Annotated in this window: 57 protein-coding genes, 2 tRNA genes, 1 other RNA gene and 1 other annotated feature; of the genes, 40 read left to right on the forward strand and 20 right to left on the reverse strand. The window is 42.0% G+C overall.

Annotated features, from left to right (window positions below; genetic code table 11):
* Positions 1–497 precede the first annotated feature (497 nt).
* Complete coding sequence (locus ACRYKC_RS02435) at positions 498–1679, forward strand: MFS transporter (RefSeq protein WP_433805060.1); 1182 nt, start codon at positions 498–500, stop codon at positions 1677–1679.
* 43 nt (positions 1680–1722) lie between these two features.
* On the opposite strand, the gene ACRYKC_RS02440 is transcribed toward ACRYKC_RS02435, so the two are convergent.
* Positions 1723–2277: a GNAT family N-acetyltransferase gene (locus tag ACRYKC_RS02440; RefSeq protein WP_433805061.1), complete on the reverse strand. Its 555-nt coding sequence runs from the start codon at positions 2275–2277 to the stop codon at positions 1723–1725.
* Between the two features lie 690 nt (positions 2278–2967).
* Between ACRYKC_RS02440 and ACRYKC_RS02445 the strand changes: the two genes are divergently transcribed.
* Both ACRYKC_RS02445 and splB read left to right on the forward strand, forming a co-directional pair.
* Positions 2968–3231, forward strand: a complete 264-nt coding sequence (locus ACRYKC_RS02445) for a transcriptional regulator SplA domain-containing protein (RefSeq protein ID WP_433805128.1) — start codon at positions 2968–2970, stop codon at positions 3229–3231.
* Positions 3225–4253: a spore photoproduct lyase gene (splB, locus tag ACRYKC_RS02450; RefSeq protein ID WP_433805062.1), complete on the forward strand. Its 1029-nt coding sequence runs from the start codon at positions 3225–3227 to the stop codon at positions 4251–4253. The genes ACRYKC_RS02445 and splB overlap by 7 nt, the downstream gene beginning before the upstream one ends.
* Before the next feature lie 49 nt (positions 4254–4302).
* On the opposite strand, the gene ACRYKC_RS02455 is transcribed toward splB, so the two are convergent.
* Positions 4303–4764, reverse strand: coding sequence for a GNAT family N-acetyltransferase (locus tag ACRYKC_RS02455; RefSeq protein WP_433805063.1), 462 nt, complete (start codon positions 4762–4764; stop codon positions 4303–4305).
* Between the two features lie 138 nt (positions 4765–4902).
* On the opposite strand from ACRYKC_RS02455, the gene ACRYKC_RS02460 reads away from it, so the two are divergent.
* The gene (locus tag ACRYKC_RS02460; RefSeq protein ID WP_433805064.1) at positions 4903–5772 is read left to right on the forward strand and encodes an SDR family oxidoreductase; all 870 of its coding nucleotides are present in this window, start codon (positions 4903–4905) and stop codon (positions 5770–5772) included.
* 64 nt (positions 5773–5836) lie between these two features.
* Positions 5837–6655 carry an endonuclease VIII gene (nei, locus tag ACRYKC_RS02465; RefSeq protein ID WP_433805065.1) on the forward strand — a complete coding sequence of 273 codons (819 nt, stop codon included), beginning with the start codon at positions 5837–5839 and terminating at the stop codon, positions 6653–6655.
* 76 nt (positions 6656–6731) lie between these two features.
* On the opposite strand, the gene ACRYKC_RS02470 is transcribed toward nei, so the two are convergent.
* From ACRYKC_RS02470 to rpmH, 8 genes are all read right to left on the reverse strand, one after another.
* A complete protein-coding gene (locus ACRYKC_RS02470; protein ID WP_433805066.1) occupies positions 6732–7223 on the reverse strand; it encodes a metallophosphoesterase family protein in 492 nt (163 codons plus the stop codon).
* Positions 7224–7338: 115 nt separating this feature from the next.
* Entirely contained in the window at positions 7339–8055 is a 717-nt protein-coding gene (gene rsmG, locus ACRYKC_RS02475; protein WP_433805067.1) for a 16S rRNA (guanine(527)-N(7))-methyltransferase RsmG, read from the reverse strand.
* A 17-nt stretch (positions 8056–8072) separates the two neighbouring features.
* Positions 8073–9962, reverse strand: coding sequence for a tRNA uridine-5-carboxymethylaminomethyl(34) synthesis enzyme MnmG (gene mnmG / locus ACRYKC_RS02480; protein ID WP_433805068.1), 1890 nt, complete (start codon positions 9960–9962; stop codon positions 8073–8075).
* A gap of 56 nt (positions 9963–10018) precedes the next feature.
* Complete coding sequence (gene mnmE / locus ACRYKC_RS02485; RefSeq protein WP_433805069.1) at positions 10019–11395, reverse strand: tRNA uridine-5-carboxymethylaminomethyl(34) synthesis GTPase MnmE; 1377 nt, start codon at positions 11393–11395, stop codon at positions 10019–10021.
* 248 nt (positions 11396–11643) lie between these two features.
* The gene (gene jag / locus ACRYKC_RS02490; RefSeq protein WP_433805070.1) at positions 11644–12258 is read right to left on the reverse strand and encodes an RNA-binding cell elongation regulator Jag/EloR; all 615 of its coding nucleotides are present in this window, start codon (positions 12256–12258) and stop codon (positions 11644–11646) included.
* Entirely contained in the window at positions 12255–13016 is a 762-nt protein-coding gene (gene spoIIIJ, locus ACRYKC_RS02495; RefSeq protein ID WP_433805071.1) for a YidC family membrane integrase SpoIIIJ, read from the reverse strand. Before spoIIIJ ends, jag begins: the two co-directional genes overlap by 4 nt.
* Before the next feature lie 120 nt (positions 13017–13136).
* Positions 13137–13484, reverse strand: coding sequence for a ribonuclease P protein component (rnpA, locus tag ACRYKC_RS02500; protein ID WP_433805072.1), 348 nt, complete (start codon positions 13482–13484; stop codon positions 13137–13139).
* 70 nt (positions 13485–13554) lie between these two features.
* Positions 13555–13689 (reverse strand): 50S ribosomal protein L34, encoded by a 135-nt coding sequence (rpmH, locus tag ACRYKC_RS02505; RefSeq protein WP_035545113.1) that lies wholly within the window; start codon positions 13687–13689, stop codon positions 13555–13557.
* 683 nt (positions 13690–14372) lie between these two features.
* Between rpmH and dnaA the strand changes: the two genes are divergently transcribed.
* From dnaA to gyrA, 7 genes are all read left to right on the forward strand, one after another.
* Positions 14373–15725, forward strand: coding sequence for a chromosomal replication initiator protein DnaA (dnaA, locus tag ACRYKC_RS02510; protein WP_433805129.1), 1353 nt, complete (start codon positions 14373–14375; stop codon positions 15723–15725).
* Between the two features lie 174 nt (positions 15726–15899).
* On the forward strand, positions 15900–17039 hold the full coding sequence (gene dnaN, locus ACRYKC_RS02515; RefSeq protein WP_433805073.1) for a DNA polymerase III subunit beta: 1140 nt from the start codon (positions 15900–15902) through the stop codon (positions 17037–17039).
* A 148-nt stretch (positions 17040–17187) separates the two neighbouring features.
* Positions 17188–17409, forward strand: a complete 222-nt coding sequence (yaaA, locus tag ACRYKC_RS02520; RefSeq protein WP_085027126.1) for a S4 domain-containing protein YaaA — start codon at positions 17188–17190, stop codon at positions 17407–17409.
* A gap of 14 nt (positions 17410–17423) precedes the next feature.
* Entirely contained in the window at positions 17424–18542 is a 1119-nt protein-coding gene (gene recF / locus ACRYKC_RS02525) for a DNA replication/repair protein RecF (RefSeq protein WP_433805074.1), read from the forward strand.
* Positions 18543–18551: 9 nt separating this feature from the next.
* Entirely contained in the window at positions 18552–18836 is a 285-nt protein-coding gene (remB, locus tag ACRYKC_RS02530) for an extracellular matrix regulator RemB (protein WP_433805075.1), read from the forward strand.
* A gap of 71 nt (positions 18837–18907) precedes the next feature.
* Positions 18908–20818: a DNA topoisomerase (ATP-hydrolyzing) subunit B gene (gene gyrB, locus ACRYKC_RS02535; RefSeq protein WP_433805130.1), complete on the forward strand. Its 1911-nt coding sequence runs from the start codon at positions 18908–18910 to the stop codon at positions 20816–20818.
* An 89-nt stretch (positions 20819–20907) separates the two neighbouring features.
* Positions 20908–23457 carry a DNA gyrase subunit A gene (gyrA, locus tag ACRYKC_RS02540; RefSeq protein WP_433805076.1) on the forward strand — a complete coding sequence of 850 codons (2550 nt, stop codon included), beginning with the start codon at positions 20908–20910 and terminating at the stop codon, positions 23455–23457.
* Between the two features lie 693 nt (positions 23458–24150).
* Here gyrA and ACRYKC_RS02545 read toward each other — a convergent pair.
* On the reverse strand, positions 24151–24864 hold the full coding sequence (locus ACRYKC_RS02545; protein ID WP_433805077.1) for a YaaC family protein: 714 nt from the start codon (positions 24862–24864) through the stop codon (positions 24151–24153).
* Positions 24865–25064: 200 nt separating this feature from the next.
* Here ACRYKC_RS02545 and guaB point away from each other — a divergent pair, with 200 nt between their 5' ends.
* The 9 genes from guaB to ACRYKC_RS02590 all read left to right on the forward strand — a co-directional run bounded on the left by guaB (position 25065) and on the right by ACRYKC_RS02590 (position 33376).
* Positions 25065–26534 carry an IMP dehydrogenase gene (guaB, locus tag ACRYKC_RS02550; protein WP_433805078.1) on the forward strand — a complete coding sequence of 490 codons (1470 nt, stop codon included), beginning with the start codon at positions 25065–25067 and terminating at the stop codon, positions 26532–26534.
* Between the two features lie 105 nt (positions 26535–26639).
* Positions 26640–27974 carry a serine hydrolase gene (locus ACRYKC_RS02555; protein WP_433805079.1) on the forward strand — a complete coding sequence of 445 codons (1335 nt, stop codon included), beginning with the start codon at positions 26640–26642 and terminating at the stop codon, positions 27972–27974.
* Between the two features lie 122 nt (positions 27975–28096).
* Positions 28097–28981 (forward strand): pyridoxal 5'-phosphate synthase lyase subunit PdxS, encoded by an 885-nt coding sequence (gene pdxS, locus ACRYKC_RS02560; protein WP_085027112.1) that lies wholly within the window; start codon positions 28097–28099, stop codon positions 28979–28981.
* 69 nt (positions 28982–29050) lie between these two features.
* Positions 29051–29641, forward strand: coding sequence for a pyridoxal 5'-phosphate synthase glutaminase subunit PdxT (gene pdxT / locus ACRYKC_RS02565; protein ID WP_433805080.1), 591 nt, complete (start codon positions 29051–29053; stop codon positions 29639–29641).
* 39 nt (positions 29642–29680) lie between these two features.
* Positions 29681–29910: a binding site (T-box leader), on the forward strand.
* Between the two features lie 54 nt (positions 29911–29964).
* Positions 29965–31239, forward strand: coding sequence for a serine--tRNA ligase (gene serS / locus ACRYKC_RS02570; RefSeq protein WP_433805081.1), 1275 nt, complete (start codon positions 29965–29967; stop codon positions 31237–31239).
* A 211-nt stretch (positions 31240–31450) separates the two neighbouring features.
* Positions 31451–31543 (forward strand) — tRNA-Ser (locus ACRYKC_RS02575).
* A gap of 220 nt (positions 31544–31763) precedes the next feature.
* Positions 31764–32210, forward strand: coding sequence for a gluzincin family metallopeptidase (locus ACRYKC_RS02580; RefSeq protein WP_433805082.1), 447 nt, complete (start codon positions 31764–31766; stop codon positions 32208–32210).
* Positions 32211–32273: 63 nt separating this feature from the next.
* Entirely contained in the window at positions 32274–32888 is a 615-nt protein-coding gene (locus ACRYKC_RS02585; protein WP_433805083.1) for an NAD(P)-dependent oxidoreductase, read from the forward strand.
* A gap of 23 nt (positions 32889–32911) precedes the next feature.
* A complete protein-coding gene (locus ACRYKC_RS02590) occupies positions 32912–33376 on the forward strand; it encodes an NUDIX hydrolase (RefSeq protein WP_433805084.1) in 465 nt (154 codons plus the stop codon).
* A 45-nt stretch (positions 33377–33421) separates the two neighbouring features.
* On the opposite strand, the gene ACRYKC_RS02595 is transcribed toward ACRYKC_RS02590, so the two are convergent.
* Both ACRYKC_RS02595 and ACRYKC_RS02600 read right to left on the reverse strand, forming a co-directional pair.
* Positions 33422–34105, reverse strand: coding sequence for a deoxynucleoside kinase (locus ACRYKC_RS02595; RefSeq protein ID WP_433805085.1), 684 nt, complete (start codon positions 34103–34105; stop codon positions 33422–33424).
* Positions 34102–34743 (reverse strand): deoxynucleoside kinase, encoded by a 642-nt coding sequence (locus ACRYKC_RS02600; protein WP_433805086.1) that lies wholly within the window; start codon positions 34741–34743, stop codon positions 34102–34104. The genes ACRYKC_RS02595 and ACRYKC_RS02600 overlap by 4 nt, the downstream gene beginning before the upstream one ends.
* Before the next feature lie 245 nt (positions 34744–34988).
* Between ACRYKC_RS02600 and ACRYKC_RS02605 the strand changes: the two genes are divergently transcribed.
* The 3 genes from ACRYKC_RS02605 (at position 34989) to ACRYKC_RS02615 (ending at position 35983) form a co-directional block, all read left to right on the forward strand.
* A tRNA-Arg gene (locus tag ACRYKC_RS02605) sits at positions 34989–35061 on the forward strand.
* Between the two features lie 436 nt (positions 35062–35497).
* Complete coding sequence (locus tag ACRYKC_RS02610; RefSeq protein ID WP_433805087.1) at positions 35498–35731, forward strand: hypothetical protein; 234 nt, start codon at positions 35498–35500, stop codon at positions 35729–35731.
* A gap of 111 nt (positions 35732–35842) precedes the next feature.
* A complete protein-coding gene (locus tag ACRYKC_RS02615) occupies positions 35843–35983 on the forward strand; it encodes a DUF6241 domain-containing protein (protein WP_433805088.1) in 141 nt (46 codons plus the stop codon).
* Positions 35984–36395: 412 nt separating this feature from the next.
* Here the strand turns inward: ACRYKC_RS02615 and ACRYKC_RS02620 are convergent, their stop codons facing one another.
* The 3 genes from ACRYKC_RS02620 to modA are packed head-to-tail and all read right to left on the reverse strand — an operon-like array spanning position 36396 to position 38479.
* The gene (locus tag ACRYKC_RS02620; RefSeq protein WP_433805089.1) at positions 36396–37016 is read right to left on the reverse strand and encodes an ATP-binding cassette domain-containing protein; all 621 of its coding nucleotides are present in this window, start codon (positions 37014–37016) and stop codon (positions 36396–36398) included.
* Positions 37017–37034: 18 nt separating this feature from the next.
* Positions 37035–37709: a molybdate ABC transporter permease subunit gene (gene modB / locus ACRYKC_RS02625; RefSeq protein ID WP_433805132.1), complete on the reverse strand. Its 675-nt coding sequence runs from the start codon at positions 37707–37709 to the stop codon at positions 37035–37037.
* On the reverse strand, positions 37709–38479 hold the full coding sequence (gene modA / locus ACRYKC_RS02630) for a molybdate ABC transporter substrate-binding protein (RefSeq protein ID WP_433805090.1): 771 nt from the start codon (positions 38477–38479) through the stop codon (positions 37709–37711). The genes modB and modA overlap by 1 nt, the downstream gene beginning before the upstream one ends.
* A gap of 99 nt (positions 38480–38578) precedes the next feature.
* Here modA and ACRYKC_RS02635 point away from each other — a divergent pair, with 99 nt between their 5' ends.
* The 3 genes from ACRYKC_RS02635 to ACRYKC_RS02645 all read left to right on the forward strand — a co-directional run bounded on the left by ACRYKC_RS02635 (position 38579) and on the right by ACRYKC_RS02645 (position 39781).
* The gene (locus ACRYKC_RS02635) at positions 38579–39232 is read left to right on the forward strand and encodes a M50 family metallopeptidase (RefSeq protein ID WP_433805092.1); all 654 of its coding nucleotides are present in this window, start codon (positions 38579–38581) and stop codon (positions 39230–39232) included.
* Between the two features lie 84 nt (positions 39233–39316).
* A complete protein-coding gene (locus ACRYKC_RS02640; protein ID WP_085027086.1) occupies positions 39317–39421 on the forward strand; it encodes a YjcZ family sporulation protein in 105 nt (34 codons plus the stop codon).
* A 108-nt stretch (positions 39422–39529) separates the two neighbouring features.
* Positions 39530–39781, forward strand: coding sequence for a hypothetical protein (locus tag ACRYKC_RS02645; RefSeq protein ID WP_433805094.1), 252 nt, complete (start codon positions 39530–39532; stop codon positions 39779–39781).
* Positions 39782–39810: 29 nt separating this feature from the next.
* Here the strand turns inward: ACRYKC_RS02645 and ACRYKC_RS02650 are convergent, their stop codons facing one another.
* Positions 39811–39999, reverse strand: coding sequence for a hypothetical protein (locus ACRYKC_RS02650; protein WP_433805095.1), 189 nt, complete (start codon positions 39997–39999; stop codon positions 39811–39813).
* 129 nt (positions 40000–40128) lie between these two features.
* Here ACRYKC_RS02650 and aldA point away from each other — a divergent pair, with 129 nt between their 5' ends.
* Positions 40129–41580, forward strand: coding sequence for an aldehyde dehydrogenase (gene aldA, locus ACRYKC_RS02655; protein ID WP_433805096.1), 1452 nt, complete (start codon positions 40129–40131; stop codon positions 41578–41580).
* 36 nt (positions 41581–41616) lie between these two features.
* On the opposite strand, the gene ACRYKC_RS02660 is transcribed toward aldA, so the two are convergent.
* Together ACRYKC_RS02660 and queF are read right to left on the reverse strand one after the other, a co-directional pair.
* Complete coding sequence (locus ACRYKC_RS02660) at positions 41617–42429, reverse strand: AAC(3) family N-acetyltransferase (protein ID WP_433805097.1); 813 nt, start codon at positions 42427–42429, stop codon at positions 41617–41619.
* A 70-nt stretch (positions 42430–42499) separates the two neighbouring features.
* The gene (gene queF / locus ACRYKC_RS02665; protein WP_433805099.1) at positions 42500–42994 is read right to left on the reverse strand and encodes a preQ(1) synthase; all 495 of its coding nucleotides are present in this window, start codon (positions 42992–42994) and stop codon (positions 42500–42502) included.
* A 419-nt stretch (positions 42995–43413) separates the two neighbouring features.
* Between queF and acsA the strand changes: the two genes are divergently transcribed.
* The 5 genes from acsA (at position 43414) to ACRYKC_RS02690 (ending at position 49529) form a co-directional block, all read left to right on the forward strand.
* Positions 43414–45123, forward strand: a complete 1710-nt coding sequence (acsA, locus tag ACRYKC_RS02670; protein ID WP_433805100.1) for an acetate--CoA ligase — start codon at positions 43414–43416, stop codon at positions 45121–45123.
* 237 nt (positions 45124–45360) lie between these two features.
* Entirely contained in the window at positions 45361–46662 is a 1302-nt protein-coding gene (locus ACRYKC_RS02675; RefSeq protein WP_433805101.1) for a purine/pyrimidine permease, read from the forward strand.
* A gap of 22 nt (positions 46663–46684) precedes the next feature.
* Positions 46685–48007 (forward strand): lysine N(6)-hydroxylase/L-ornithine N(5)-oxygenase family protein, encoded by a 1323-nt coding sequence (locus ACRYKC_RS02680; protein ID WP_433805102.1) that lies wholly within the window; start codon positions 46685–46687, stop codon positions 48005–48007.
* Positions 48008–48102: 95 nt separating this feature from the next.
* Positions 48103–48615: a type 1 glutamine amidotransferase domain-containing protein gene (locus ACRYKC_RS02685; RefSeq protein ID WP_433805103.1), complete on the forward strand. Its 513-nt coding sequence runs from the start codon at positions 48103–48105 to the stop codon at positions 48613–48615.
* Positions 48616–48761: 146 nt separating this feature from the next.
* Positions 48762–49529 (forward strand): DUF3891 family protein, encoded by a 768-nt coding sequence (locus ACRYKC_RS02690; RefSeq protein WP_433805104.1) that lies wholly within the window; start codon positions 48762–48764, stop codon positions 49527–49529.
* 54 nt (positions 49530–49583) lie between these two features.
* On the opposite strand, the gene ACRYKC_RS02695 is transcribed toward ACRYKC_RS02690, so the two are convergent.
* Positions 49584–50873, reverse strand: a complete 1290-nt coding sequence (locus ACRYKC_RS02695) for a glycosyl hydrolase family 18 protein (RefSeq protein ID WP_433805105.1) — start codon at positions 50871–50873, stop codon at positions 49584–49586.
* An 80-nt stretch (positions 50874–50953) separates the two neighbouring features.
* Between ACRYKC_RS02695 and tadA the strand changes: the two genes are divergently transcribed.
* The 7 genes from tadA to ACRYKC_RS02730 all read left to right on the forward strand — a co-directional run bounded on the left by tadA (position 50954) and on the right by ACRYKC_RS02730 (position 55254).
* Positions 50954–51445 carry a tRNA adenosine(34) deaminase TadA gene (gene tadA / locus ACRYKC_RS02700; RefSeq protein WP_433805106.1) on the forward strand — a complete coding sequence of 164 codons (492 nt, stop codon included), beginning with the start codon at positions 50954–50956 and terminating at the stop codon, positions 51443–51445.
* A 41-nt stretch (positions 51446–51486) separates the two neighbouring features.
* An RNA gene (gene ffs / locus ACRYKC_RS02705) (signal recognition particle sRNA large type) lies at positions 51487–51752 on the forward strand.
* Positions 51753–52030: 278 nt separating this feature from the next.
* Complete coding sequence (dnaX, locus tag ACRYKC_RS02710; protein ID WP_433805107.1) at positions 52031–53740, forward strand: DNA polymerase III subunit gamma/tau; 1710 nt, start codon at positions 52031–52033, stop codon at positions 53738–53740.
* A gap of 24 nt (positions 53741–53764) precedes the next feature.
* Positions 53765–54082, forward strand: a complete 318-nt coding sequence (locus ACRYKC_RS02715) for a YbaB/EbfC family nucleoid-associated protein (protein WP_085027058.1) — start codon at positions 53765–53767, stop codon at positions 54080–54082.
* An 11-nt stretch (positions 54083–54093) separates the two neighbouring features.
* Entirely contained in the window at positions 54094–54690 is a 597-nt protein-coding gene (recR, locus tag ACRYKC_RS02720; RefSeq protein WP_085027056.1) for a recombination mediator RecR, read from the forward strand.
* Between the two features lie 13 nt (positions 54691–54703).
* Positions 54704–54919: a YaaL family protein gene (locus tag ACRYKC_RS02725; RefSeq protein ID WP_085027054.1), complete on the forward strand. Its 216-nt coding sequence runs from the start codon at positions 54704–54706 to the stop codon at positions 54917–54919.
* 71 nt (positions 54920–54990) lie between these two features.
* Complete coding sequence (locus tag ACRYKC_RS02730) at positions 54991–55254, forward strand: pro-sigmaK processing inhibitor BofA family protein (RefSeq protein ID WP_433805109.1); 264 nt, start codon at positions 54991–54993, stop codon at positions 55252–55254.
* Positions 55255–55719 lie beyond the last annotated feature (465 nt).

Genomic DNA, 55719 nt, shown 5'->3' on the forward strand with positions numbered 1-55719 from the left:
GCCGCAGGCTTTGGGACTGCTGCGCGGACGTATGCCGTTTTTAACTCTTCTTCTATTTTATCATATTTATTCTATTAAAAGTATCTTCAAGGTTTGAGAATTCTCTATTACATTTGTCGAATAAGCGCAGAATTTACAAAGCTAAAAGTTGTAATTTCAATCATTTAGCGATTAAAACCATTGACTAAACTTGGCAATTTGCGTCGATATCTTTTATATAAACCTATTATTATAGCTATATTTCATAACCATCAATAGTGCAACGTTTTTTCTCATAAAAATAAACCTCAAAACATTTTATTTCAGGAGCAGGATATTGAGGATTTCGGGTGGAAATCTTTAACGTTACACTTTTTGGTCAATTTTTAAGGAGGATGTTTAATCATGCTAAAAATTTTCGCTTTTTCTCACTCAAAAGCAGGGGTAAAAGCAATTTAATCTTTAATGAGCTTTAACTCCTGCTCTCAAGTCGGATACTGATGCAGGAGGATATAAAATTGAAAAAAGAAACATTAGCTGCACATAACATTCGTTTTTTATTTTGGGCAGAGCTATTTGGAAGCGTCCGGTTTATCCAGCCTGTCCTAACTTTGTTTTATTTTGCTCGTGGGCTGGACGAATCCAGCATTTTAATCGTTATGATGTTTTTTAGTATCGGAGTTTTGGCTGGAGAAATCCCTACAGGTGTATTTGCTGATCGATATGGTGCGAAGCAGGCGTTCCTAGTCGGAGCGTTGCTTGCTTTGCTCAGTCACTCCTTATTATTCATCGCATTTGAACCGTGGGTATTTTTCTTAAGCTCATTTTTAACTGGATTTGCGGCTACCTTTTTCAGTGGAGCCGATGAAGCTTTAATTTATGAGTCATTAAAGCTTTCAGGCGAAGAAGGGTTTATGGATAAAGCGATGGGGCAAATCAGCTCAGCAAAATTCATCGTTTCCATTGTTGCAGTTATTGTTGGTGCTTTGTTAGCGAAAGATTTAACCGAACCTCAATTCCGGTTGCTGATTCTGCTCAGCATCTTTTTCATGCTGATTCAGATCGTATTACTGTTATTCATTAAGAATCCTCCTAACCAAGGAGGGTTCGCACAACCGATGATGAAACAGATTACTGAAGGACTGAGAGCGATCAGACACACGCCACAAGTGTTGTGGATGTTCATTAATATATCTTTGGTCTTCATCCCGGCGACAGCGATTTTTGAGAAATTTGACCAGAAGCTTATGGTTGATGCTGGTCTCCCCGTCTATTGGATAGGGGTGGTCTATGCGATCGCTGCGCTCATTGGTTTTTCAGCCTCCCGTTCGATTGGATGGATGACAGAAAGAATCAATCGTGTATCTTTATTGTTCCTGACTGGAATGTTAGCGACAGGAAGTCTTTTTGTTGTTGCCCTGTTCGATACCTACTTATGGGTGGTTTTAGGAGTATTGCTTGTTCTTAAGCTTGTCAGTGCCATTCGCTATCCTGTCTATTCTCAGCTTTCTAACGATGTTATTCCATCGAATGTCAGGGCCACTACCATTTCGTTATTATCGATCCTGGACTCTGGATTTGAATTAATTATTTTTACAACCGTCAGCGGAATTGCACTCGCAGGTTTCACTCCTATGTTTTTGGCTTGTGCGGGAATAGCTCTCGTTGGAACATTGATTCCGATAAAAGTACAAGATTAATGATCAAAGCCGCCTGTCTAAGCAGGCGGCTTCTTTATAAGTATTATTCTAAAACATTTTGGAGCGCCTCAAAGTCTTCTCTAATCATACCGTACACATTGATATCTTTAAATTCTCCCCAATGCAGCATATCTTTTTTTAACGTACCTTCGTAACTCAGTCCGGCTTTTTGCATCACTTTTGAGGAAGCAGGGTTCTCCGTCATAGCTCCTGCCCAGATACGCTCAAGGTTCAATTCTTCAAATCCGTAACGCACCATACGTATAGCCGCTTCAGAAGCGTAGCCTTTTCTCCAGTAAGGCTTTCCAACCCAATAAGCAAGTTCACCTTTTTGGTGTTTGTGGTTGACCCTGAGCGTCATAGTCCCAAGCAACCGTTTTGATTCCTTACAAATCATAGCTAGGGGGTAAGCTGTCCCTTTAGAAATCCAATCTTTATGTAATCCAATCCACTCCTCAGCATCTTTAATGGTATAGGGATGGGGGACAAAGGTCGTTGCGGCAACCTCCCATTCTCCTGCGAGCTCAGCAACTTGTTTAGCATAGGACGACTCGTAAAGTGTTAGTTGCAGCCTATCCGTTTCCAATTTCAACTCCATCAGCGGCTCCCCCTTTTTACTAATAATTCTTTTTATTCTTACATACATCTGCATACTTTTGAAGATTAATCATTAATAAATTTAGATAAGTTGGTTATGGTGGAAGCATCTTACTTCTACATTAACCTTATTCTTCTGAATACGTGAGTTCGAGGTAATGATCCGTTTTTATAGAAGAGTTTCCGTTACCTAGTACGAGGATAGGCGTTCGGAAAAATCGCTTACTTTCCCCGAGGATGGCGACAAGCTTCTCGGTTTGTCAACCTGATTTTCAATTTCTCATTGGGAGTGTTGATTCATTATAATTGCTTTCTATAACATACATCCAATTAGGTTCGTTAGGACGATCACTGAGGGTGTGGATGGGAAACGGCTAGACTCCCCTGAGAGAAGGACCTAGGCAATACCCCTCAGAGAGCGCAGCGAACGAGGAGGGTTGCCAGTTCCCCCGCAGGAAAGCGAGTCGTTTCCCATCCACACCACAGCTATTTAAAGGTAACGAACCTCAACTCTTATAAACCTAACATCAAAACCCTTACAACATAATTTTCCAATTCTATACTTAAAACAAGCTTCTTTCCTTTTGTAATAATTCCTGACTTTTGTGGAAAAATGAGCACAAATGAGCGTAGCGTATGGATCACCATAAACTATATCGCTATGCAATATAAAGAGAAAGCAGGTGTTGGAATGGACCTTAATCAAAGCAACTATCGTGCAGGCGATATCGTTTATGTGATTTACCGAAACCCTCACACTTATGACGTGGCCAACGTCCAGGAAGCAGCCGTAGTCAATAACCCTGAAGCACCAGGAGAACTGGCATTATTTTTATACGAAACCTATTTTCCACTGGATTCAAACATCGCCGTATACGCATCAGAAGGAGAGGCTGAACGTGCTTATCACGACGCGTTTGGAAATCCAAACACGGAGGGACACCAGCTGTGGTAAAACCATTTATGCCCGAGTTAGTCTACATTGAACCTAGAGCTTTGGAGTATCCCTTAGGCCGTGAATTAAAAGAAAAATTCGAGGGTATGGGCATCGAGATTCGAGAAACCACCTCTCACAACCAGGTTCGAAACCTGCCAGGGGAAAACGATTTTCAAAAATACCGGATGGCAAAATCCACATTAGTGGTGGGGGTAAGAAAAACGTTGAAATTTGATACTTCAAAACCCTCTGCTGAGTATGCCATCCCTCTTGCTACAGGATGTATGGGCCACTGTCACTACTGTTATTTACAAACAACAATGGGAAGTAAACCGTATATCCGGACTTATGTGAATGTTGACGAGGTTTTTGATGCAGCAGAACAGTATATGAAAGAACGCATGCCCGAAGAAACCAGATTTGAGGCTTCCTGTACCTCAGATATTGTCGGTGTCGACCACCTGACTCACACGTTGAAGCGGGCAATCGAATATTTCGGTGAGTCTGAACATGGGCGCCTTCGCTTTGTTACGAAGTTTGCCCATGTCGACCATTTGCTTGATGCTAAGCATAATGGCCGTACTCGCTTTCGTTTCAGCATGAACGCGGACTATGTCATCAAATACTTGGAACCAGGCACTTCACGGTTAGATGAACGCATCGAAGCGGCTGTAAAAGTAGCGGAAGCCGGGTATCCTTTAGGATTTATCGTAGCTCCCATCTATCTTTATGACGACTGGAAAGAAGGGTACCGGATCCTTTTTGAAAAATTGCATGATCAGCTGCCTGACCATGCAACAAAGGATCTGACTTTTGAGCTGATCCAACACCGTTTTACAAAACCGGCAAAACGAGTGATTCAAAAAAATTATCCGATGACAAAATTAGAAATGGATGAAGAAAAACGCAAGTACAAATGGGGACGCTACGGGATCGGGAAATACGTCTACCAAAAAGACGAACAGGAAGAAATGAAAACAACGCTAGGCGGATACATTAACAAGTACTTTCCCGAGGCTCAGCTCGAGTATTTCACTTAAATACATCCCTTTCCTCCAGAGCGTGTCGGAGGTAAAGGGATGTTCATTTTTACAAGTGCTTATGTACGCATTCCCGGAATAGGACAAAGCCGTTTTTCTCGTAAAATCTTTTCGCTTCCTTATTGTCTATCCAATAGTCCAGCTCAATTTCACTGGCACCATGAGTCTCTGCTAACCGCTCGACCGCTTTCATAAGTTTCTGTCCGCAGCCTTTTTTCCGATAACTTTCCTCTACACTGATTTGGTGAACATAAATGGAGGTATAAGCTTTCTTAAAAGGATTTTCTGAATGCTTTCTTATCTCAACCCAGCTATACCCTCTCGCTTCCCCTTCTGCTTCCAAAACGAAGAATACAAATTGAGGATGATTGACCATATCTTCAAAAAACGCCTTCATTTGTTCGTAATTATACGGCTTGAAATATGTCGGATAAAGTTCAACATGAAGTTTATGAACGTGCTTATTAAGCTCAGCAATGAGTGCACAATCTTTCGTTTCTGTAATCCTCATACTTAAGCCCCCTTTTTAAACTATTATGTCGCTATCCTCTTCATTTGACCAGTAAATGAGAACACGATCTGTTTCATTTTTTCCTAAATGTGGAATAACCCTTACATAATTTCAAATCAATCAAGGAGGTTTCACATCATGGACCGAATGGATAGACAAACTCAAGGACAGAAAGGACAACAACAATCCCGTCAGCCTGGCGTAGAAGCTGAAATGGACCCACGCCCGCTTCAAGCAGATGAAGATTATCAAAGTGGTAATAAATTGCAAGGTAAAGTAGCTTTAATCACTGGTGGAGACAGCGGGATTGGTCGTTCTGTTGCCATTGGATATGCGAAAGAAGGCGCTGATGTCGCCATTTCGTATTTGGAAGAGCATGAAGATGCTGAATTGACAAAGAAAAAAGTCGAAGAGCAAGGGAGACGTGCGATCTTACTAGCCGGTGATGTAGGTGAAGAATCCGTGTGTAAAGAAGCGGTTGATCGTACAGTAAATGAGCTGGGACAACTAGATATTCTAGTTAATAATGCAGCCGAACAGCATCCTACTGATGATATTATGAACATATCTACTGAGCAGTGGGAACAAACATTCAAGACGAACATTCATTCTATGTTCTACTTAACAAAAGCAGCACTTCCTCATATGAAAAAAGGAAGTTCCATTATTAACACCGCTTCCGTGAACCCTTATATCGGCAATGAACACCTTGTTGATTACACTACTACAAAAGGAGCGGTTGTCGCTTTTACACGTTCGATGGCGAAACAATTAGTCGGTAAAGGGATTCGCGTAAACGGGATAGCGCCAGGACCGATCTGGACGCCATTGATTCCGTCTACTTTCGGTGAAGAAAAAGTAGAACAGTTTGGCACCAATACGCCTATGGGACGTCCAGGACAGCCTGTTGAGCATGTAGGGAGCTATGTATTGCTTGCCTCCGATGATTCCACTTATATCACCGGGCAATTCATTCATATCAATGGAGGTATGTTTACTTCAAGTTAAAGGGATAAGGCTTGCATTTCTTCTTTCCCCTTTACAAAATAAGAAGGAGAAAGGAGACCAGCTTATGCCAGAAGGCCCAGAAATTCGGCGTGCCGCTGATCAAGTAGAAAAAGCGATAGCCGACCGACCAGTACTAGAGATTTCATCTGCTTTTGAACATCTAAAAGATTATGAAGAATCCTTTCGTGGATCCACCGTCCTAAAAGTCGAAACAAAAGGCAAAGCCATGCTCATCCGGTTTAATAATGGCTATACGATTTACTCTCATAATCAGCTTTATGGCAAATGGTATGTCAGAAATGCGTACAGTTATCCCAAAACGAATCGACAGCTGAGGCTCGCAATTCACAATGAAAAGAAATCAGCTTTGTTGTATAGCGCATCTGATATAGAAGTGCTTAGGGATGAGGAAGTACCTGAGCACCCTTTCATTGCGAAAGTTGGTCCAGATCTGTTGAATGACACTGTATCGCCCAGCGATCTAGTCGATCGGTTCAAAGAAAGGCGCTTCCATCGTAGAAAATGGACTTCACTTTTACTCGATCAGGCTTTTATTGCGGGAATCGGGAATTACTTACGTAGTGAAATTCTGTTTGTAGGGGGCGTCCACCCTGATAAACGACCGATGGATTGCAGTGAGGAACAGCTGGAGAAAATGGCTGAATCCTGCATTGAATTAATGTGGCGTTCTTACGAAAATGAAGGCATTACCAATGATCTGGAACTTGCAAAAAAGCTGAAAGCACAAGGAGCAAAGAAATATGAGTATCGGCATTGGGTATTCAATCGTGCGGGGCAGCCATGCCGCTTAGATGGGACGGAAATCATTAGATTTAAAGCAGGGTCAAGACGCTGTTATTACTGTCCGACATGCCAAAAATGAGCTCGATCCACACCCACCGTGGTTCGGGCTCATTTTATCTTTTCCTATCGATAGAAGATTTCACCCTATTTTGTATTTACTTATAGAAGATGTGTCTCGCTTCGACAAGATCATCTGTAAAGGTAAGAATCCCAAAAGAATAATAAGGAAGCTTCCGCTTTGCTGTTGCTGAACCAGGATTAAATAAAAGTTGTTTTTTGAAATATCTTAAAAGCGGAATATGTGAATGACCGAACAAAATAATGTCTACTTCATCTTCTTTGAAAGCCTCAAGCGCACGTTTTTCAGTTGTTTTCTTTTCTCCATGGCCGTGCACGATACCGATTTTATGGTTTTTAACCTCTAAAACATGTTTATAAGGCACGATTTTTTTCATATCGTCTCCATCGACATTCCCGTAAACGCCATAAACAGGGGCATAGTTACATAGTTCATCATATACTTCAGGAATACTCCAATCTCCTGCATGAATGATCAGATCTGCGGAAGAAAGCTCATCAACCAGTCGTTCGGGAAATTCGATTTGTTTTTTAGACATATGGGTATCCGATACAACCACTACATTCATGTAATATTCATCCTCTCTAAATCATTTCCCGGGAAATCATAAGATAATAGTTATCTTAAGCATTTTTTATCAAAAATAAAACCCCTGATTCCTGGGGAATTCAGGGGTTGTTTTCTTATTGAATCGGTGATTTGTTTGGTGTACCAGCTTTACGTGGGTACTTCTTCGGTGTTTTTCTACGTTTTTCAATGATTGCTATATTACGTTCACTATTTTCTTCAGGTAAATCGAACGTGTAGGTGTCGACGACTTCGCCACCAACTGTTTGGATTGCTACGGCCGCATCTTCCATTTCTTCACTCAGGTTAGGTCCTTTCATCGCCATAAAATGGCCACCTTTGACTGTCAAAGGCAGACACAGCTCGCTTAGGACGGACATCCGAGCGACTGCCCGTGCCATTACTAAGTCATACCCTTCGCGGAACTTCTCGTTTTTTCCGAAGTTTTCGGCACGATCATGATAAAATGCGACATCATCAAGTTCCAACTCATGAGCTAAGTGATTTAGAAATGTGATTCTTTTTTTCAACGAATCGACAATTGTCACTTTTAGCTGGGGAAAAGCGATTTTCAAAGGTAAACTTGGAAAACCAGCCCCCGCTCCGACATCGCAGATGCGGAGGGGACGATCAAAATCATAATAGAAAGCGGCTGTCAGTGAATCATAAAAGTGCTTAAGATATACACCCTCTTGATCGGTGATGGCAGTCAAATTCATCTTCTCGTTCCACTCGATAAGAATTTCAAAGTATTTCTGAAACTGCTGCTGCTGCTTTTCATCTAACTCTATGCCTTTCTCTTGTAACGATTTTAGGAAGGTGTTGTTATCCATAGGTCCATCCTTTCGTATTATTCACCTGAGACGCGGGCGATTTTTCCTTGTTCAATATACACTAGTAGGATTGATACATCGGCCGGATTGACCCCCGATACGCGTGATGCCTGACCTACAGACAGCGGGCGAACTTCTTTAAGACGGTCGCGGGCTTCTGTCGCGAGCCCATTGATCGCATCGTAATCGATATCTTCTGGAATTTTCTTTTCCTCCATTTTCTTCATACGATCGATCTGTTCGAGGGCTTTCTTAATATAACCACTATACTTCACTTGAATTTCAACTTGTTCTTTCACGTCTTCTGGAAGTGTGATTTCACTTGGGGTCAAACGCTCGAGATGCTCATATTTCATTTCGGGACGTTTCAGTAAGTCTGTAGCGCGAACAGCATCCTTCAATTTGGATCCGCCTGCTTCTTCAATAACCGATTGAACTTCTTCTGTTTCCTTCAAAATGACACTGTCGAGACGTTTCTTCTCTTCTTCGATCAAGCGTTGTTTCTCTTTGAAACGCTTGTAGCGTTCTTCAGGAATTACGCCTAATTGATAGCCGATTTCTGTGAGACGTAAGTCCGCATTGTCATGACGAAGCATCAGACGGAATTCGGCACGGGATGTCAGCAAGCGATACGGCTCACTTGTTCCTTTTGTAACCAGATCGTCAATCATAACGCCGATATACCCTTGTGATCGATCAAGCACTAATGGTTCTAAATCGAGTGCCTTAGCTGCAGCATTAATTCCTGCCATTAAGCCTTGTCCTGCCGCTTCTTCATACCCAGAAGTACCATTCAGCTGACCGGCTGTATACAAGCCAGAGATTTTCTTTGTTTCAAGCGTCGGCCATAATTGGGTCGGAATGACGGAATCATATTCGATCGCATAGCCGGCACGCATAATTTCTGCTTTTTCAAGGCCAGGAACCGTACGCATCATTTCGTGTTGCACGTATTCCGGAAGTGATGTCGATAGTCCCTGTACGTACACCTCTTCTGTGTCACGACCCTCCGGCTCTAGGAAGATTTGGTGACGAGGTTTGTCGTTGAAGCGCACAATTTTATCCTCAATGGATGGACAATAACGCGGTCCAGTGCCTCGAACTGCTCCTGAATACATCGCGGAAAGTGTTAGATTTTCATCAATGATACGATGCGTTTCTTCATTTGTGTACGTCAGCCAGCACGGGATCTGATCTGTAATAAACTCTGTCGTTTCATAGGAAAAAGAGCGCGGCTCTTCTTCGCCTGGCTGAATTTCAGTCTTCGAATAGTCGACCGTATGACTGTTTACACGCATTGGTGTTCCGGTCTTGAAACGTACCATTTCAATCCCCAGTTCTTCTAGCTGCTCAGATAAGGAAACAGTGGAACGCTGGTTGTTTGGTCCACTTTCATAAGACAAGTCACCAATTAAGACGCGTCCGCGCATGAAAGTTCCTGTCGTAACGATGACAGTCGGAGCATAATAAGCTGCTTTTGTTTCAGTTACGACTCCTTTTACTTCATCATCTTCAACAAGGATTTTTTCGACCATTCCTTGTTTAAGTGTCAGGTTCTCCTGATTTTCAAGAACACGCTTCATTTCTTTGATATATAAAGGTTTGTCTGCTTGGGCACGTAAGGCACGTACTGCAGGTCCTTTTCTAGTATTTAGAAGGCGCATTTGGATATGAGTTTTATCAATCACTCGCCCCATGGCGCCACCTAAAGCATCAACTTCACGAACAACGATTCCTTTGGCCGGCCCCCCGATAGATGGGTTACACGGCATAAACGCAACCAGATCGAGGTTGAGTGTAAGCATTAGAGTTTTCGCTCCGCGTCTTGCTGCGGCTAAACCTGCTTCAACCCCTGCATGACCGGCACCAATTACAATTACATCATAATGCCCTGCATCATAAGTCATTTAGGTTGTCTCTCCTTTATTCATACTTATTTTCCATAATCCATTCATTCATACGTTTACTTTCCAAGACAGAACTGTGAGAACAACTGATCGATTAAACTCTCGTGAACCGTATCCCCGACAATTTCTCCGAGGATTTCCCACGTTCTCGTTACATCAATTTGAACGACATCCAATGGTACTCCCATTTCCATACCGTTTTGGGCGTCTTCCAGCGCTTGTTTCGCTTGTTTCAGCAGTTGAACATGGCGGACGTTCGACACGTAGGTCATGTCTCCTGCATCCAGATCACCTTCAAAGAATGTGTTGGCAATTGCTTCCTCGAGTTGATCAATGCCTTCTTCTTTAATTAAAGCGGTGGAGATAACCGGATGATCGCCGGCTAGTTCCCTTACTCGGTCAATATCCAATTTAGGTTCTAAATCCATTTTATTAACAATAACGATAACGTTCATATCGTTTATGGCTTCAAAGAGCTTCTCGTCTTCTTCATTAAGCTCATCCCCGTAGTTTAACACAAAAAGGATGAGATCTGCTTCTTTTAATACTTGGCGTGATCGTTCGACACCAATCCGCTCGACAATATCCTCAGTTTCACGGATTCCTGCCGTATCGATCAACCTTAATGGAACTCCTCTGACATTAACGTATTCTTCAATGACATCCCGGGTCGTACCAGGAACTTCAGTTACGATCGCTTTATTTTCATGCACCAGAGCATTCATTAAAGAGGATTTCCCGACGTTCGGACGCCCGATGATCGCTGTCCCTAGACCTTCGCGCAGAATTTTTCCTTGTCGAGCCGTTTCTAAAAGCTTCGACACCTCATTATGAACCTCTTTTGTTTTTTGTTCCATCATTTCGTGAGACATCTCTTCAACATCATCGTATTCAGGATAATCTATATTCACTTCCACATGAGCTAACGTCTCCAGCAACTTCTGACGTAAATCCTGGATCAATTTCGACAAACGGCCATCCATTTGCTTCAAAGCTACGTTCATTGCTCTGTCGGTTTTTGCTCGAATTAGATCCATTACAGCTTCGGCCTGAGACAGGTCGATTCGTCCATTCATGAAAGCTCTTTTTGTAAATTCCCCTGGTTCAGCAAGACGGGCCCCGCTCGCAAGTACAATTTCAAGCACTCGATTTACAGAGACGAGTCCTCCGTGACAATTGATTTCCACAATGTCTTCTCTTGTAAAAGTTTTCGGTGCTCGCATGACGGAGACCATTACTTCCTCCGCCATTTCTCCCGTTTCAGGGTCGATAATTTTTCCGTAATGCATCGTGTGGGAATCTACCTGAGTCAGATCTTTCCCTTGAAACAGGCTAGCTGAAATAGAGACAGCCTCTGGACCACTCAATCGAACTATAGCGATGGCACCTTCTCCCATCGGGGTCGAAATGGCAGTTATCGTATCGGTTTCCACACGCGCTCACCTCCTTGATTTCCTTAAATTTATCGTTATCCACAAACGTATAATTATAGTAGTCACTAACTTAATAGAATACCACACACCCGTGTGTATTGAAAAGATATCAACATGTTTTTTGCGTGAACCTTCTCTTTCCATTATCCACATGTGAATAACTCTATATTCACTATGCAATAGAAAGAGAAGAACACAAAAAAATACTTCTGCCAAGAGACTGACAGAAGTACTTTCTTTTTGAGTCTTTAGGAAGGACGGATGACCACATGTCTTCTTGGATCACTGCCATCTGAGTCCGTTTCCACTTTTTTATGATTTTGCAAAGCGGTATGAATGATCTTTCTTTCATACGATGGCATTGGCTCAAGTTTGACTTCTCTTCCTGTACGAACTGCTTTTTCCGCTAAACGGCGGGCTAAGTTCTCTAAGGTTTCTTTCCGTCTTCCCCGATAACCTTCCGCATCTAACATCACCGTATAAAATTGATCCGATTCACGATTGACTACAAGCTGAGCCAAGTATTGCAAAGAATTTAATGTTTGTCCGCGTTTTCCAATGAGTATGGCAATTTTCTCGCCTTCTAACTCCATGGAAATATCACGATTGTTTACTTCTGTTTTGACTTGAACAGGAGCACCCATTTGTTCTGCTACTTCTAAGATGAATGATTCGGCATCCTGCACTGGATTTTTCTTAATGGAAACTTTAACGATCGCAGGCTTTGTACCAAAGCCAAGAAACCCTTTTTTTCCTTCATCAATGACATCGACATCGACTTGGTCCTTTGATGATTGCAGTTGTTCTAGTGCTGATTGGACCGCTTCTTCAACTGTAGTTCCAGTAGCAGTTATTTGCTTCACTCGCTTGCTCCTCCCGTCGCATCTTTCATCATAGGTTTACGGATGAAAATGGTTTGAAGAATCATAACGATGTTACCGACAATCCAGTATAGCGCAAGAGCTGATGGGAAGAAGAACGCAAATGTACCGATCATAAGCGGCATGATATAAAGCATCATTTGCATCTGCGGATTTTGTGCTGCTGCTCCGCCTGCCATCATTAGTTTTTGCTGTAGGAATGTCGTTGCAGCCGTTAATATCGCTAAGAACGGATCTGCTGAGCCCAATTCTAACCATAAGAAATTGTGAGTTTCAATTTCCTTTGTTCTCATAATTGCATGATAGAAACCAATTAAAATCGGCATTTGGACAATAATTGGTAAACATCCAGCTAGTGGATTGACTCCATGCTTTTGGAAAAGCTGCATGGTTTCCTGCTGAAGTTTTTGTTGGGTCTGCGCGTCTTTTGAAGAATATTTTTCACGAAGCTCTTTTAATTCAGGCTGAATGTCTTGCATCGCCTTTGAACTTTTCAACTGCTTTACGTTCAACGGCAGCAATAGTACACGGATAATAATCGTAACAATAATAATAGCTAATCCGTAACTTCCACCCGTTACATCAGCGAAATACAACAAAGTCTTTGACAATGGATATACGATATATTCATTCCAAAATCCTGTGCTATCCGAGGTGATATCCTCATTGACCTGGGTACACCCGGATAGGAACGTAAGCACACCTGCCATAGCAAGCAGTGCTATCATCTTATTACGCAACGTTCCTTCCTCCTTAATTGAACACTACTCATTCCATTATTCTATCATTTTTCAACTGCTTCCTGCATTTTCCCTTCACAGTGTAGCATTAATTTTAATAAATTTCTTATATGTTTTGATTCATTTTTTCTTATTCAATAGCTTCGACCTCGATAATACATGGGTCAAGCTTCGTTTCGTTTCATGAAAATTCATTTGATTGGTTGGTTTTCTAGCAATGACGACATAATCATAATGAGGATGGATCTGGTCCTCCAGCTCATGAAAGGCTTGCCTTAAATACCGTTTCACCTGGTTACGAACGACTGCTGGTCCGATTTTCTTGCTGACAGACAAGCCAATTCGAAAATGGTTCTGATCACTTTTCTTTAAGTAATAGAGGACCAGCTGCCTGTTCGCAAACGACTCTCCATGCTTAAACACTTTCTGGAAATCTTCATTTTTCTTAATCCGATAAGCTTTCTTCATGTTAAAGATCCACCCTGCTTAGAAAATCTTCTTAATACTAGAAAAAAGACCACTGATTGTTTTCAGTGGCCTATGCTGATAAAACTTTTCTTCCTTTACTACGGCGGCGTGCTAGAACTTTACGACCGTTCTTAGAACTCATACGCGCACGGAAGCCGTGTACTTTTTTACGCTTACGGTTATTTGGTTGAAATGTGCGTTTCATTATATATACACCTCCTGAGGTAAAATCCTTTAAATACACATCTAAAAGGCAGTCCCGATAATTATAATAAATCCTCGTATTTATGTCAACGTTCTTTTCTTTATCTCCATAGATCGTCACCACAATCCCAAGTCCGTTATATAACAGAAACTGTACTATAACAATGTAGCAAAAAAATAAAAAAGCTTGCATGATTGAGCCGAAATTGCGAACATACACAAGTGCTGTGAATAATTTTTTCGGGACAAAACGACTGTCCACAGCAAATATCGACACGTTAATCACAAAATATAGTGTTGTGGATACCAATTGTCTACAAACTGTTGTGATTGTGGATAAGTTCCCATGAACCATTGCAACTCTAGTTTTTATCTGGTATTATATTTGTGTTTAACCGTGAATTACTTCTGGATCGGTAAAATGTTTTCCACAGATTGTGGATAACGTGTGGACATTTATTAACACGATTGTTTATGCGTTTATACACAGATTTGTGGACAATGAAAATAACAATCTAGAAAACTAGTGAAATCAATATTTATTCATCCACATGATTTGGGAGTATTCGACATTCATACACTTATACAAACCTTATACGAACGCCTTTCGATCCTTTTGCACCGTTCGACAAAGAGAACGAAAGGTTTTTTTGTTTTCCATTCAAAGAGAAAGGGGTGAAATATTTGGAGAACATCCACGAACTCTGGAATAATACGTTGGAGAAAATTAAAGAAAAAATCAGTAAGCCAAGCTTTGAAACTTGGCTGAAGGCGACAAAGGCAGATTCTTTGAGCGAAAACACCCTAACGATTGTAGCTCCAAATGAATTCGCCAGAGATTGGCTAGAAAACCAATATGAAGGGTTGATTACGGAGACCTTATATGAAGTGACAGGGGCTGAATTAACCGCAAGATTCGTTATTCCAGAAACAAAGGAAGAGTCCTTAGATGATGTGAAACTGTCTTCAAAGAAAGTACCTGATGTAAAAAATAACGGTAACGAAGAGTCGCCACAGAGCATGTTGAATTCCAAATATACATTCGACACGTTTGTTATCGGATCAGGCAACCGGTTTGCCCATGCTGCATCTCTCGCAGTGGCTGAAGCGCCGGCGAAAGCCTATAACCCTCTATTCATCTATGGGGGAGTAGGATTAGGAAAAACCCACTTAATGCACGCCATCGGTCACTATGTGCTGGATCATAACCCGAATGCGAAGGTGGTATACCTTTCATCTGAAAAATTCACAAATGAATTCATTAATTCAATCCGTGACAATAAAGCCGTCAATTTCCGTAATAAATACAGAAGTGTAGACGTGCTTCTTATAGATGATATCCAATTCCTTGCAGGAAAAGAACAAACGCAGGAAGAGTTTTTCCATACGTTCAATACCTTGCATGAAGAAAGCAAACAAATCGTCATCTCCAGTGACCGTCCACCAAAAGAGATCCCGACTCTTGAAGATCGTTTACGTTCTCGATTCGAATGGGGATTAATCACGGACATCACACCTCCGGATCTTGAAACAAGAATTGCGATCCTTAGGAAAAAAGCAAAAGCAGAAGGTTTGGATATCCCGAATGAAGTGATGCTCTATATTGCTAATCAAATTGATACCAACATCCGTGAGCTGGAAGGAGCACTCATTCGCGTCGTTGCTTATTCCTCTTTGATTAATCGTGATATCAATGCTTCTTTAGCAGCTGAAGCACTGAAAGATATCATTCCAAGTTCCAAACCTAAAGTGATCACCATTAATGCCATCCAGGAAATGGTTGGTGAAAAATATAATGTAAGACTGGAAGACTTCCCAGCTAAAAAGAGGACAAAATCTGTAGCTTTTCCACGTCAGATTGCGATGTATTTATCTAGAGAACTGACGGACTTTTCCCTGCCAAAAATCGGAGAGGAGTTCGGAGGACGAGATCATACGACCGTCATTCACGCCCATGAAAAAATATCTAAAATGATTGCCAATGATCAGCAGCTCCAAAAAGAACTTGATGAAATAAGAGAGCAGTTGAAGCATTAACTGGATAATGTGTATAACTGAACCACACCCATCAACAGACTGTCCACATGTGGATAAACTTATTTTGATGAGGCTGATGGCGGTTATCCACAAATCCACACCCTATACTATTACTATTACGGTTTTATAATATAAAAATATAATTAATATATGCTCAGTAGGAGGAGTGTATTCATGAAATTTATCATCCAGCGAGATCAATTGATCAATAGCGTACAAAATGTGATGAAGGCCATTTCATCGAGAACGACGATTCCAATTTTGACTGGAATGAAAATTGAAGCGACTGAAGAAGGAATTAAATTGACAGGAAGCGATTCTGATATCTCTATCGAATCTTTTATTCCTCAAGAAGAGGATGGCATTGTTTATGTAGAGAACATTGAGCCAGGTAGTATTGTTCTCCAAGCTAAATATTTCCCTGATATCGTACGTAAGCTTCCTCAGAACACGGTAGAAATCGAAAGTGATAATCACAGAAACGTAACGATCCGCTCTGGCAATGCTGAATTCCACTTGAATGGACAAGATCCAGAGGAATATCCTCAGCTGCCTCAGTTACATACAGAGGACAGCTTTGAAATGCCGATCGATTTATTAAAAAACTTGATTCGTCAAACCGTATTCGCTGTTTCAACTTCTGAAACTAGACCAATCTTGACAGGGGTTCATGTTCGATTGGAAGAAGGAGAGCTTGAGTTTATCGCTACTGATAGTCACCGCCTGGCTTCTCGGAAGATCCCATTGGAACAAACCGAAAATAAAGCACTTCCTTCCGTTGTGATTCCAGGTAAAAGCTTGACCGAATTGAACAAGATTTTGGATGACTCCGAAGATACGATTGAAGTTAGTGTTACGGAAAACCAGGTATTATTTCGAACGAAGCATTTATATTTCTTATCAAGATTGTTGGATGGAAATTATCCTGAAACTTCCCGTCTTATTCCTGAACAAAGTAAGACAATCGTTAAAATCGATACGAAAGAATTGCTTCAGTCTGTTGATCGAGCTTCGCTTCTCGCAAAAGAGAACCGAAATAACGTCGTACGCCTCATAACAAAAGAAAACAACCATTTAGAGATTACAGGGAATTCTCCAGAAGTCGGAAATGTTGTGGAAGATGTTCTCGCTGACGATGTAGATGGAGAGGAATTAAAAATTTCCTTTAGTGCAAAATATATGATGGATGCGTTAAAAGCTGTGGATTATGATCAAGTAAAAGTTGAATTTACAGGAGCGATGCGTCCATTCTTAATCCGTCCTGTGGATGATGAACAAATTTTACAATTGATCTTGCCTGTAAGAACATATTAATTAAAATGTGATTCATAAAAGGGTGCTGTTAGACGATAACGGCACCCTATTTTTTTCTTTTTACTCGTAAAAGGGCTTGGACTTTTCTTACACCTTCATCTTTAGTAAAATAGATAGAAGGTGAATTCATAAAATAGGGTGAATAATTATGAGCGAACGTATTGAAATCTCAACCGAATATATTCCTTTAGGTCAGTTTCTAAAATTGGCGAATGTTGTCGAATCAGGTGGAATGGTAAAGATTTTCCTAAGCGAGTTCGATGTTTTCGTAAATGGCGAGTTAGAAAATCGCAGGGGCCGTAAGCTTTACCTGGGAGATACGGTAGAAATAGAAGAATTCGGCGTATTTGAAGTCGTCCGGGAAGAATAGCCGGAAGGAAATATATGTATATACATGAATTGTCACTGCGATCTTTTCGCAACTATGATCAGCTATCGCTGACATTTGACCATAAGATCAATGTCATTATTGGTGAAAACGCCCAGGGAAAAACCAATTTGATGGAAGCGATCTACGTATTGGCTTTTACCAGATCCCACCGGACACCGCGAGACAAAGAGTTGATACAATGGGATCAAGAGTATGGTAAAATAAAAGGGAGTATCTATAAACGGAATCGTCGTTTTCCTTTAGAAATCATTGTTTCTACTAAGGGGAAAAAAGCGAAGTTAAATCATATTGAACAAAAGCGTCTGAGTGATTACATCGGAGCTTTAAATGTGGTCATGTTTGCACCTGAGGACCTTAACTTAGTCAAAGGGAGTCCTCAGGTGCGTCGTCGGTTTATTGACATGGAAATTGGCCAGATTCAGCCTGCGTATATTTATCACTTAGGACAGTATCAAAAAATACTTCGGCAGCGAAATCATTTATTGAAAGAGCTGCAGCGTAAACCGAATGCAGATCGGACAATGTTAGGCGTCATGACCGATCAGCTGATTGAACATGCCGTCACCATCATTGAACGCCGTTTTAAGTTTATGCAGCTGCTTAGATCTTGGGCTATTCCGATTCATGAAGGCATCAGCCGGCAGCTGGAAAAGCTCGAAATTTCATATGATGCAAGTGTTAAAGTATCAGAGGATATGAATTTGGAAAGAATAAAGAGTATCTATGAGGAAAAATTTTCCGATATTGAAACGAAAGAAATCGAGAGAGGAACGACACTTGCCGGTCCACACAGGGACGACCTTGTGTTTTATGTGAACGGTAAGGACGTACAGACCTATGGTTCCCAGGGCCAGCAGAGAACGACAGCTCTATCTTTGAAACTGGCTGAAATTGAACTGATTCATAGTGAAGTAGGAGAGTATCCGATTCTTCTATTGGACGATGTATTGAGTGAGTTGGATGACTTCAGGCAATCTCATTTACTTCATACGATTCAAGGCAAAGTGCAGACGTTCGTCTCGACGACTAGTATAGATGGAATCGAGCATGAAGCGCTCGAAGAGGCAGAAATTTTTCAGGTTAAGGAAGGAACAATCGAAGTCAAGAAATGAGGTGGCAAATTGTTCATTCATATCGGTGATGATAACGTCATCCAATCGAAAGATGTCGTCGCAATCATTGATCATAGTTTAGTATCCTCTTCTACGATCATAGAGGAAATGATTTTCAACCAAAGAAAAAATAGACAAGTGGTAGAAACAGAAGATAATCAGGCAAAGTCAATCGTGATTACCGAAGATTTCATCTACTTCAGTCCACTTTCTGTATTTACATTGAAGAAACGAGCTAATATGAAGACCACATTAAATAAGCTTGAGGACTTCTCTGAAGAAACAGAAGGCTGAACCGTGATTTTTCGTTAACGTTTTAAAGACAAACCACTTGAGAAATGTAGGTGAGTACCATGAAGGAAGATATAATTCAAGATCAACAGTCCTATGATGAAAGTCAAATACAGGTACTAGAGGGTCTGGAAGCCGTTCGTAAACGACCTGGAATGTACATCGGTTCTACGAACGAGAAAGGATTGCACCACCTGGTATGGGAAATCGTCGATAACAGTATTGATGAAGCAATGGCCGGTTTTTGCGATCATATTCAAGTGACGATCGAAGAAGATAACAGTATTACCGTTATCGATAATGGGCGCGGAATTCCTGTAGGGATTCAGGAAAAAACAGGACGTCCGGCCGTAGAAGTTATTATGACGGTTCTTCACGCTGGAGGTAAATTCGGCGGCGGTGGTTATAAAGTTTCGGGAGGACTACACGGTGTAGGAGCCTCTGTCGTTAACGCCCTGTCTACGAAGCTAGAAGTTTACGTTCACAGAGACGGGAAAGTCCACTATCAAGCTTTTCATCGAGGCGTTCCAGAAGAGGACTTGAAGGTGATCGGAGAAACCGATATTACAGGGACAAGGATTCAATTTAAGCCAGACCCTGAGATTTTCACTGAGACTGAAGAATATAAATTTGAAACGCTGGCCAATCGTCTGCGTGAACTTGCTTTCCTCAATAGAGGATTGACAATTACGATCGAAGATAAACGTACAGAGGAGGAACCCGTCAGTTATTTCTATGAGGGCGGAATCCTTTCTTATGTCGAGCATATGAACCGTACCCGTGAAACGCTGCATGAACCTTTTTTCATTGAAGATGAGCAAGACGAAATCTCGATTGAAATTGCTCTGCAATACAATGATGGCTTCGCAAGCAATATTTATTCCTATGCGAACAACATTCATACGTATGAAGGCGGCACCCATGAGTCCGGTTTTAAAACAGGTTTGACGCGTGTCATTAACGATTACGCACGAAAAAATAACATGTTCAAAGAAACTGACCCCAACTTGACGGGGGATGACGTACGAGAAGGGTTAACAGCGATCATCTCGATCAAACATCCGGACCCTCAGTTTGAGGGGCAAACGAAGACAAAACTCGGAAACAGTGAAGCTAGAACGGTCACTGATAATCTATTTTCTGAAGGTTTTTCGAAGTTTCTATTTGAAAATCCGAACATGGCCAGAAATATTGTTGAAAAAGGTTTGATGGCTTCTAGAGCCCGTATGGCAGCGAAGAAAGCCCGTGAGCTCACTCGTCGTAAAAATGCACTGGAAGTATCGAACTTGCCGGGGAAACTGGCTGACTGTTCTTCCAAAGACGCCAATATTTCAGAGCTCTACATCGTTGAGGGAGACTCTGCCGGCGGGTCCGCGAAACAAGGACGAGACCGTCACTTCCAGGCAATTCTTCCTTTGAGAGGTAAAATTATTAACGTAGAGAAAGCTCGTCTGGATAAAATTTTATCTAACAATGAAGTTCGGGCGATCATTACAGCACTAGGTACAGGAATCGGAGAAGATTTCGATATCTCCAAAGCCCGTTACCATAAGATCGTCATTATGACAGATGCCGATGTCGATGGTGCTCATATCCGTACTCTTTTGTTGACGTTCTTCTATCGCTACATGCGTCCGTTGATCGAGCATGGATATATCTATATCGCTCAGCCGCCTCTTTATAAGATTCAGCAAGGTAAAGCGATCTACTATACGTATAGCGACAAACAGCTCGACCAGATCCTTGGTGAACTTCCGAATTCACCGAAGCCAGGGGTACAGCGTTACAAAGGTCTTGGAGAGATGAATCCAGAGCAGCTTTGGGAAACGACAATGGATCCTGAAACGCGTACACTTCTGCAAGTGAGTCTGGAAGATGCAATTGGTGCAGATGAGACGTTCGATATCCTGATGGGAGATAAAGTAGAACCTCGCCGTAACTTCATTCAAGAAAATGCACAATACGTACAGAACCTAGACGTTTAAATAAATGGTGAAAACAAGTTAGTCAACAATGAATAGGAGAAGAGGGGGATCCCTTTTCTCCTTCCGAGTTGTTATAGGAGGTAAATAGAATGGTGGATCAACCCGAACGCCCACGCGTGCAGGAAGTGAATATTAGTCAAGAAATGCGAACATCTTTCTTAGACTATGCGATGAGTGTCATCGTTGCACGTGCCCTTCCTGATGTGCGTGATGGCTTAAAACCCGTACACCGACGGATTCTGTATGCCATGCATGATTTGGGAATGCATGCCGATAAAGCATATAAGAAATCCGCACGTATTGTCGGGGAAGTAATCGGTAAGTATCACCCGCACGGTGATTCAGCTGTTTACGATACGATGGTGCGTATGGCTCAGGATTTCAACTATCGCTATATGCTCGTTGACGGCCACGGTAACTTCGGTTCTGTGGACGGAGATGCTGCTGCCGCTATGCGTTATACAGAAGCGCGCATGTCAAAGATTTCTATGGAAATTCTGCGTGACATTAACAAAGACACGATCGACTACAACGACAACTACGATGGCACTGAGAAAGAACCGATCGTACTACCGGCTAAATTCCCCAACCTGCTTGTAAACGGAGGTTCAGGAATCGCAGTCGGAATGGCTACGAATATTCCTCCCCACCAGCTTGGGGAAGTCATCGATGCTGTTCTGGCTGTCAGTAAAGATCCTGAGATCACTATTCAGGATTTGATGGAAAATTACATCTATGGTCCTGATTTTCCTACATCAGGTAAAATCCTCGGTTTAAGTGGAATAAGAAAAGCTTATGAAACAGGTAAAGGTTCGATTACTGTCCGTGCAAAAGTGGATATTGAAGAGCAGGCGAATGGAAAAGCTCGACTTATTGTTACCGAACTGCCTTACCAGGTGAACAAAGCCAGACTCGTAGAAAAAATTGCCGAACTCGCTCGGGATAAGAAGATTGATGGCATCACCGATTTGCGGGATGAGTCCGACCGTAACGGCATGCGAGTCGTCATTGAATTACGACGCGACGCAAATCCTAACGTCCTATTGAACAATCTTTACAAAATGACAGCTCTGCAGTCCACATTCGGGATCAATATGCTTGCACTTGTCAATGGCCATCCAAGAGTATTGAACTTGAAGCAGTGTCTCGAATATTATTTAGAGCACCAAAAAGAAGTAATTAAACGCCGGACAGCTTATGAGCTTCGTAAAGCAGAAGCGCGTGCTCACATCCTGGAAGGATTGCGTGTGGCTCTTGATCATTTGGATGAGGTTATTACACTCATTCGTGAATCTCAGACAACTGAGATTGCACGTACAGGATTGATGGAACGTTTCGGGCTTTCTGAAAAGCAGGCTCAGGCGATTCTCGATATGCGTCTTCAGCGTCTAACTGGCTTAGAGCGTGAAAAAATTGAAGATGAATATCAAGATCTTGTTAAGTTGATTGCTGAATTAAAAGCTATTTTAGCCGATGATGAAAAAGTTCTCGAAATTATTCGCGAAGAACTTCTTGATATTAAAGAACGTTATAATGACGAACGTCGTACAGAAATCGTTCTCGGGGGCTCAGACTTCATTGAAGATGAAGACTTGATCCCAGAAGAAACGATCATCGTGACCCTGACCCATCAGGGTTATGTGAAGCGTCTTCCTGCAAGCACATACCGCTCCCAACGAAGAGGCGGCCGCGGCGTCCAGGGAATGGGAACGCATGAGGAAGACTTTGTGGAACACCTGCTTTCCACTTCCACCCATAACACGCTGTTGTTCTTCTCTAACAAAGGGAAGGTGTATAAAGCAAAAGGGTATGAAGTACCAGAATTCAGTCGAACTGCTAAAGGTATTCCGATCATTAATATGCTGAATATCGAGCGAGACGAATGGATCAACGCAGTTATAGCCGTTGAAGACTTCGTTGATGACTGGTACCTTGTCTTTACGACGAAAAACGGGATTACGAAACGTACCACACTTTCTCAATTTGCTAATATCCGTAAAGGCGGCCTCATTGCTCTTGGCTTACGTGAAGATGATGAACTTATTTCTGTTCGTCTGACTGACGGTGCCAAAGACATTATGATCGGTACGCAAAATGGGTATTTGATCCGATTCAATGAAGATCAGATCAGAGCAATGGGACGTACTGCTGCAGGAGTGAAAGGTATTTCCTTGCGTGAAGATGACAAGGTCGTCTCCATGGAAATACTTGATGACTCTCTTCAAGTCCTAACCGTTACAAGTAAAGGTTATGGAAAGCGCACAGCAGCTACGGATTATCGGATCACGAACCGTGGTGGTAAAGGAATCATTACGTGTAACTTGACGGATAAAAACGGTCAAGTTGTAGCTACTAAGGCTGTGAATGGTGAAGAAGACATTATGATCATTACGGCTAGCGGTGTTCTGATCCGGATGCCTGTTGAAAGTATTTCTGAGACAGGACGTAATACTCAAGGCGTGCGTTTGATTCGCCTGGGTGATGGTGAAGAAGTGGCAACTGTGGCTCGAGTTGAGTCTGAAAAAGAAGAGGAAGAACTGATCGAAGAAGCAGTTGAACAAAGTTCTGCTGCGGAAGCGCCACCTGAGGATCCTGAAGTAGAGCAAGACTCTGCTGAAGGTGAATCTGACGAAGAATAATAGTAACGAGTCGTCTGTCAAATCCGGCAGACGGCTTTTTTTATCCATTTAAACCTAATAAAAGGTCGATGAAATTAATCTGTTATTACGTTAAATAGCAGGAGAGTGGAAGACTAGATTCTCGATGTAATTTGGGGTGGAAGGTTTCCGTTACACTAAAGTTGGTGGTTGGAGTTCCGGGAAATGACTCGCTTTCCGTGGGAGTCCGGTGAGCTTCCTCAGGCTTCGCCTTCCGGGATCTCACCATGAACTCTATTCCCACAGGAGTCTCGCCATTTCCCGGAACCCCTTCCAATGGTTTGGAATAACGGAAACATCCTAGAATTGAAAGATGACCGCTTTTTTCACCCTCATTTTCAAGTTTGTAGGTACGCTGCAAAAACCGTTTTATGGGCTTTATTACTGTTATTTGTAGAGTACTCTTATGTTATAGGAATCCATAGTTCCGTTTAAAATTAGACGTCCTCAGTTCCTGGTTGTAAGATGGGCCGTTCAACACAGAATCGAAAGGTTGACGGGGGAACAGCGAGACTCCCGCGGGAGAAGGAGCTAGGCGAGACCCCACAAGGAGCACAGCGACTGAGAAGGCTTGCCAGTTCCCCCGCAGGAAAGCGAGTTGTTCCCACGCCAAACTAACTCTTATATCGAAACGGCCCCACCAGGATGGTTATTGAATCTGCAGGGGAGAAGAAATTACGTGGATGAGAATTGCTGTTTTAGCCAATCAGAAATGAGTTCTGGAATTTGCTCTGAAGCCGCCTGCAAGAATTGGACGATGAAGACGTAATCTTCTCGGTCTCTCATTTGCTGCATTTCTCCCCACCATTCCCCTTCATACCTTACGAGCATACTCAAATTATAAAGCACCGCAAAATAGGCAAGCAGCGGTGGCCATTTTTCTTCTATCGCTCTTTCTTTTTCAGGCTTGAATTGATACATGGAACCCATAGGTTCCAATGGATAAAGAAGTTCATCCATTGATATTTTTTCTTTAGATGAAGAGAAGCTGAATAAATGCTGTGAAGCATAGGGAAACAGACCGTGTGGCTGAATCCTTACATCGTCTTCTAAGAACCGATAGTGCTGCTTTTTTCTTTTTCTTGTAGATAATCCGTGCGCAAGCACTTTTGCTGTCGCTGGGTAACCGGGATCAACGGTTAAAATCAAGCTTTTTAAATAATGGTTCAATCCGTAATAGTAGAGAAGCGGCTGAACACTGAGCGGCGTTCGTTCAGCAGTCGTCCAATAATCGCTTCCCATATTCAGTCCATACATGAATCGTTCAGCATTGTGAAAGGCATGGTGATCGGCTTTTGGATGCTCGATTTTTTCATAACAAGCAGAAAGGAAAGGTCTTGTATGGGCAGTCACTTGTAAGTATGTAAGGATAGGATCTGTGTTTTTCATAAGCTCTCTCCTTTCTTTCTTGTCCAGTTGGAAATGCTTGTGCTTTCAATCGAAATTTGTGATGACTGGCAAATTTTTTTAGGTTGAAAAACCACTATCATTGTCGTATTGTAAATAACAATAAGTACTTGTGTTACGTATTACCCACTTATTTTACCCACCTTTAGCCAAACTATTTTAAGAAAAAGGAGAGATCAAGCATGCGTGAGGATAAGTTTACAAAAGAAGGATTAACATTTGATGATGTCCTTTTATTGCCGGCAAAATCGGACGTACTGCCTCGAGATGTATCGCTAGCTACAGAACTAAGCCCGACGTTGAAGTTGAATATGCCAATTATCAGTGCGGGTATGGATACAGTAACTGAGGCGAGCATGGCGATCGGAATGGCCCGTCAAGGAGGCCTTGGCGTCATCCACAAAAATATGTCAATTGAAGAACAAGCCGAGCACGTCGATCGTGTCAAACGCTCTGAAAGTGGTGTCATTACTAATCCATTCTTCTTGACTCCAGAGCATCAGGTATTCGATGCCGAACATCTGATGGGAAAATTCCGTATATCTGGGGTACCGATTGTAAACAACGTAGAGGAACAAAAGCTTGTTGGGATCATTACGAACCGTGATCTTCGTTTCATCGAGGATTATTCCATTCAAATCAGCGATGTGATGACGAGCGAGGACCTTGTGACCGCTCCTGTAGGTACGACTTTGGATGAAGCAGAGAAAATTTTGCAGAAATACAAGATTGAAAAGCTTCCAATGGTTGATAGTCAAGGAATTCTTAAAGGACTTATTACGATCAAAGATATCGAAAAAGTCATTGAATTCCCTCACTCAGCTAAAGATGAGCAAGGACGCTTGCTCTGTGCGGCTGCCGTTGGGGTAACAGCTGATGCAATGACTCGCATTGATAAACTTGTTGAGGCGGGTGTTGATGCGCTTGTTGTCGATACGGCTCACGGCCATTCCCAAGGAGTCATCGAGCAAGTGAAGCGTATTCGTGCGAAATATCCTGAGATTAATATCATTGCAGGAAACGTGGCTACAGCTGAAGCTACGCGTGAATTGATTGAAGCTGGCACGGACGTTGTAAAAGTGGGAATCGGTCCTGGATCTATATGCACGACTCGTGTCGTTGCTGGTGTAGGTGTCCCTCAAATCACTGCCGTTTATGATTGCGCAAGAGAAGCAGAAAAATATAACAAACCAGTTATTGCTGATGGAGGAATCAAGTACTCTGGAGACATCGTCAAAGCCCTTGCAGCAGGTGGGCATGCGGTTATGCTAGGCAGCCTTCTTGCTGGTGTGACAGAAAGTCCTGGAGAAACAGAAATCTTCCAAGGACGTCGTTTCAAAGTTTATCGAGGAATGGGATCCGTTGGGGCAATGGAATCTGGATCTAAAGATCGTTATTTCCAAAGTGAACAAGAATCCAAGAAGCTCGTACCAGAAGGAATTGAAGGCCGTATGCCTTACAAAGGCCCTCTTGCCGACAGCATTCATCAGCTGCTTGGTGGATTGCGTTCAGGAATGGGATATTGCGGTACAGAGACTATTGATGCATTAAGAAAAGATGCGAAGTTCACCAGAATCACAGGAGCAGGATTACGTGAAAGTCACCCTCATGACGTTCAGATCACGAAAGAATCACCAAACTACTCCATTTGACCTGGTAAATAGTTGCTAGACAGGGACTTTTCCCTGTCTATTTTTTTGTTTAGGCATGTGATAAAATAACAAAGATGCATATTTTAAGGGTGGGGGTCGAGAAAGTTGATACAAAGATTCAAAGCATCACTGGCCATTACATTGGCAATTATTATGACGATGACCGGAGCTTTTGCAATTCCTAAACATACATATGCGGCTACGGTTGATTTAGAGGCGAAATCAGCCATTTTGGTAGACGCTGAAACGGGGAAGGTATTATTTGAGAAAGAAGCAGATTTAACCTTGCCTCCTGCGAGTATGACGAAGATGATGACAGAGTACTTAGTACTTGAAGCGATAAAAGAAGGGTCAATTAGTTGGGATACAACGACCCAGATCAGTGAATATGCTTATGAGATCTCAGCCAACCCTGAATTTTCAGGCGTAGGCTTAAAGATGGATAAAGATTACACCGTTCGCGAACTTTATACGGCGATGGCGGTTAATTCTGATAATGCAACGACCATTACGCTTGCAGAATTAATTGCTGGGTCTGAAAGTGAATTTGTGAAAATGATGAACGAGAAAGCTAAGGAAATGGGATTGCCGGATTATGAATTCGTTAATTCTACTGGGCTTAATAATTCTCACTTAGGGGATAACTATCCAGAAGGAACAGAGCCGGATGCAACAAACATGCTTTCTGCAAGGTCTGCTGCATTGCTCGCTTACCACTTGATCAATGATTACCCAGAGGCTCTGGACTTCTCCAGCAAGCCTACCGCAGAATTCGATGGACAAACCGTAACAAACTGGAACTGGATGATTCCAAACATGCCTGGCCACCTTGCTGCTTTTGGCTATGAAGGTGTAGACGGACTGAAAACAGGATACACGGAGCTTGCAGGTAATACGTTTACCGGCACTGCAAAACAGGATGGACAACGGTTGATTGCTGTTGTCATGAAGACTGATTCAAGGGAATCTCGTTTCCGACAGACTGCAAAACTTTTTGACTACGGTTTTCAGCATTTCGAGAGAAAACAATTATTTGATGCTGGCTACCAGCTTAAAGACGAGTCTGAGTTTGAGGTAACGAAAGGAAAAGAAGACACCGTTGAAGTCGAAACGAAGGAAGCTCTTCAAACACTTGTGAAAAACGGAGAAGAAGAGCAGTATTCCATTAAATATAATGTTGACAAGGATCAGTTGAATGAGGACGGAAAACTAGAGGCGCCTGTTGAAAAAGGTCAAAAGGTCGGAACTGCTGAGCTCGTTTATAGTGGTGAGGAATCTTCTGGAAATATCCTTCCTGATAGAAATTCTACGACAGTTGATTTAGTAACAACTTCCGCCGTAGAAAAGTCGAATTGGTTTATGTTAATGATAGGTGGTATCGGTGACTTTTTTGCTGATGTATTTACTGGTGCTGTCGATATGGTTAAAGGCTGGTTTTAATTAGAAAAGCCAATTTAAAGAGTAGGATTTGAGGCTTGTTTGCGTTACAATAGAGGATAAGAATCTATGATTCACGATCATTCAATGATAGATCGATATAGCTGAACAGGGAGGAATATATCATGTCACAAACAGGTACGGATCGCGTAAAACGCGGTATGGCCGAAATGCAAAAAGGTGGCGTCATCATGGACGTCGTAAATGCTGAGCAAGCTAAAATCGCTGAAGAAGCGGGTGCTGTAGCCGTAATGGCTCTGGAACGCGTCCCAGCGGATATTCGTGCAGCTGGCGGAGTCGCTCGTATGGCGGACCCGACCATCGTCGAAGAGGTTATGAATGCTGTATCTATTCCAGTCATGGCAAAAGCACGTATTGGGCATATTACAGAAGCTCGAGTGCTTGAAGCTATGGGCGTTGATTATATCGACGAAAGTGAAGTGCTGACACCAGCTGATGAAATTTACCACATTAAAAAAGATGAGTACACTGTACCATTCGTATGTGGATGTCGTGATCTTGGTGAAGCAACTCGCCGTATCCGTGAAGGAGCTTCTATGCTTCGCACAAAAGGTGAACCAGGTACAGGAAACATCGTTGAAGCTGTAAGTCACATGCGTAAAGTTCAGTCTCAAATCCGTCACCTTCGTGGACTTTCCGAAGATGAAATCATGGTTTATGCGAAAGAAAACGGTGCTCCATTTGATTTATTGATGGAAATTCGTGAAGAAGGCCGTCTTCCTGTCGTAAACTTCGCTGCAGGCGGAATCGCTACTCCAGCTGACGCATCTCTTATGATGCAGCTTGGTGCAGACGGAGTATTTGTTGGATCTGGAATCTTCAAATCCAACAACCCTGAAAAATTCGCACGTGCAATCGTAGAAGCAACGACTCATTACGACGATTACAAACTAATTGGTGAACTATCCAAAGGTCTTGGAACAGCTATGAAGGGTATGGAAATGTCTACACTTACAGCTGACCAACGCATGCAAGATAGAAGTCAATAATAATTAAGTGTGGAGGCGACTGTTCAGCGACAGTCGTCCTAAGTTTGAAACAAAAAGGAGACATGCATCATGACTACTATCGGTGTATTAGGACTTCAAGGAGCCTTTCGTGAGCATGTTCGTTCTGTAGAAGCTACAGGTGCCGAAGCCGTTGTAGTGAAAAAGAAAGAACAGCTGGATGAAATTGACGGTCTAATCATTCCAGGTGGCGAAAGTACAACCATTCGCCGTCTTATTGATAAATACGATTTTCTTGAACCCATTCGTCAATTCGGAATTCAAGGAAAACCAATTTTCGGTACATGTGCCGGCTTGATTTTGCTTGCTTCTGAAATTGATGGCTCCTATGATGTACATTTAGGAGTCATGGATATCAAAGTCCGCCGAAATGCTTTTGGGCGTCAGCGTGAAAGCTTTGAGGCAGATCTAGATATTAAAGGGGTAGCAGAAGGTTATAATGCTGTGTTCATCCGAGCTCCATATATCGAGGGTGTGGGTGAAGAAACTGAAGTGCTGGCAACTTACAATGGTCATATCGTGGCTGCTCAGCAAGGGCACTATTTGGCTTGTTCCTTCCATCCTGAATTGACGGATGATCATCGTTTGACAGCTCATTTTGTTCAAATGGTAGAAGAATCCAAAAAAACACTTGCATTATAAATCATTTTCAGCTAATCTTATGTAACACAATCACTAATCATTAACGCGATGATAGGAAATAGTAGCGTGAACCTCTTTTCTTAGAGAGTCAGTGTGTGGTGGGAACTGACAAAAGAGACGCGTGAATCCATCCTTGAGTGCCCGACTGAAACCAATCAGTACGTTGGGCCGGCCCTCACCGTTATGAGTAAAGCCGGAAGATCGGTTTGTCGATCTTCAACCTGGGTGGTATCGCGGGAAGCTATAAAGCCAAAGCTCTCGTCCCTTTTCTAAAGGGACGGGAGTTTTTTATTTTATATACACAATAAAAGGAGGATATAGCCATGTTGGACATGAAATATTTACGTCAGAATTTTGATGAAGTCAAAGAAAAATTGAAAAATCGAGGAGAAGATCTCTCTGATTTAGATACTTTTGGTGATCTTGATGTTCGCCGCCGTGAATTGATCAAGGAAACGGAAGAACTGAAAGCCCGTCGTAATGAGGTATCTAAAGAAATTTCTCAGCTGAAAAAAGCAAAAGAAGATGCAGATGATAAAATTAAAGAGATGCGTGAGGTCGGCGATCGTATCAAAACGCTGGATACAGAGCTAAAAGAAGTGGAAGAAAAATTAGAAACGATGCTTTTATCTATTCCAAACATTCCGCATGAAAGTGTCCCTGTAGGGGAAGATGAAGACGATAATATTGAAGCAAGAACATGGGGAGAAGCCCCTAATTTTGATTTCGAAACGAAAGCACATTGGGATGTAGCTGCTGATTTAGACATTTTAGATTTCGAACGTGCATCTAAGGTAACCGGAAGCCGTTTTGTCTTCTATAAAGGCCTTGGAGCCCGTCTAGAGCGTGCTCTGCTGAACTTCATGATGGACCTTCACGCGGATGAACACGGCTATCAGGAAATGCTTCCTCCGCAAATGGTGAATCGCACGTCTATGACAGGAACAGGTCAGCTGCCTAAGTTCGAAGAGGATGCCTTTAAGATTGAAGGATGGGATTACTTCTTAGTTCCGACAGCAGAAGTACCAGTTACGAACTTCCATCGTGAGGAAATCCTATCTGCTGAAGAGTTGCCACAGAAATTCGTAGCCTTCAGCACCAATTTCCGTTCTGAAGCCGGTTCTGCAGGAAGAGATACGCGAGGTCTCATCCGCCAACACCAATTCAATAAAGTTGAACTCGTTCAGCTTGCGAAACCAGAAGAATCTTATGACGTTCTAGAAGAATTGACAGGGCATGCAGAAAAAGTTCTTCAATTACTCAAATTGCCTTATCGTGTCATGAGCATGTGCACAGGCGACCTAGGTTTTACAGCAGCGAAGAAATACGATATAGAAGTTTGGATTCCAAGCCAGGATACATTCCGTGAAATCAGCTCTTGCTCTAACTTTGAAGACTTTCAGGCACGTCGTGCTGGCATTCGCTTCCGCCGTGAGGAAAAAGGAAAGCCTGAATTTGTTCATACGTTGAATGGCTCTGGATTAGCAATCGGACGTACAGTTGCAGCAATCCTGGAAAATTATCAGCAGGAAGATGGATCTGTAATCGTACCGGAGGTCTTACGTCCGTATATGGGTGGAAAAGAAGTCATTAAATAATGTATTAAAAAGGAACCTGCTTAGGTTCCTTTTTTATGCTTCTCGAATCCTGTTAAGATTCTATCCCACGGATTGACTTCAAGTTTGAGGATTAGTATAATAACGGAGTGGCAATGGTGAGCCAGTCACTTTGTAGATTTTTTTATAAAAAATCTTTTATTTTATTGACGGATGAACATCACCATGATATTATATTCATTGTCGGTCACACGGAGGAGTACCCAAGTCCGGCTGAAGGGAGCGGTCTTGAAAACCGCCAGGAGGTTTGCGCCTCGCGGGGGTTCGAATCCCTCCTCCTCCGCCATTTAATTTCAACAATAGCGCATAAATATTGGAGATTTAATAGAACAGAAATCGTTACGTTAAGTAACGATTTTTTTTATCTACAAAACCCTCATTCGCTTAAGTTGATAAGGGTTTTGTAGATTAAACCGTCCCTATCGATCTGGATTTAATATTTAAGATCGTAAAGAATTAAAGAACGAAAATTTTTTTATCAACGGTCTCTTTACAAAACTAGAAAGATGATGAAAGAGGAATTCCTCCACGGAGGGATTCCTCTTTTTTATTGGTTTTACTATATAGTTACGAATCGACCTTACACAGATGCCTGGTTAGATGAAGGATTAACAGAGTTTACAACGGCACTTTATTTAACTGAGAAATATAATGAATCAAGAGCCTTCAGTTTTTCTAATCATTTTCTAGAATACAATGAAACAAGTAATATCGTTAACGGAAGTATCGATTATCTGGGGAACTATTATGTGCCTACGGTGTATGGGCGATCTCCTATGAAGATGTGGGAATTCTTTGAAGAGAAAGGGACAAAAGAAGCTTTAGCCTTCATGTCGGAGTACTATCAAGACCATCGATTTGAGAAAGTCACGACGAAAGAATTTGCGCAATACTTTGAAGACTATTTTGAAGGTGAACAATCAGAATTTCTAAGCTCCTGGCTCGACTATTAATAGTTTCTATTCACGCACAAATCATAGATAATGGAATAGGAAGATATATGAAGGGGGTAAACCATGAAAATTATTGTATTCGGTGCCACTGGAGGCACAGGGAAAGAATTCGTTAAACAAGCGTTGGAAGCAGGACATTACGTCACCGCTTTTGTCCGTACCCCTTCCAAATTGTCAGTAGACCATGAGCGGCTAAATATGATTCATGGTGATGCACTCAATAAAAATGATGTAGATCAAGCTATAGAAGGACATGAGGCTGTTGTTTCCTGTTTGGGTGCAGCAGGATTGAAGCCTTCAACCGTTTTAGAGGAAATGCTCCAGAACATCGTGCTCGCGATGCAAAAACACGGACTAAGAAGAATTCTTTATGTGGCCTCCGCAGGCATATATAAGGAGATTCCTGGATTTCTTGGCTGGATGTCTCAGCGCATATTAAAAAATGTGTTAGAAGACCATAGAAGAGCTGTCAATACGATTATAGCTGCTGAGTTAAACTATACAATCGCACGCCCAATGCGGTTAGATGATGGAGAAGTGACGAAAGAGTATCGCTCCACAGAAGGTGTTATACCCGAAAAAGGCAAACGAATCAACCGGGGTGACGTTGCCCACTTCTTACTTACTGCTTTAGAAGAAGAAAAATGGATGCGAGAAACGGTTGGCCTCGCGAACTAATGAGATAAAGAGAGGAAGATTTTTTGGGATACGTTGAAGATTTACGTGCGCTCGTCGGTCATCGGCCGTTGATATTTGTCGGTTCTGTGGTCATTGTTGTCGATGATCAGGACAGGGTTTTGCTGCAGCAGCGGAGGTCTCCGCATGGAGTTTGGGGGCTTCCAGGCGGTCTGATGGAATTAGGGGAAAGTACAGAAGAAGTCGCTCAACGGGAAGTCTACGAGGAGTCTGGTTTAACTGTAGATAATCTTAAGTTACTGAACGTTTATTCTGGAAAAGATCAATTTATAAGAGCAGAAAACGGTGATGAATTTTACGTGGTGACAACAGCTTATTATACTCGATCTTTTTCAGGCGATATGAACGTAGACCCAGATGAATCACTCCAATTCCAGTTTATTTCTACAGATAAACTCCCTGATCAAATGATTGGAAGTCATAGGGCGATGCTAAAAGAATATATGCAAAGTAAAAACCGTAAAAATTAAAAAAATCCTGCAGAAACCAATGTTCTGCAGGATTTTTTTAATAAATTAAGTTAGTAGATGGCTGGAGCGCCACTTACGAGATTGCTGGATAAAGTGGCCGATTTTTTCTAAAATCGGCTCGATGCTTTCTTCGTCGTTCAGCACGTCATAGTCTGCAATATTCAATCGAAGGACTGGACATGAATTGAAATTATCAATCCAGTTTTCATAGCGATTAAACATCTCTTCCCAATACTCAATTGGGGTTTCTTGTTCCATAGGACGGCCGCGTTCTTTAATGCGGCTGACGATATCATCAAAAGAACCTTCTAAGTAGATAAGCAAGTCAGGATGCGGGAAATAAGGCGTCATAACCATCGCATCAAACAAGTTACGATACGTTTCGTAATCCGTTTCAGACATCGTTCCTTTTTCATAATGCATACGGGCAAAGATGCCTGTATCTTCATAGATAGAACGGTCCTGGATAAATCCTCCACCGTATTCAAAGATTTTCTTTTGTTCTTTAAATCGTTCTGCTAAAAAATATATTTGTAAATGGAAGCTCCAACGCTCGAAGTCTTGATAAAACTTATCTAAGTACGGGTTGGTATCCACTTTCTCTAAAGAAGTACGGAAATTCAGTGCCTGCGCCAGGGCATTCGTCATAGTCGATTTACCGACTCCGACTGTTCCTGCAATCGTGATCACACTGTCATGGGGAATTCCGAAGCGTTCACGTGCGTTCATTTGATAACTTCTCCTTTATTTAAATGTTGCTCGACTTGATCAACAATATAATTCAAATCTTCTTGATGTTTAACAAAATCCAAATGATCCCCGTTCAAGCGTATAATAGGAACCTCAGGATGTGTCGCTTCAAAATGATTCATAAAGTCCTCATAGTCTTGAGATAATTGTTCCAAATAGGAGGGCTGAATATTAGCCTCAACATCGCGATTTCTCATCCGAATACGTTCAAGTAAGGTATCTAGGCTTGCATGTAGATAAACGATGATGTTTGGTCGGGGCATATCGTTTGTCATTATATCAAAAATCTGAGAGTACTTATTGAACTGATCTTCTCTTAACGTTCGACGTGCGAAGATCATGTTTTTGGAAATGTGATAATCGGCAACAACAGGCTTTTCTAACTTCAAATACTTACGCTCGATATCTTCCAGTTGTTTGTAACGATTACACAAGAAGAACATTTCCGTCTGGAAACTCCATTCTTCAATATTATCGTAAAACTTGCCTAAAAACGGGTTCTCCTCAACGATTTCCTTCAGCAAATGAAAATCAAACTGGGAGGCGAGCTTTTTAGACAGAGACGTTTTCCCTACCCCAATGGGCCCTTCAACAGCGATGAAAGGTATTTGTCCCATCTCTTCTCCTCCTTAAAGACTCAAGTAAACGTGCACCTTTGATTAAAGTTTATAAAAATATAATTCATTTATGATGTCAGTGGGTGCTGTTAATAACAATAAAACACAAAGTTCGATACGTTTAGACAGACAAATAACATTTTATCATATACAAAGAGAGTAAGTAACATAAATAGGTTAATTTAGGAGAGAAATTGCTTTTCAACACGCGTGTTGTTTTGTATAATATTCTACGTACGCTTTTAGCCCCCGTAGCTCAGGGGATAGAGCATCGGTTTCCTAAACCGTGTGTCGCAGGTTCGAATCCTGCCGGGGGCGTTAACAGATATAGTGTCGAAGAGTGGGAGCCTAAAACTCTCACTCTTTTTTTACTTCAGAAGATCATAAATTATACATATTCATACGTCCTCTTTCGTTTTCTTGTGATTTTCACAGAATTACTGAAGAGGATTTTTTATTTTTCACTGAAAAGAAGATACTTTTACCAAAGAAATGAAGCTTGACCCTAGTTTAATGAACTTTTAACGAAAAATGTCAATTTTTTTGTGAAATTATAAACTATCTATGAATTCATCTCGTCTAAACAGAAATACCTGAATCTTTCGTAGGGTATAAATAGCGTACACGATTGATGGGGGATGAACAACAAACGGAATCAGAAAAAGAGAGTTAAAAATACAATGTCTACAAAAATATTAGAGAATAACAGCTAAAATCGAAAGGAATGGTAAGTTTGATTTTATTTAAATGGTTGATGCTAGTAATCGGAGGTTCTGTTTTTTTACTTGGTGGAATTTTTTTATTCCTAATATTTTCGGATATTAATAAACAACAGCAGGAAGCACAAGAACAGGAAAAAGCACAAAAGCAATTTGAAGAGAAAGTTGAAGCAGCCTCTCTTGACGAGGAGAACCTTCCGACGGAATCCTTGTTCCAAGATATGCTTCACCAAATGTCGCACCAAAAGGTGAAATCAGATAAAAAATGAGCTGGGCATTTACAGTTAACAGTGGATGGGGTAGCTGAAATGCAAGCTGTATTAAATGAAATTGAAGGAACACCAAAAGAATACGAACATCTTAATTTCTACCAGTAGGTATTGAAAGAATGGGGGAACTTTGAAAACGCGGTTGAAGTTCATAATACCATTTGGGAATGGAAAGGCGGAAATGTAGGAAAAGCAACTAGGCTTATAAGTACTGCAGAAGAGCAGCAATATATCGAAACTCATTTTGAATAACTGTCCGTAAGCCCGTATCTCATAGCGATATGCCGCCTGTTTCTCAAAGATTTGCTTAATGTATCGCTTGTATTGCCGGGCGATCTACACCCAGCGTCTGCAGTTTGGACACTGTTGTCCGTGCTTTTGCCGCTTCATTATGGTTTCACAATGATGGCACTTCACCATCCCAGTCCTTTTGGTTAAATAAGCGGTACGACTTAAAAAAGCCTCTCTGCTTGCTCTCATATATCTAATAGAGATGATAATTACCAGCGCTATCCCTGCTAACGAGATGAACATGGCCATACAACCACTCCTTTATCTACGTTTTATAGAGATACGAATAGATAAAAGAACTAGTTTCAATAAAATGGTAATTAAAATACTTACATCTTAAGAAAAGAGGCATATCGCAGGCCGATATGCCTCTTTATTCATTTACGACCCGCCCTTTATGCATATAGATGATACGATCCCCCAGGTTTTTAGCTTCGTGCTCATCATGGGTTACCATAACGATCGGAATCTTCCACATCTCATGCAGCCGTTTTAATTCCTGGTGACATTCTTCTCTTGTTTTTGTATCTAAAGAAGAGAATGGTTCATCCAGAAGCAAAAGGTCGGGCTCAGTGGCTAAAGCACGCACTAAAGCTACACGTTGTTTTTCTCCGCCTGAAATTTGTCGAGGGTATTTATTCAAGAGGTGTTCAATACCTACCACACGTGTCAGCTGTTTTGTTAATTCCTTATCAGTAGCTCCGTATTCAATGTTCCTCTTTACATTCATATGTGGAAAGAGTGCATAGTCTTGAAACAGGTATCCAATCTGACGCTTCTGCACGGGAACAGGCTTTACATTCGCGGTATAAATGATCCTGTCTTTCAACTGTATTCGCCCTTGATCAGGATTGGTAAGCCCGGCGATACAATTCAATATCGTCGTTTTACCCGAACCGGATGGGCCAAATAGGATGACGATTTCATTGTCTACGTTCAGTTGAATGTCTAGTTGAAAGTGAGCCAGTTGTTTTTGGATGTTGACTTCTAGCATATAACTGCCTCCATACGTTTAGTCTCTTTGATAGGGTAATATTCTTCTTTTCGTCCACCAATTGAGCCATAACACCGAGCTGAACCCAAGACATAGAATGACAATTACCCACATTTTGGCTTGTTCCATTCGTCCGGCTTCTACAGCAAAGTAAATAGCGAGGGGAATGGTGTCGGTTTCTCCTGGAATATAGCCGGCAATCATAAGTGTTGCTCCGAATTCACCTAGTGCGCGGGCGAATGTTAAGACTAACCCCGCCAGCAGCCCTGGCCAGGCAAGAGGAAGCGATATCGTGAAAAAGACTTTAAGCTTTGAAGCCCCCATGGTTAACGCTGCATTTTCGATGTTAGGATCGTAATTTTGAAAGGCGGCTGATGCACTTTGATACATTAAGGGAAAGGAGACAACAATGGCAGCAATGACAGCGCCTGTCCACGTGAAAACCACTTGAATGTCAAACCAATTAAGCAGCCACTTGCCTATCCACCCATTTTTACCAAACAGATAGAGCAGTCCGAAGCCCACCACTGTCGGAGGTAAAACCAATGGAAGTAATAGGATCGATTCAACGATACTTTTCCCGGGAAATAATTTACGAGAAATAAGCCTTGATAGAATGATTCCTCCTATGAAAACGATGATAGTAGCAATCGTGGCTATTTTAAGAGAAAGCCATAAAGGAGAAGCGTTCATCATTGATCATCCACTTTCTGAAACCCATAGTTGTGAAGGATTTTTTGTGACGGTTCACTCAATAAATAGGAAAGAAACGATTTGGCTTCTTTTTTCTGGTCGCTAGTTGATAGGATGGCAGCAGGATAAATAATCGGTTTATGCCATTTTGGGTCTAAGGTAGACAGAATGGATATATGCTCTGAGATCTGCGCGTCACTTGCATAGACAAATCCATACCCAACATTTCCTGATTTGACATAAGCCAGTACTTGTCTCACATCACTAGAAAAGACAAGCTGGCTTTGGATTTTCCCCCAAACTTGAATCGTTTGGAGTGCTTGTTTCGTATATGTACCAGCAGGCACACTTTCTGGATCTCCAATAGCCAGCTGTTGGTCAGTGGACCAGGATGGCAGCTCTTCTAGTGGACCCTGCTGTTCTTTTCCTTTTGCACCGATCAGTACGATACGATTGGATGTAAGATCAGTCCGGGAATCGGGTTCGACAAGATTTTTATTCACTAACTTATTCATCCATGCCTGATTAGCTGACAAGTAGAGGTCTACAGGTGCTCCTTGCTCGATTTGCTGAGCTAATTTTCCTGATCCTGCAAAATTCATTCTAATGGTAACGTTATGTGTTTCTTCATATGTATTAGCAATTTCTTGAATGGCATCCGTTAAGCTTGCTGCAGCTGATATGGTCAGTGTGGTTTTTGGTTCAGGTTCTGAGGCGCAGCCAAATAGGAATAGAACGAATAATAAAATAGGTATTGTTTTTTTAATCATTTTTCAGTCCTCGGTTATAAGTGTTAATCATTATTATAACGCCACATAAAAATTTTGACGAATCATTCTGCCTACTCTAAAAAAGAAAGGATCATCGTTATGAAAATGCAAATCCTCATTGGCTTAGTTTTAGCTTTACTGTTGACTCAGCTTCCGATTGCAGGGAAATATTTCGCTATATTGAACACGATGATTCACGAAAGCGGACATTCCTTGATGGCGTTATTAACAGGAGGGGAAGTAAGGAGAATATCTCTGCTTCCGAACACATCGGGTACAACGATGACCGGTCATTCTTCTTGGATCAGCCACGTACTAACCAGCATGGCAGGTTATGTATTTGCATCATTTTTTTCGTTTTTGTTTTTCTATCTTATTGTTAAAGGCCAATACAAATGGATGATTTATATATTGTTAGCTTTCTTGGCCATCAACCTTATTTTTTGGGTGAGAAATGTGTATGGATTGTTTTGGATCGTTACGTTCGGAGCAGGTTTTATATGGTTATTGAGGAGTGGAAACCAAACGTTGATCCAGTACGTATTAATTTTCTTAGCCTCATTAGTCTTCGTCGAAGCTCTCACGAGTGCTTTTGAAATCATGTGGGTCAGCTTTGTTTCCCCGTTACAAGCAGGAGATGCCGCAAATTTAGCACGCGCGACTAAATTCATACCGTCCCCGATTTGGGGAATCGCATTTTTCGCTCAAGCTTTATACTTTGCCTGGCTTACTCTCCGTCGAGTTTTTTTATAAAAAAATAAAAAACTCCGCTCCTGCCCTGCCTAACCTTTTGAAAGTGAATAAGGTAGTAAAGTAAGCAAGAGAGGAGGTAGGCAAATGAGCTACGGATATGGCGGAGGTTTCGCGCTATTAGTTGTCTTGTTCATCCTATTGATCATCATCGGTGCATCTTTTGTAGGTGGCCGCGGATACGGTTATTAATTATAAAAGTTGAAAGCGGTATCCCCGCTTTCTTACATAAAATTAGTTTTTATAGAATGATTTCAGGGTATTGGAAAAAAAGACTATAGTGTACGGAGGATTGGTATTATGGATTTAAAAGAGCGCTTAATTACACACGGGTATGATCATATTGACATCCTGATCATTGATGAGGAAGCAAATCAAACGACTATACCCGATATTACTCTGCATAAAGTCAATGACTTGGAGTATAAGCTCTACCTCGATCCTGAATCGTTAAACTATCACTTGAACGAAGAAGATCCTTACTTTGCAGCTGAACAGAAAAGTGAAGAAGGCGGAATGAAAAAAATTAAAGGTTTTGTATTAGAGTGGTAAAAAAGGAGTCCTTATTGAAAGGACTTTTTTTAATCTTTCTTTTTCTTCTTCCGTTCCCTCCGATCGACAATACCGCCTGTGATTAGAAGGAGTCCTGATACGAAGAGCAGTCCAGATATCATAGGGTTTTGAATGGATATATACAGAATAATAGAGGCGATGAGGTTACATAAGCCAATTACCCCTAAAATCCAAAGCATTTGATTTTGTTCCTTCATCGTATCTCCTTCTTTCTCATTCGGGTTATTACTGCTTTTCCCTTGTTGGCAAAAGATTAACCGACTCTTTGGTTTATGATAGATTCGATGGTGGAAAGAGTGTCATAAATCATTTTAGGAGGAATTTTCTTGAAGGAACATCAACTCTATATTAATGGTGAATATACAGAATCAACCGGAAACGAATGGATAGATATTATGAATCCAGCGACAGAAGAAGTCATTTCAAAAACGCCAAAAGGGACAAAAGAGGATGTAGACCGTGCAGTCCAGGCAGCGCTGGACGCCCAGAAAGGCTGGGAGTTGACTCCAAACATCGAGCGAGGAAAAATTGTGCGTCAGTTAGGAGATCGAATTGAAGAGAATCGGGCCACCTTCATCGACCTTTTGCAAGAAGAACAAGGAAAAGACTACGAGCTTGCGAGCGGTGAAGTTGATCTAGCTATCGATTATTTCCGCTACATGTCCGAATGGGCTCGCCGGATTGAAGGGGAAATCGTTCCCAGTGACCGTGCGAATGAAAATATATTTATCTATAAAAAGCCGATCGGCGTGGTTGGCGGCATCGTTCCATGGAACTTTCCTGTCTTTATTTTGGCCAGGAAAGTAGCTACAGCACTAGTAACTGGCTGTACGATTGTATTGAAACCAAGCCAGCAGACTCCAAATACGGCGATGGAATTTACTAAGATCATACATTCTATGGATGAAATTCCGAAAGGTGTGTACAATGTCGTCACAGGAACAGGATCAGAAATCGGAAATGCCCTCGCTTCCCATAAACATGTGCATATGATTTCGATGACAGGGAGTGTTCCTGCAGGTACGAAAGTCATGGAAGCAGCCGCGCAAAATATTACAAAAGTGAACCTGGAGTTAGGAGGTAAAGCTCCTGCCATCGTAACAGCGAACGCAGATCTTGATGTCGCGGCAGAGAACATCACTATTTCAAGACTGGCAAACAATGGCCAGGCGTGTACGAATGCGGAGAGGGTGTATGTTCATGAAAGTGTGGCTGATAAGCTTATTGAAAAATTACGGCATCGCTTTGAATCTCTGACCATTGGTGATCCGCGTGAGAATAAGGAAGCTGATGTAGGCCCGCTGGTCAGCCAGGATCGCTTAGAAGAAGTCGAACAAATGGTGAAAGAAGCGCTCAATGCAGGAGCGAAGGTAGAATTTGGTGGTGAAAGACCGGATCATGAGAAAGGCTTCTTTTTCAAACCAACGATTCTAACTAACGTGGAGCATGACATGGCCATTATGCAGGAGGAGATCTTTGGACCTGTTATTCCGGTTGCAACGTTCAAAACTCTTGATGAAGCAATTGAAAAAGGGAATGATACAGAATATGGACTTTCTTCTTCCGTCTATACAGAAAATATGCATGAGGCAATGCGAGTCGTTAATGAATTGAAGTTCGGTGAGACCTTTGTTAACCGAGAGAATTTTGAAGCTGTTCAAGGCTATCACGCTGGAATGCGTAAATCTGGCTTAGGCGGTGCAGATGGGAAGCACGGAATGGAAGACTTTCTTGTCACTCAAGTCGTCTATATGCAATATAAAAACGATAAACAATAAAAAATATAAAAAAGGGTGTCCTTAACGGGCACCCTTTTATTGTGAAGAAAGGTTCTTTTTTAACCATTCTGTAGCGAAATCAACAGACTTTCTTATAGAAAATAGACGGGCACCTGCATTACCGACTTTCCCTTTTTGGACCACGTAAGCTTGTTCGAATTCTGCACCGATTTTTTCAAATGGTTCATCATCGATATCGACATCTGCGTAAGTGATCCATTGTGTCTTGCCTTCTTTCATTAACGGAGCACCTCTAGTCTTTTCTTTACGTACATGAGAGCGGTGTTCCGATAAATGAAAGCTAGTGTTTGAATCGTATCCTACGCCAAGTAATAAAACTTTTGCCTCTCTTTCATAGGCTTGACCGAGGGGAGATGTGTCGCTCAAAGGATAAGACAATTCATGTCTTTCTGTCATTTGCTCTGCTTCTTTCCCCCAGGCTGATATAGAAAATGCCGGGTGATAACTACGGTAAACATCAGGAAACTTACGAAATAATTCAGGAAGTACGCCTAAATACGTAGAAGGGGTCTTATTTGGATCGAAGGCAGGCATTGTATTTCTTATTGTTTCATGCCAATTATTTGGTACAGGTGGATTTTCCCATTCGACAGGGTCTGAGAGCGTCGGTGAATGAGTTTGGAACACTAACGTTCCTTCCGTTGTAATAGTGTCCATTAAGGATTGGATGACAGCTTGCGGGCCTCCGCTTGTCCAACCGATCGCTTTCATGGAAGCGTGGACGAGAATGAGGTCTCCTTCTTTTATTCCTAGGTTAGATAAGTCTTGTTTCAGGCTTTCTACGGTTTGAGGTTCGAATGTTTGATCAATGACTTTTTTCTCGCTCAATAGGATTACCCCCTTTATTTACGATTATACAAAAAAGGAAAGCCCTATAAATAAGGCTTTCCGTTATAACTCAGCGATTATCAATTGTTTCTGGATACATATCATGATTCATCATGCGATGGTCAGCCATTTGTTCGAATTTCGTCCCCGGCTTACCATAGTTGCAATAAGGATCGATAGAAATGCCACCTCTTGGAGTGAATTTTCCCCACACTTCAATGTAGCGAGGATCCATCAATTCAATTAAATCATTTATAATAGTATTGACGCTGTCTTCATGGAAGTCTCCATGATTACGAAAGCTGAATAGATAGAGTTTCAGTGACTTACTTTCAACCATTTTCTGATCCGGGATGTAGCTGATGTAAATAGTTGCGAAGTCCGGCTGTCTTGTTTTCGGACATAGAGTCGTAAATTCAGGACAATTAAATTTAACAAAATAGTCTCGATTCGGGTGCTGGTTATCGAATGTTTCTAGAACGGCAGGATCGTACTCAAACGAATATTCATTATTTTGATTCCCTAGAAGGGATAGATCTAAGTCATCTTCTTTACGGCCAGGCATAGCTAACACTCCTCTTGAGTTGTTTTTGGTTTATTTTGTCACCTCAGGTCATCCAGATATTGGATGACCTGAGGTGGAAGATTATACAAAAAAATCCGCAACTCTAAGGGCTGCGGATTAAAAGTTCAGCTTCCTTAGTTTTTTATAGAGGGGTGCTAAGAAACCTCTTAATTATGAGAATTATTGCTTCAATTATTATATAAATGCTGCGAATCACTGTCAATCGACTTCCTTCTCTTGACCTAATTATGTAAATATTTAGTCATTTCCCTTTAAAAATCTTTCCTTTTCCCCTAAAATAAGAAGTAATTCATGAAAAATTCTGAAAATACCCCATTGAAAGAGCTCTGTAAACGACAGAGCTTACTTTAGGCACAAGTAGAAAACGTTTACAAAAAACATTCTGATGAGGTGATTTAATGGATATGCAACCAATCCCAGCAAGATCAGGCAATCACAACATGGAAAACTACAAAGAAACGTACAACCATTTCAATTGGGATGAAGTGAAAAGTAACTTTACGTGGAGTGAAACGGGCAAGGTGAACATTGCTTATGAAGCAATCGATAAATATGCCGCCGATCCACAAAAGAAGAATCAGGTAGCGTTAAAGTACTCAGCACCTGATCGTGAAGAAGAGTTAACTTTCGACGATTTGAAAGTGCAAAGTAATAAGTTTGCGAATGTACTGAAGAAACACAATATAGAAAAAGGCGACCGTGTTTTCTTGTTCATGCCTAGAAGCCCGGAATTTTATGCAACCTTTTTCGGTATTTTAAAAGTCGGAGCCATTGCTGGTCCACTTTTTGAAGCTTTCATGGAACAAGCGGTACGGGATCGTTTGGAAGATAGTGAAGCAACGATGCTGATTACGACTCCTGAGTTATTGGAGCGTGTCCCGGTCGATGATCTTCCCGCTTTAAAACAGATTGTTCTCGTTGGAGGAGATGCTCCAGGCAACTACATTTCATACGAAGAAGAAATGAAAAATGCTTCTGAGGACTTTGAAATCGAATGGGTAGACCTTGAAGATGGAATGCTTCTCCATTACACTTCTGGTTCCACTGGTAAGCCAAAAGGGGTTTATCATGTGCATAATGCAATGATTCAGCATTATCAGACAGGTAAATGGGTGCTTGATTTGAAGGAAGACGATGTGTACTGGTGTACGGCTGACCCAGGCTGGGTAACGGGAACGAGTTACGGAATCTTTGCTCCATGGCTGAATGGAGTGACGAACGTTATACGCGGCGGCCGTTTCAGTCCAGATGACTGGTACGGAACAATTGCTGAGAAGAATGTTTCCGTATGGTATTCCGCACCGACAGCGTTCAGAAAATTATTGAGTGCTGGCGCTGAGGTTGCTAAGAAACATGACTTATCCTCATTACGACACGTATTGAGTGTTGGAGAGCCATTAAACCCAGAGGTCATTACATGGGGACTGGAAGCCTTCGACTTGAGAATCCACGATACATGGTGGATGACTGAAACAGGTGCCATGCTCATTTGTAACTATCCTGCGATGGATATGCGTCCAGGTTCCATGGGTAAACCATTCCCTGGAATTGAAGCGGCAATCGTGGATAACGATGGGAATGAACTGCCACCAAATCAAATGGGGAATCTAGCGATTAAGGAAGGCTGGCCATCCATGATGCGTGCCATCTGGAATAACCCAGGGAAGTATGAAAGTTATTTCTTGAATGGCTGGTATGTATCAGGTGACAGTGCCTATATGGATGAAGACGGTTACTTCTGGTTCCAGGGACGACTTGATGATGTAATCAATACTTCTGGTGAACGTGTAGGTCCTTTTGAAGTAGAAAGTAAGCTGATCGAACACGAAGCCGTTGCAGAAGCTGGAGTCATTGGAAAACCGGATCCAGAGCGCGGAGAGATCATCAAAGCCTTCGTTACACTCCGGGAAGGCTATCAAGAGTCGGATGATCTGTTAGAAGATATCCGCCAATTCGTGAAAAAAGGTTTAAGTGCTCATGCGGCTCCAAGAGAGATCGAAATCAAAGATACGATTCCAAAAACGCGTAGTGGTAAAATTATGCGTCGCTTGCTGAAATCGTGGGAACTTGGATTGCCGACAGGAGACACATCTACGCTAGAAGAATAAAAAAGCCGAAAGAAGCGTGCCTGATTGGTACGCTTCTTTTTTAATCAACCACAAAATATCTTCATGCATCCCTACTTATCTAGGACGAATACGAGACATTTCATAGATCTAAAGAAAGTTGTTCCACGTGAAACAGAAAGCTCGACATTTCAAATGAGACAGTCTTAGAGGGCTGTGTTAGGATGAAGAGGATAATTAAGGAAATGCTAAATAGAGAGAAATTGCAGGTGGAACATCATGAACGAATCAAATCAATCTTTTCTAGGCACCACATTGGAAACCATACAATGGTTCGTTTTTTTGTTAGCCAGTTCTGTGGCGCTTCCCATAGTCATTGGTTCAATCTTTGATTTAAGCTTCGCCCAGGTCTCGGGGCTGATGCAGCGTACGTTCTTTGTCGTAGGCATCACTTCATTTCTGCAGGGAATGTTCGGCCATAAACTGCCCATCATGGAAGGACCGGCAGGATTATGGATTAGTATTTTTGCTGTGATGGCATATTCAGGTGCTCAATCGGGAAAAAGCTACATAGAAACGCTGCAAACCCTAGAAGCGGCTATGATTTTAACAGGGGTATTTCTTCTGGTTTTTGGAGTTTTTCGATTAGCCCATCGGGTGTTATTTGTATTTACTCCGTTAGTAACGGGGGCTTTTTTATTTTTACTGACCGTCCAATTAAGCGGAACTTTTTTGCGGGGCATGCTTGGCATTCAGCAACAAGTAGAAGCCATTCATGTAGATCAGACAGTTGTCGCGTTTGTCACATTTTGTTCCGTACTTGGGTTATCGATTTTTGCAAAAGGCTGGCTGAAGAGCTACGCCGTTTTAATCGGTATCAGTGTAGGCTGGCTTTTATATATTGTCTGGGTAGGCAGCACGAAAGAAAGTGGAGGGGAATCACCGTTCATTTCAGCGCCGGAGTGGCTGGCCTGGGGCATTCCTCACTTCGAGTGGGGCATTGTACCGCTCGCTTTTATTACTGCCGTCATTCTTCTGTCTAATATCGTCGCTTCAGTGGTAGCGGTAAGTCACTCGATTTATGGTAAGCCCACCTACTCTTACAATCAAATTAATCAGGGAAGCAGCTTTTTAGGTGTCACCCATGGAATATCAGCGATGTTTTCATCGATCGCTAATGTACCTTTGGCGTCGTCCTCGGGTTTCATCCATTTAACAGGTCAAAAGAAGAAAGCTCCATTTTTATATGCATCTGCCTTATTAATGATCATTGCTTTCTTTCCATCTTTAGTCGCCTTTATTTCTGGGATCCCATCGCCAGTTGCTAATGCAGCACTGCTTGCTACCTTTGTTCAGCTAATGGGACTTGGAATCAGTAACATTGCCAGTGAAACATTGGACGAGAGAAGGTTAACCATCTTGTGCATCTCATTTTTACTAGGAATTGGGCTTATGTTCCTTCCTGCTGAGGTGTTCAAGGGGCTGCCTGGCATTGTACAAAATTTAATGAGTAATGGATTATTAGTCGGAACAGTATTGGTCATTATTATGGAACAGCTTTGGAAAGAGTCGAAAACGTAAAGATATAGAGGAAGTGATTGCATTGGAAAGACAATTATACGATGTAATAGGGATTGGGGTCGGCCCTTATAATCTTGGACTAGCGGCACTGATTGACCAGACGGATGAAGTAAATGCGCTCTTTTTTGAAAAGACTCCTGAGTTCATGTGGCACCCTGGAATGCTAATCGAGAAAATGGATCTCCAAGTTCCGTTTCTTGCTGATTTGGCTACATTTGCGGATCCGAAGAGTCGTTATACATTTATGAATTACCTGCATGAACATAACCGGATGTTCCCTTTCTTTTTCCATCGTCATTTCGAGGTCCCGCGGCAAGAGTTTAATCACTATCTGCAATGGGTAGCCGGCCAGTTAAAGAGTTTATACTTCGGCCACGTGGTGGAGGATGTCCTTGACAAAAAAGAAGCAGACAACCCTCATTACGAGGTAATCGTGAAGGAAAAGACGACAGGAGAGAGAAAACACTTTAATGCAAAGCATGTGGTGCTTGGAACAGGGAGTCAACCATTGGTGCTTGATGGGATGGATGGTCTTCCTAATGAAGATGTTATCCACTCCAGCCGATATTTATTTGAAAAAGACCACCTCCTTAAATCAAAACATGTAACAGTAGTCGGGTCAGGACAAAGTGCAATTGAAATTTTCCTTGATTTGCTCGAGGAGCAGGAGCGCCAAGACATGAAGGTAACGTTATTAACACGGACGGGTGGGCTGTTTCAGCTGGATAAAGCAAAGTTTGCTCAAGAAGCCTTTACGCCGGATTACGTGGATTATTTCCATAACCTAGAATTTGATCAAAGAAAACAGACGCTGGACACCTTAAAGCCGCTTCGTAACGGAATTGATCCTCAAACCCTTGAAAGGCTGTACACAAAGCTTTATCATCGTACGGCTGGAATGAAAGAGAGCCGAGTTCTCATTCAGCCAATGACTGAGGTTCAGAAAATAGAAGGTCAAAAAGACGGGTATGTTCTTCACTGTAAACAATGGCAGGAAGATGTGGAGTACAAATACGATACTGAAAAAGTAGTCTTAGCCACAGGCTACAAACCGCACATCCCTGAATGGTTTATGAATCGTTATAAAGAAAATATCGAATGGGAAGATGAAAAAATGTTTAAAGTGACTAGAGATTATCGACTAATGTTTAATGATGATCGAAACCACCACTTTTTCAGTTTGACTAATCTCGTTCATTCACATGGAGCAGGAGCTACGAACTTAGGGTTGTCGGTTCATAGAAACGTCCACATCATCAATACGATTGCAGGAAAAGAAGTTTACAAGAATCAAGAAGATACAACATTCCAGCAATTTTCTATGAAAGACTATGGCACATCCTAACCATCTCATAAGAATGTGAAATGTTTAATTTTGGGAACAAGGGGAAGACATCCTATGTGAATAAATTAAACACTACCCTTCAAGGAGATGATTATATGAGTAAGATCGCTTGCGTCATTACGTCTATGTTTGAAGATGTCGAATACACTCAGCCTGCAGAGGCTTTTAAAAATGAAGGTCATGAAATTACTACAATTGAATGGGAAGCCGGTAAAGAAGTAAAAGGAAAACAAGGAGAAGCATCTGTAAAAATCGATAAATCTATTGATGATGTGAACCCGAATGATTTTGACGCGCTTCTTATCCCGGGAGGCTTTTCACCCGATCAGCTTCGTGGCGACGAGAAATTCGTAACTTTAGCTAAACACTTTATGGATGAGAAAAAACCTGTTTTCGCAATTTGCCACGGTCCACAGCTTTTAATTACAGCGAAGACACTCGAAGGTAGAAAGGCCACTGGTTTCAAATCAATTGCTGTTGATATGGAATATGCAGGCGTGGACTACCAAGACCAGGAGGTTGTTGTTTGTCAAGATCAGCTGGTGACAAGTCGTCAGCCAGATGATATTCCTGCCTTCAACCGTGAATCCTTAAAATTACTACAATAAGAAATAAATTAAAGTAAGCCGCGGGGGCTTCCCTCGCGGCTTTTCCTTTTTCGGTGGAATGTCCACTTATGGAGTTGTGGCTGTAATTGTCCTATAATGAAAGATAAAAGAATGAGTGAAGGGATCGACTACATAGGAGGGAAGATATGATTGTCCAGGAGCGTGAAAATGAATTTCTGATGATTAAGCAGCACGACCATGCACAAATATCTGGTCAAATGGTTTTGGAGTGGAAGAAAAATTTCCTGTTGCGATCAAAGTTGAGGGAAGAAGCCGATTGGGCCATTGCCCAACATGACCGTGCCTGGATTCCTTTAGATGAACATCCAAAGTGGAATGATGAGAAGAACAGGCCTTATACGTTCATTGATTATCCTATAAAGGAGAAAATAGAGGCTTATCAGCGTGGGATAAAGGAAGTTGCTGAACGCTCGCTTTATGCTGGAATGCTCTGCAGCATGCATTATATGTCTTTCTTTTCAGAGGATAGTGACGATCCAGCCATCCTTCAGTTTATTGGAGAGGAAAAGAAGAGGCAGGAAGATCTATTTAAAGCAATGAAAATGGATGTTCCTAAGGATATCTATCATCTTCATTTCAAACGGCTCCAATTTTGTGATGATTTGTCTTTATATGTATGTATGCAAGAACCGGGGATACCGAAGGAACAAGAAGTACCATGGTTTAAAGATGGATTTAGACAAACCTTTGATTTTGCTCCGGACGGAATAATGGCTAACTGGGTAGACCAAACACAAGTGTCGGTAAACTCTTTTCCATTTTCACGTCCTTTCGAGGTGCATATTCCTTATCGCTCCGTTTCCAAAAAAGCTATTGAGGAAAAAGGGCTGGAGAAGGCTTATCATGAGGCTGAAACGGCACAGCGAACGGTGAAGATTATATCAGAAGAGTAAAACACCGCTGTCAGACAGCCTTATTGCTGCCAGGACTGTCTGATGCGGAAAATTTCATTGATTCTTTTCGACGTTGAACTGACTACCGAGCAGAGCCCAATTTTGTGGAAAGGATAGACCAAGCTTCCAGTAACTGATACCTTTCAGACCGCGATCCTTAATAAGGTCAAATTTCTTCTGGATGGAACGAGCATCCTCAAACCAGACTTCATGATCATTTCCTTCCGAGTCCGTATACGTAAAATAGGGAGCCTGTTCCTCTTGGTCATAGGAAATTGGAACATTGTTTTCCCTTGCAATCTGAATAGCTCTCTGAGGGCTCACGGCTTTCGCAAACTCTCCACCAGGTTCATAGGGGAGCGTCCAGTCGTACCCGTACAAATTTTGGCCTAATAATATTTTATTTGCCGGCATTTCAGTCAGCGCATAATCCACCACTTCAGTGACAGGTCCAATCGGTGAAACAGCACGAGGAGGGCCTCCACTGTAACCCCATTCATAGGTCATTAATACGACGAAATCGGCAATTTCTCCATGCGCTTTATAATCGTGTGCTTCATACCAGGCACCTTCTTGTTCAGCACTCGTTTTTGGAGCAAGGGCGGTCGACATAAGGAGACCTTCTGCAGAAAGCCTCTGCTTCGCTTTTCTAAGGAACTGGTTGTAATTTTCCTTTAGCTCTGGAGGCAGAAATTCCATATCGAAATGAACGTCTCTAAACCCGACTTCTTTCGCTGTTTTAACGATGTTATCAAGAAGGGTGTTTTGTACGTTTTCGTTTGTCAGGATCGTTCGCCCAAGTTCTGCGCTGAACTCGCCTTCCGCTAAGTTCGTGACAACCATCATAAGTGAGGCGTCATTGTTATCAGCGATTGCTTTGAAGTTATCAAGCGGCGGCGCTTTTAATGTGCCATCCGGTATGATTTCATAACTAAAGGGAGCTAAATAAGTAAGCAGCGGTGCTCGTTGTTCAGCTGAAGATCGCAGAACTTCGGAGACTTCCCCTCCAAAAGGCTCAATATAAGCATTGGCAGAAATTAAGGTTGGCGGTTGTTCAGGGATATACAGTCTTAATCCTACAGGCAGCGCTGCATTTGCCTGCAGGCCGTTTACTTCAGCGAGCTGGTTTGCGGATAAACCAAACTGCTGAGCAATGGTATATAAGCTGTCTCCGGGCTGGACAAAATAAAACTGACCGACAATCGGCACAACTATAGCTTGACCGACTACGAGGTCTCCAGGGGTTTCCAGTTCGTTTGCATCAATGATGGCATTTGGCGTACTATCATAGAGACCAGCTATCGAAAATACACTGTCACCTGGCTGGACGACATGGATTTGCATGTACATCGCTCCTTTCTCATCATTATCAATGTATGAATACGGAAAGCGGAAATATTCTTATGAAATAGAAGGGGTCTCTTATGAACACTGACGAACACTATATGCAATTAGCTATAAAAGAAGCAAAAAAAGCAGAGGCAGAAGGCGAAGTTCCAATTGGAGCGGTCATTGTTTTTAATGATGAAATCATCGCCAAAGGTTACAATCAAAGAGAGACATCCCAGCTCGCTTCTTCTCATGCTGAATTCATAGCTATCGAACGAGCCAATCAGGCAATCGGAAGCTGGAGACTGGAAGATTGCACGTTATATGTCACCCTGGAACCATGTCCGATGTGTGCAGGAGCTATTTTACAATCCAGAATCCCGAGAGTCGTTTATGGAGCAAAAGATCCGAAAGCGGGATGTGTTGGTTCTTTAATGAATTTATTAGATGATGAGCGGTTTAATCACAGAGCAGAAATCTCAGCTGGGGTCTTGGGAGAAACATGTGGTGACCTTTTGACTCAGTTTTTCCGAGAGCTGCGTAATAAGAAGAAAACAAGTCCATCTACTAATAATTTACAAAAATAATTCATTGCATTTTTTGAAAAAAGTAGCTATACTAGTAATTGTCGTGCTAAGCGGGGAATTAGCGGTGCCCTATACTCGCAATCCGCTACAGCGAGGCCGAATCCCCACCCGAGGTGGTGTGGCCTCAAGGTCTGCCTTATGTGACCGGTGTTGACACCCAGGTCCTGCGCAACGGGAATCAGTGAACCCTGTCAGGTCCGGAAGGAAGCAGCAGTAAGCTGTCCCTCTCGTGTGCCGCGGGAGTGCCTGGGTCGAGCCGTAATCATAAGTAACGCTTGGGGCCACGCCATCGACGGTGGGTGCACGGCATTACATATGAATTTACTATTAGGTTATTATATAAAAAAGTCGTTATGAGACATTTTCATAACGGCTTTTTCTATTATATTCGGCTTAATTAAATAGAGGGTTGTGAGGATTAGTTCGTTTTCATTCCTTTTCACTCATTTACATAATGGAATGATTACCTCTAATTTAAAAACTAAAGCCTTAAGTTAGAAGCGAATGTCGTCGAAGAACTAAGGTTCACATCCAATGCACCAATCAGGTATAATGGATGAGAGACTAAAAAGGGAGAACGGTTATATGAGCTATCAGGCTTTGTATCGTGTCTGGCGCCCAAAAAACTTTGAAGATGTGGTCGGACAAACCCATATTACACGCACACTGCAAAACGCGATTGAACAAGATAAATTTTCGCATGCCTATCTGTTCTCCGGTCCACGGGGGACGGGTAAAACAAGTGCTGCGAAAATTTTTGCTAAAGCCGTGAACTGCGAACGTTCCCCTGTGAAGGAACCCTGCAATGAGTGTGCGGCGTGTCTTGGTATCCAAGATGGGTCGATCTCGGACGTTATTGAAATCGATGCTGCTTCCAACAACGGGGTAGAACAAATTCGTGAAATCCGGGACAAGGTAAAGTATGCACCAAGCGCGGTACCTTACAAAGTATATATTATTGATGAAGTCCACATGCTCTCCATGGGAGCTTTTAATGCTTTGCTTAAGACGTTAGAAGAACCCCCTCGTCATGTTATATTTATTTTAGCAACGACAGAGCCTCACAAAATTCCACTTACCATTATTTCAAGATGTCAGCGATTTGACTTCAAACGGATATCTCAGAAAGCGATGGTTGATCGGATGGAGGCCATTATCTCTGCTGAGGAGATCACCATTGCTCGTGAAGCTTTGGAAATTGTGGCTTTAACAGCAGAAGGCGGGATGAGGGATGCTTTAAGTTTGCTAGATCAGGCCATTTCCTATAGTGAAGAAGAAGTTACTGTTGAGGATGTATTAGCAGTAACCGGTTCAGTCTCCCAAGGGAAACTGGCTGAAGTCGTTAGAGCTTTATACGAACAAGAGGTGAAAGCAGCTCTTGAAGCAGTAGATGACTTGATACAGCAAGGAAAAGATCCGGGCCGTTTTGTCTTTGACTTAATTTATTATCTTCGAGACGTCCTATTATTCCAAAGTGCTCCAGATCTTGAACATAATTTGGAACGTGCCATTCCTGATGATACGTTTCGTATGCTGGCTGAACAGTTATCTGCCCACTGGATTCAGCAGGCAATACGAGAGCTCAATCAATGCCAGCAAGAAATGAAATGGACAACAAGTCCTAAAGTGTTTATTGAAATTGCCCTTTTGAATATGGTGGAAGTCAAGCCTGCTTCTGTATCGCAGCTTGCTGAATCAGAAGCTCTGAATCAGCTTTCTAAGAAAATTACTGAACTCGAGAGAGAATTGACGAGTTTGAAGCAAAACGGGGTAGAACAGCAAGCGGCTAAACCATCGAAGCCAAAGCGAACACCTGCAAAATCCGGACGAAAAGGATATAATGTACCTTATGAACGGATACGCCAAGTATTAAATGAGGCATCTAAGGAAGAAATTAAAAATGTTCAAGGTCATTGGGCAGATTTCATGGATGCATTGAAGCGGAACAATGCACCGGCTCATGCAACTTTACTGAATAGTAAGCCGAGAGCAGCTTCTTCAAAAGCGTTGGTACTTGCTTTTCGCTATGACATCCATTGTTCCTTGGCAATGGAGCACCAAAGTACAATTGAGCCCTTGCTTACAGAATTCATAGGAAAACCTTTGACGATCATCCCTATTCCGGAGCCGAATTGGCAGGAAATACGCGAGGAATATGTGCGTAAACAAAAAAATTCCCCTGAGGACGGCGATGAAGAAACATCTGATAATCCATCTTCTGAAGGGAATGACGATCCGCTCGTCTCAGAAGCACGCAAGCTCGTCGGAGATGATTTGATAGAAATCCAAGATTAAATGATATTAAAGGAGGAATTCGCCATGCGTGGTGGAGGAAATATGAACAATATGATGAAACAAATGCAAAAGATGCAGAAGAAAATGATGAAAGCTCAAGAAGAGCTTTACGAAATGACTTTTGAATCTTCTGCTGGCGGCGGAATGGTTAAAGTTGTTGCTAACGGGAAAAAAGAAATTACAGATATCGAAATCGATGAAGAAGTTGTAGATCCAGATGATGTAGAAATGCTTCAAGATTTGATCATCACAGCAACGAACGATGTGTTGAAGCAAGTGGATGATAAAACAAACGATACTATGGGACAGTTCACGAAAGGTATGCCTGGAGGAATGTTCTAGGAGGAATTCTCATGTATTACCCGGAACCAATTTCTAAACTGATCGACAGTTTTACGAAGCTGCCAGGGATCGGCCCTAAGACGGCTGTCCGCCTGGCTTTTTTCGTGCTGGAGATGGAAGAGGACGATGTTCTTGATTTTGCTAAGTCATTAGTGAACGCTAAAAGAGAACTGACTCACTGCTCGATCTGCGGTCATATTACCGATCAAGACCCTTGCTCAATTTGTCAGGATGATTCCCGCGATCAAACATTGATTTGTGTCGTTCAAGATCCGAAAGATGTGATCGCGATGGAGAAGATGAAAGAGTTTAGCGGGAAGTACCACGTGCTGCACGGAGCTATTTCGCCGATGGACGGCATTGGTCCTGAAGACATTAATGTGGCAAGTTTGATTAATCGATTGAAAGATGAAGGAGTCGAAGAGCTGATTCTGGCCACCAATCCTAATATTGAGGGAGAAGCTACGGCCATGTATATCTCTCGATTAGTGAAACCTTCGGGAATACGTATGACACGTATTGCCCACGGTCTTCCGGTTGGAGGAGACTTAGAGTATGCGGACGAAGTAACTTTATCCAAGGCACTTGAAGGAAGAAGAGAACTGTAAAAAGGATGGTTCTATGTTCGGTAGACATAAAAAGATTAGGAAAGAGATTGATCAAGAGCTTCTTTCTAATATAAGAACACTCAAGCATGAGTGGGAAACGCTGAACACGATCATAAATCAGAGTATTGAGCCGAGTGACGAGGGACTGACAGAACTAGCCCTTGTTAAAGCGAAATATTTTTACTTATTGCGAGAAGCAAGATTTCGTCAAATCAATGCTTTATCATAACTTGTACTATCCCCTTGTTCCATCACATATACTGACTTTAGAACAGTATATAAGTGGACAGGGGGTTTTTTATGGATCCGGTGTTAGTCATCTTATTGTTAGGACTAGCCATTCCTTTTTTATTGATTGTCGGGTTGCCATCTGCTCCAATTAAATGGGCGGGACAACTTCTCACTAGGTTAATCGTTGCTGTTATCCTTCTTTTTTTCGTAAATCTGTTCGGAGCGCAATTTGGTTTGCATGTTCCTATTAATGGTTTCACGGCTGTCGTCTCTGGACTCCTTGGTGTACCAGGTGTATTGTCACTGGCAGCTATACATTTATGGTTACTTTAGAAAAAGATGAGGCTATATGTCCTTATCTTTTTTTATTTGTGTGTAAATAACGCGACGGTGTAGGCTGCACCTAGTTCCTTGAGGTTATAAGCCAATCGATTATGTATGAAAAATATCCACTCCATCGCTTATCATATGCTTGTCGTGGTACCTCAGGACGAGGTTCAGTTCAACGATGGCACAAGACGTGTCGGACATCGTTGAACATGGAATGATTAAACCACTCGCTTACGGAGTTCAGCTTATTAAATAGTAATCTCGTAATATACGAAAAAAAATAAGAAAAAAGGGTTGCGTTCATTTTCATAGCATGCTATATTATTACTTGTCGCTTCAAAGAAAGCGGGTTTTAACAAAACAGCTTACAAAATCTCATAAAAAAAGTTATTGACACACAGTAACTTTACATGATAAATTAGTAAGCGTCGCTTCAAAAGAGAAGCGGCAAGCCGAAAACGGCTTACA

Origin of the sequence: Halobacillus sp. A1-3 (genome assembly GCF_050971765.1) — a bacterium.
Lineage (GTDB): Bacteria > Bacillota > Bacilli > Bacillales > Halobacillaceae > Halobacillus > Halobacillus mangrovi_B.

What these genes read in the sequence shown, in the direction of transcription:
- ACRYKC_RS02690 (WP_433805104.1), top strand. Translation starts at nt 48,762, where the DNA reads ATGATTGTCCAGGAGCGTGAAAATGAATTTCTGATGATTAAGCAGCAC.
- dnaX (WP_433805107.1), top strand. Translation starts at nt 52,031, where the DNA reads ATGAGCTATCAGGCTTTGTATCGTGTCTGGCGCCCAAAAAACTTTGAA.
- ACRYKC_RS02650 (WP_433805095.1), bottom strand. Translation starts at nt 39,999, where the DNA reads ATGAAGGAACAAAATCAAATGCTTTGGATTTTAGGGGTAATTGGCTTA.
- tadA (WP_433805106.1), top strand. Translation starts at nt 50,954, where the DNA reads ATGAACACTGACGAACACTATATGCAATTAGCTATAAAAGAAGCAAAA.
- rsmG (WP_433805067.1), bottom strand. Translation starts at nt 8,055, where the DNA reads ATGGATAACAACACCTTCCTAAAATCGTTACAAGAGAAAGGCATAGAG.
- modB (WP_433805132.1), bottom strand. Translation starts at nt 37,709, where the DNA reads ATGAACGCTTCTCCTTTATGGCTTTCTCTTAAAATAGCCACGATTGCT.
- pdxT (WP_433805080.1), top strand. Translation starts at nt 29,051, where the DNA reads ATGACTACTATCGGTGTATTAGGACTTCAAGGAGCCTTTCGTGAGCAT.
- ACRYKC_RS02695 (WP_433805105.1), bottom strand. Translation starts at nt 50,873, where the DNA reads ATGCAAATCCATGTCGTCCAGCCAGGTGACAGTGTATTTTCGATAGCT.
- ACRYKC_RS02620 (WP_433805089.1), bottom strand. Translation starts at nt 37,016, where the DNA reads ATGCTAGAAGTCAACATCCAAAAACAACTGGCTCACTTTCAACTAGAC.
- ACRYKC_RS02730 (WP_433805109.1), top strand. Translation starts at nt 54,991, where the DNA reads ATGGATCCGGTGTTAGTCATCTTATTGTTAGGACTAGCCATTCCTTTT.
- ACRYKC_RS02595 (WP_433805085.1), bottom strand. Translation starts at nt 34,105, where the DNA reads ATGAACGCACGTGAACGCTTCGGAATTCCCCATGACAGTGTGATCACG.
- nei (WP_433805065.1), top strand. Translation starts at nt 5,837, where the DNA reads ATGCCAGAAGGCCCAGAAATTCGGCGTGCCGCTGATCAAGTAGAAAAA.
- ACRYKC_RS02715 (WP_085027058.1), top strand. Translation starts at nt 53,765, where the DNA reads ATGCGTGGTGGAGGAAATATGAACAATATGATGAAACAAATGCAAAAG.
- gyrA (WP_433805076.1), top strand. Translation starts at nt 20,908, where the DNA reads ATGGTGGATCAACCCGAACGCCCACGCGTGCAGGAAGTGAATATTAGT.
- recF (WP_433805074.1), top strand. Translation starts at nt 17,424, where the DNA reads ATGTATATACATGAATTGTCACTGCGATCTTTTCGCAACTATGATCAG.
- ACRYKC_RS02585 (WP_433805083.1), top strand. Translation starts at nt 32,274, where the DNA reads ATGAAAATTATTGTATTCGGTGCCACTGGAGGCACAGGGAAAGAATTC.
- ACRYKC_RS02635 (WP_433805092.1), top strand. Translation starts at nt 38,579, where the DNA reads ATGAAAATGCAAATCCTCATTGGCTTAGTTTTAGCTTTACTGTTGACT.
- ACRYKC_RS02725 (WP_085027054.1), top strand. Translation starts at nt 54,704, where the DNA reads ATGTTCGGTAGACATAAAAAGATTAGGAAAGAGATTGATCAAGAGCTT.
- ACRYKC_RS02580 (WP_433805082.1), top strand. Translation starts at nt 31,764, where the DNA reads ATGATGAAAGAGGAATTCCTCCACGGAGGGATTCCTCTTTTTTATTGG.
- ACRYKC_RS02645 (WP_433805094.1), top strand. Translation starts at nt 39,530, where the DNA reads ATGGATTTAAAAGAGCGCTTAATTACACACGGGTATGATCATATTGAC.
- ACRYKC_RS02675 (WP_433805101.1), top strand. Translation starts at nt 45,361, where the DNA reads ATGAACGAATCAAATCAATCTTTTCTAGGCACCACATTGGAAACCATA.
- dnaN (WP_433805073.1), top strand. Translation starts at nt 15,900, where the DNA reads ATGAAATTTATCATCCAGCGAGATCAATTGATCAATAGCGTACAAAAT.
- ACRYKC_RS02640 (WP_085027086.1), top strand. Translation starts at nt 39,317, where the DNA reads ATGAGCTACGGATATGGCGGAGGTTTCGCGCTATTAGTTGTCTTGTTC.
- ACRYKC_RS02460 (WP_433805064.1), top strand. Translation starts at nt 4,903, where the DNA reads ATGGACCGAATGGATAGACAAACTCAAGGACAGAAAGGACAACAACAA.
- ACRYKC_RS02455 (WP_433805063.1), bottom strand. Translation starts at nt 4,764, where the DNA reads ATGAGGATTACAGAAACGAAAGATTGTGCACTCATTGCTGAGCTTAAT.
- serS (WP_433805081.1), top strand. Translation starts at nt 29,965, where the DNA reads ATGTTGGACATGAAATATTTACGTCAGAATTTTGATGAAGTCAAAGAA.
- yaaA (WP_085027126.1), top strand. Translation starts at nt 17,188, where the DNA reads ATGAGCGAACGTATTGAAATCTCAACCGAATATATTCCTTTAGGTCAG.
- rpmH (WP_035545113.1), bottom strand. Translation starts at nt 13,689, where the DNA reads ATGAAACGCACATTTCAACCAAATAACCGTAAGCGTAAAAAAGTACAC.
- ACRYKC_RS02445 (WP_433805128.1), top strand. Translation starts at nt 2,968, where the DNA reads ATGGACCTTAATCAAAGCAACTATCGTGCAGGCGATATCGTTTATGTG.
- acsA (WP_433805100.1), top strand. Translation starts at nt 43,414, where the DNA reads ATGGATATGCAACCAATCCCAGCAAGATCAGGCAATCACAACATGGAA.
- rnpA (WP_433805072.1), bottom strand. Translation starts at nt 13,484, where the DNA reads ATGAAGAAAGCTTATCGGATTAAGAAAAATGAAGATTTCCAGAAAGTG.
- ACRYKC_RS02600 (WP_433805086.1), bottom strand. Translation starts at nt 34,743, where the DNA reads ATGGGACAAATACCTTTCATCGCTGTTGAAGGGCCCATTGGGGTAGGG.
- ACRYKC_RS02470 (WP_433805066.1), bottom strand. Translation starts at nt 7,223, where the DNA reads ATGAATGTAGTGGTTGTATCGGATACCCATATGTCTAAAAAACAAATC.
- mnmG (WP_433805068.1), bottom strand. Translation starts at nt 9,962, where the DNA reads ATGACTTATGATGCAGGGCATTATGATGTAATTGTAATTGGTGCCGGT.
- modA (WP_433805090.1), bottom strand. Translation starts at nt 38,479, where the DNA reads ATGATTAAAAAAACAATACCTATTTTATTATTCGTTCTATTCCTATTT.
- queF (WP_433805099.1), bottom strand. Translation starts at nt 42,994, where the DNA reads ATGCCTGGCCGTAAAGAAGATGACTTAGATCTATCCCTTCTAGGGAAT.
- ACRYKC_RS02610 (WP_433805087.1), top strand. Translation starts at nt 35,498, where the DNA reads ATGCTAGTAATCGGAGGTTCTGTTTTTTTACTTGGTGGAATTTTTTTA.
- ACRYKC_RS02545 (WP_433805077.1), bottom strand. Translation starts at nt 24,864, where the DNA reads ATGAAAAACACAGATCCTATCCTTACATACTTACAAGTGACTGCCCAT.
- ACRYKC_RS02440 (WP_433805061.1), bottom strand. Translation starts at nt 2,277, where the DNA reads ATGGAGTTGAAATTGGAAACGGATAGGCTGCAACTAACACTTTACGAG.
- recR (WP_085027056.1), top strand. Translation starts at nt 54,094, where the DNA reads ATGTATTACCCGGAACCAATTTCTAAACTGATCGACAGTTTTACGAAG.
- ACRYKC_RS02685 (WP_433805103.1), top strand. Translation starts at nt 48,103, where the DNA reads ATGAGTAAGATCGCTTGCGTCATTACGTCTATGTTTGAAGATGTCGAA.
- pdxS (WP_085027112.1), top strand. Translation starts at nt 28,097, where the DNA reads ATGTCACAAACAGGTACGGATCGCGTAAAACGCGGTATGGCCGAAATG.
- guaB (WP_433805078.1), top strand. Translation starts at nt 25,065, where the DNA reads ATGCGTGAGGATAAGTTTACAAAAGAAGGATTAACATTTGATGATGTC.